The following is a 57671-nucleotide window of genomic DNA, read 5'->3' as shown; positions in this document are numbered from 1 at the left end:
TGTGTTGGTTGCTTCTCCTGATATTTTGATTCTTTTGGGGAGTGTTGTTGCCTTGCGGTTTGTTGTCTTGAGGTTTGTTGTCGCGTGGCTTGTTGTCCCTTTTTTGAGGTTTTTCCTGCGGTTTGGAGTCATCATTTTTGCTCCTGGGCTCTCTTTTTTGAGGCACTTTTTTAGGAGCGTCACCATCAGTGCTTTTTGTCTCCGTAGCTTTAGGGCGTGGATCTCTAGCTTTTCTGGGTTTTGGAGCCGGCTTTTCGTCTGTGGTTGCTGTAACGGTTTCCGCAACAGCCTTAGGGTTGGATGCTTGAAGGTCCAGTATCTGGTATACAAGGTCCAATTTTTTCAATGATTTGAATTTGGGAACATTAAGACCCTTTGCAATTTCTTGCAACTCAGGAAGCTTTTTAGCTTTTAGATCTGAAATCTCGAACATTAAGTAAAGAAATAAGTTAAACTTGTGTGATTCTTATTATGAAGTAAGGTTATTTTTGAATGCTACTGGAGAAAAGAATTCCGAGGTAGGTGCTTGCTAATAACAAGGCAATATTACAAATAATTTTTCAAGAATAAGGCCTTATTTATCAAAAAGACACCTATTTTTGCGTTTTGAAATCGATTTGCACAATGATTCAGCGGATACAAACGTTATTTTTACTGATTGTAGGCCTTATTTCGGGCGTACTACCGTTTTTTTTGAATCTATGGGTAGAAGTAGGCGGTAAAGAGGTATTTGCTCAAGACCAGGTTATTGTGAGCCTTGTTTTTTACGTGGCAACCGTACTGGCCGTAGTATCGATTTTAATGTACAAGAAAAGACAAAATCAATTTGTGGTAAACAGATTGAATATCATATTGAACCTTTTTTTACTAGGATTTTTCGTTTATCGATCGCTAAGCTTATCCGGAGAAACTGTAGTTTCTGAGAAGGGTATTGGGATGCTGATTCCTGTATTTTCTATCGTTTTTCTGGTCCTGGCCAACAGGGCTATCAAAAAGGATGAAGATCTTGTAAAATCTGTTGATCGCTTACGTTGAACCTAACATCTTAGTAGTATTAGTGCGAAAAAATCCCGGCCTTGGCCGGGATTTTTGTGTTTTGGCTTTCGTTTGCCAAATTTTACTACTTCCAATTAGGATATTTCGTCCTTGTCTGTCACAGACCGCAACATCGTGTGTGCTTAATGGATGAAATGCTAACCACATTGTGCCTAGCTTCCTGTACAGAAGGACAAGTACCTTTAAAGTTAGGAGGTAAGAAACATATAAAAGCTTGAGTGGGTTGAACTTCTTACTCCATTAAATTCTCTGCCGAGAAATTGTTGTCGAAGGTAATATCGGTTAACGTCTGTATTAAGTTTGGTTCCTCGGAATATCCGTTTTCACTTGGCATAAAATAAGTACGCTTTGTTGAAATCATCTGACCTTTGATGTTTTCATAAAAATAATTGGCAATGATGACCGGTTCGTTGACTCCTAAAAACGGCAAGGAAAAATAAAACCTGTCTATCAATTTTGTTTCTGGGTTAACATAAATAATATACATGTCATTTTGCTCTTTTCCGGTAATGGCAGGATCATAGGATACTTCGACCTTGTCATATTGGATGCCATTATATTCTTCTTGCCCAAGATATTTGGCAATAGTTGCCTTGTTGTTCAATTTATAGGGCATGGTAAACCAGTAGTAATTGGCCTTTCGCAAAAAATCGCTTACACCAACGAGCTCTGGAACGTCCATTTTTTTTCCGTCCACTTCGACAATGGTTTCATTTCCATTGAAATACTGTACCACAACACCTTTCTGGTCCGGCATTACATTAATTTCGTGTTTGGTATACTTCCCATAAGAAGCTTCGGAATCAAAAATGTAGCGCTCGGTGGAAATGTCTGCTTTTCCATCCGCATAGCGATAATCATAAGTGTATTGTACATCTTTTTTCTTCCAAAGATTATTCCATCCTCCGGAAGCTTTGGCAACGGCCGCCAAAATGGTTTTTGGGTTGTTTATGTCATACGTAAGTTCGGTGGATGCCATTTCCTTTTGTGCATCTACCATTTCTTGTTTTTTTTCCTTCTTTTCGGCACATGAGACCAAAAGAAATAGACTGGTAACAAATAACAGGGTTGAATTAGCTACTCTCATAGTTTAGGTTATAGATAAATATTTTATGAAAGCTTAGACGGAGTCTTCAGAAAATGCTTACCAATCTATTTGGATTAGATATTTGGGTGGAACCGTTCGTCATCGAGTGAATTACACTAAGCGGGAATTGTCTTTTTGCCTATTCGATTGCTTCTTTATGTTTTGGGTCATCGTTTGCCAAGCTCTATCACCTCCAAATCGGATATTTTATCCCCGTTTATCACAAACCGCAACATGGTACGCACTTGATGAAAGCCATGTTTGCCACATGCTCCGGGGTTCATGTGCAAAAGGTTTAGTTTTTTATCGTGCATCACCTTTAAAATATGGGAGTGCCCACATATAAAAAGTTTGGGTGGATTATTGCGAATTTCTTCCCGTACCCGAACATTGTATCTATTGGGGTATCCGCCAATATGGGTAATCCAAACATCCACACCCTCGCACATAAACCTGTTGTTTTCCGGGAATTCTTTTTGAATCACATGGTCATCAATATTGCCATGTACGCCCCGAACAGGTTTTAATGCTTCCAATTGATCGGTGACCGAAAGGCTTCCAATATCGCCTGCATGCCATACCTCATCGGCCTGTGCCGCATATTTTAGAATGGTTTTGTCCATGTGGCCATGGGTGTCGGAAAGCAATAAAATCTTGGTCATAACGCTAAAAATATGCTAAAAACTAAGGGGTGGATTTATGTTGGAAAGGATTGAATTATCTTTATCGACCTAAAAGTAAGGGATTCCATTGAGATATTTTATCCAATTTTCTTATTTCGGAAAAGCGTACCACGGATGGCAGAACCAACCCAATGCCATAACAGTGCAAGAGGTTTTGGAAAAAGCCTTGTCCACGTTATTGCGGGAAAACGTTGAAGTAGTAGGTGCAGGTAGAACCGATGCCGGAGTGCATGCGAGGCAAATGTTCGCTCATTTTGATTTTGAACCCATCTCCGATATGGATGATTTGGTGTATCGGTTAAATGCTTTCTTGCCCGAAGATATTTCCGTACAGGAAATCCAGCAAGTCGCCGATGGTGCCCATACCCGATTTGATGCTGTGGAGCGTACCTACGAATATTGGTTGGTTAAGGAAAAGGACCCATTTCTTTTTGATCATGCCCATTTTGTGAAGCATCCATTGGATTTGGATTTAATGAACGAAACGGCCAAAATACTATTGGAATACACCAATTTTGAATGTTTTTCCAAATCCAACACCGATGTAAAAACATTCAATTGCGATGTTCGAGAGGCCTATTGGAAAATTGAGGAGGAAAAATGGATTTTCACGATAACCGCTGACCGATTTTTACGGAATATGGTACGTGCTGTAGTGGGCACTTTACTGGATGTAGGCATGCGTAAAATGTTGCCCGAGGACATCCATAAGGTTATAGCGAGTAAAGACAGGGGAGAGGCAGGAGTCTCCGTCCCTGCAAAAGGATTATATTTGACCAAGGTTTCATACCCAAAAGAAATTTTTGATGAGCAAAAGTGATGAAATAGGAAAAGCATTTGATTTTCGATTGTTCAAGCGTGTTTTTTCCCGAACTAGACCCTATAGAGGTATCTTTTGGTTAGTGGCCATTGTGGCGGTTTTATCCGCAGCATTTGCCATTGGGATTCCCTTATTGGTAAAAACCATCATAAATGAATCTTTGGAAAACAAGGATTCCGGCCAACTACTTCAAAATGTGTTGTTCATGTTGGTTTTTCTTTTGGGTCAGGTTACAACACAGTTGTTGTTCAATTACTTCGCCAACCTATTGGGAGAATCCGTGATAAAGGATATCCGAGTCAATCTTTTTGAAAAGATGACCAGTTTTAAAATGACGTATTTCGACAATTCCTCGATAGGGGTGTTGGTTACAAGAGCGGTTGCGGATATGCAGCGAATTGGTGAAATTTTCAGTCAAGGATTTTTTATGATTGTGGCCGATGCCCTTAAAATGTTGTCTGCAGCCATTATTATGGTAGTCATCAATTGGAAATTGGCATTGATCGTATTTGCTATTCTTCCTATCATTTTGATTGCTACACGACTATTTCAGCAAGCAATGAAAGTTGCTTTTATAGAGGTGCGTGCCCAAGTATCCAATCTGAATTCCTTTGTCCAGGAGCGAATTGCAGGAATGAAGATCGTTCAGTTGTTCAACCGGGAGGAAATTGAAAAAGAAAAGTTTCGGGCCATCAACGAAAAACATCAGAATGCTTGGTTAAAAACAGTATGGTACAATTCCATATTTTTCCCGATAGCAGAAATCTCCAACTCCATTGGTGTTGGTTTGGTGGTGTATTTTGGTGTGATTCAGAACATAGAGAATGTGGGGATGGACAACAAAGGAGCTATTATTGCTTTCTTTTTCTTGATGGATTTGCTTTTCAGACCCTTACGCCAGATTGCGGATAAGTTCAATACGTTACAAATGGGAATGGTTGCCGCCAATCGTGTCTTCAAGATTTTGGATACTGATAGCCATATCGACGATAATGGAACCGTCGAGAAGAAAGACGTAAAAGGAGATATCGAGTTTAAAGAAGTTCATTTTGGCTATGTGCCAAATGAAGAAGTGCTCCACGGAATCTCATTTAATGTGAATGCAGGGGAAACTGTTGCGATTGTGGGTGCAACGGGTGCTGGAAAGTCCACGATTATCAATCTCCTCAATCGATTCTACGAAATCAATTCGGGTAAAATATTGGTGGATGGCGTGTGTTTGGATGATTATACTTTAAAATCTCTTCGTTCCCATATTGCCATAGTTTTACAGGATGTTTTTCTGTTTGCAGATACCATTGCCCACAATATATCACTTCGTGATGAATCCATTACGGAAGAGCAGATTGAAGCCGCCGCCAAACAAATTGGGGTGCACGAATTTATTTCGAGCCTACCTGGTGGTTATCAATACAATGTAAAGGAGCGGGGAACCATGTTGTCCAGCGGTCAACGTCAATTAATTGCCTTTTTGCGTGCTTATGTGAGCAATCCAAGTATTCTGATTTTGGATGAGGCTACATCTTCCGTGGATACCTATTCCGAGCAGTTGATTCAGCAAGCAACGGACAAGATTACCGAAGGCAGAACTTCCATTATTATTGCGCACCGCTTGGCGACCATTAAAAAAGCCGATAAGATAATTGTGATGGATGCAGGTAAAATTATTGAAATCGGAACCCACAAAGAGCTTCTAGAAAAAGGCGGGTATTACAATGATTTGTATAACGCCCAGTTCTTGGTGGAGGAAGTAGCATAATCAATTTTTGACAGGAGCAAAATCTTGGATCTCTAAATTTCCGGTGATGAACATAATCAATGGAATAATAGATGATGTGACTATGTAAAGTACGCCCAGTAACAAGTAAAATATAAATATTCTTGAAATTAAGCTGATTCCTCTCGATTTAGATATTCGCATAATAACATAGCCTGCATACAAGAACATAAAAACCAATGTCAAAAATGAAAATGGGGCATATACTTGAGGAGACACAATTAGTATCACAACGGCCGGTAAAAATATAGTGAGACTGTACTGTGCCAAAGTATACATAAAGATGACTGTACGTTCAGAAAAATTATATTTTTTTTGATCAAAGCATAGCCAGCCTGCAATGGCCATCATGGGTATATATAAAACGAATACAAGTGCCTGAATATCAAAAATAACATTCATCATTTTTTCTTGGGCCACGCTATTCGCACCAGTATTAAAAATATCAAAGTTGATTTGACCCATTAATTTTGACATCAGGAACACAATGAATCCGGATAATGTCAAGGAAATTGCCAAATAACTTATGGGATTTAAATACTTTCTCCGTAAGCCTTGAATATACCCTTCGATTACGACTTCAGGTTTGGTGATCAGATGAACAAAGGTGTTCACAAAGGTATTGTCCAAATTAAAATATCGCTCCAGAATGTCTACCCAGAGATTTTTGATGGTAATTCTGTTGCGAATAACTTTTGCGCCACAAGCTGGACAGTAAAGGAAATCGGTTCTTAAAGTACTGTCACAATTTTTGCATGTCATTGCTCCAAATCCTTTTTAATACGTTTTACCAACTCGTCCCTTCCTTTAAAAGGAATAAACTCACCATTTTTAATGTAAGAAATGGAACCTGTTTCTTCGCTTACTACCAAGCAAAGCGCATCGGTTTTTTCGGTAATCCCTACAGCGGCACGGTGTCTCAATCCAAAACGAAGGGGAATGTTACGGTCGTTGGAAACGGGTAAAATTACCCTAGTGGCCGTGATAAAGTTATCCTGAACTACGATTGCACCATCATGTAAAGGGCTGTTCTTGAAGAAAATGCTTTCCAATATAGGTTGGGTCACCTTTATGTTCATCGCGTCTCCGGTGGATTTTACAAAATCCATGGAGTTGTTTCGCTCGATTACAATCAGTGCTCCCGTTTTGGTAGTACCCATACGTTCGCAGGCCCCAATTATGGCATCAACATCGGTTGTCGTTGAAATGACCTCCTGTTTAAGGAATTTGAAATGTTTGAAAATGTTACGTTTGGAAGCGAAGTTGGTGGAGCCTATCATCAACAAAAACTTTCGGATTTCTTGTTGGAACACAATAATCAAAGCAATCAGACCAATATTCATAAAGCCACCGACCATACTACTTATCATTTTCATTTGAAGGAGTTCGGTAAGTTTCCATAAGGCCCAAACAATCACAATCCCAATAAAAATATTGATGGCCACAGTACCCTTGACCAGTTTGTAAATATAATAGAGCAATGCGGCCACGAGGACTATATCGATGATATCGGTAATCTTGAATTCGAGAAAGTTTAAAAAATCCAACCGCAGCGTTTTTGTAAAATTAGCAAAAATAGAAGAACCCTTGATTAGAGTGCATTCTCTTTCAAAGCTTCCACAAGTTTAACACATTCTGACGCTTCTTTTACATCGTGGGCCCGAATAATGTTGGCGCCTTTTAAAAGGGCGACTGTATGGAGCACTGTTGTTCCGTTCAATGCTTCTTGCGGTGATGACTCCAAGGTTTTATACACCATTGACTTTCTACTTAAACCAATCAAAATGGGCAAACCCAAGCTTTGAAACATATCCAAATGGTTTAAAAGGGTGTAATTCTGAGCCGTGGTCTTCGCAAAACCGAACCCAGGATCTATGATGAGGTCGTTTATTTTTTTGGAAGTGGCCTCCTGTATTTTTTCTGAAAAATAGAATCTAAGATCATTGATCAAGTTGTCGTAGGTAGCTTCTTTTTGCATGGATTGCGGCGTACCTTTCATATGCATCATAATATAGGGGACTTGATATTTGGCAATGGTGGCAAACATATTTTCATCCAAATTCCCCGCGGCAATATCATTGATGATGGCCGCGCCATGCTCGATGCTTTCAGCGGCAACTTTACTTCGGAACGTGTCGATGGAAATCAAGGTGTCCGGAAAATTTTTCAAGATCAGGTCGATTACAGGAATCATTCTTTGCAATTCTTCATCCTCTGGAACATGGTCTGCACCGGGTCGTGAGCTATAGGCGCCCATATCAATAAAGGTAGCGCCATGGTCGAGCATATATTCCACTTGCGCGAGTATGGAGCTTTCGTCCTTGTATTTTCCGCCATCAAAAAAAGAGTCGGGAGTTAGGTTGAGAATGCCCATTACTTTGGGCGATATTAGGTCTACGAGTTCACCTTTGCAGTTTATGGTCATAAAAAATATCTGCTTTGTTGGGTTTCATTATCTTTGGCAAAGTGCTTTCGGGCACAAACAAGTTGGACGAAATTTACGCAAATTAGCAACAATACATGCAGCATACTTCCCAACAATACGATGCGGTGATACAGACTTGCCGGGAATTGTTTTTAAAAAAAGCAAAGGATTATGGCACCGCTTGGCGAATCCTGCGGTTACCATCCTTAACAGACCAAATTTTTATAAAGGCACAACGCATTCGAAGCCTTCAACAGAACGAGGTGAGGAAAGTGGATGAGGATGAACGTTCCGAGTTTATCGGAATTATCAACTATTCCATAATGGCGCTTATCCAAATCAAAAAAGGGGTGGTAGATCAACCAGACCTAAATGCTGACGAAGCCATTGCCCTTTATGATGAGGAAGTCGCTACTACCAAAAAATTGATGGAGGATAAAAATCACGACTATGGTGAAGCTTGGAGAGATATGCGTGTAAGTTCGCTTACAGATTTGATTTTGCAAAAGTTGTTGCGTGTAAAACAGATTGAAGATAACCAGGGCGCTACCTTGGTAAGCGAAGGTGTGGACGCCAACTATCAGGATATGGTTAATTATGCGGTTTTCGCACTCATACATTTAAGCAAAGAAGAATGAAATACATTGTTTGGATATCCAGAATAATTGTAGGTGTGTTGTTCATTATCAGTGGATTGATAAAATTGAACGACCCCATGGGTTTTTCTTTCAAACTGGAAGAATATTTTAGCCCCAGTGTTCTTGATTTGACCTTTTTAACGCCATTGGCATTGGGAATTTCCATTTTTGTCGTGATTGTTGAGGTAATTTTGGGCGTGTTGCTGCTTGTGGGCTTTAAACCAAAGTTTACCGTTTGGAGCCTTTTGCTCATGATTATCTTCTTTACCTTCCTCACCTTTTATTCGGCCTACTTTAATAAAGTAACGGATTGTGGATGCTTTGGAGACGCTATCAAATTAACTCCTTGGGAGTCCTTTACCAAAGATGTGATTTTGTTGGTGTTTATTTTGATACTGTTCTTAGGTAGAAAATATATCACTCCATTGTTTAACCCCAAAACCAATTGGATTGTTGGGGGAGTGGCACTTTTAGTTTGTGTTTGGTTCGCTAACCACGTATTGAACCATTTACCCTCTGTGGATTTCAGGCCCTATAAAATTGGTGCAAATATTCAGGAAGAAATGTCCGTTCCCGAAGATGCCGCACAACCCATTTATGAATATGCTTGGCGCTTTAAGGTAAACGGGGAGGACAAAATTTATATAACTGAGGGCGATTATCCTTCGGTTGATGGAGAGTTTGTTGATGTGGAGACAACCGAGATTCAAGAAGGATATGAACCTCCCATCCACGATTTTACCATTGAACAGGAAGGCCAAGATTATGCTGCGGAATTATTGGAAGAAGATAAACTGGTCATGGTGATAGCTTATGACATGGCAAAAAGTAACTACGAAGCTTTTAAGGAAGTTGCCAAAGTTACCTCCGAAGCAAAACAGAAAGGGTACAAAGTAATTGGAATGTCCGCTTCGAGTAGCGATATGGCCAATAATTTGATAAATACCTACGGATTGGATTTCGAGTTTTATTTCACCGATGAGACTACATTAAAAACCATAGTTCGTTCCAATCCAGCTATTCTGGTACTCAACAAGGGCACTATTCAACAAAAGGTGCACTATAACGATTTTGACGAACTTACTTTCTAAATATAACACTAAGAAAAATCTAATAACATGAGAACAAAGATTGTAGCGGGAAACTGGAAAATGAACAAGACCCTCAAGGAAACAGAGGAGTTATTGGCCGAGCTTTCAGCCAAATTACCCGATACCGATGCCGATGTAATCGTAGCGCCTACGTTTGTCAATCTTCAAGCAGCTAAAACTGCACTTCAAGATTCAACAATACTAGTTGCTGCGCAAAACATGCACTTTGCAGAAAGTGGAGCATATACTGGAGAAATTTCAGCAGCTATGTTACTTAGCTTGGGCGTGGATGTTGTAATTCTTGGACATTCCGAAAGACGCGCTTATTTTGGTGAGGATGATGCTTTGTTGGCCAAAAAGGTAAAGACGGCTATCGAAAAAGATTTGAAGGTTATTTTTTGTTTTGGTGAAGAGTTGGAAGATAGAAAATCCGACAACCACTTTTCCGTAGTGGAAAGCCAATTAAAAAATGCACTTTTTGATTTGGATAGTAGTGCATGGAGCAAAATAATTCTTGCCTACGAACCCGTTTGGGCCATTGGTACAGGTGAAACTGCCAGTCCAGAACAAGCTCAGGAAATGCACGCATTCATTAGAAGAACCATTGCCGATGGATTCAATTCATCCATTGCCGATGATGTTTCCATACTTTATGGAGGAAGCGTAAAACCTGCCAACGCAGCTGAGATTTTTTCCAAGCCAGATGTTGATGGCGGCTTGATCGGTGGAGCTTCTTTGGTTGCTACCGATTTTACGGATATTATCAAGGCAATTTAAATAATGTCTTTGATTTACCTCGAATACGATTTTAAAATAAGCCCGCTCCAACCTGCAACCGATATTTTGATTGCGGAGTTGGGGGAACTGGGTTTTGAAAGTTTTGTGGAAAACGAAACAGGTCTTTTGGCCTATATCTTAAAGTCCGAATGGCATGATAAGGTCTTGGAGAACTTATTCGTATTTCAAAATCCAAATTTTGAAATTAACTGGACCAGCAAAGAGATTGAACAACAAAACTGGAACGCGGAATGGGAAAAGAATTTCCACCCTATTTTGGTGAGCAAAAAGTGCATGGTACGTGCGCCATTTCATAAAGCTGTTGATGTAGATTACGATATTGTGATAGAGCCAAAAATGAGCTTCGGAACAGGTCATCACGAAACTACGCACATGATGCTACAGCATATTTTGGATAATGATTTTGAAGGAAAATCGGTCTTGGATATGGGGTGTGGAACTGGAGTATTGGCTATTTTGGCGAAAAAAAGAGGTGCTACCGATGTAGAAGCCATTGATATTGATGAATGGTGCTTTTTGAATACCCAAGAAAATGTAGACCGGAATCACTGCCCAGATATAAAAGCCTATCAAGGAGATAGTAGCTTGTTGGAAGGAAAAAAATATGATATTATTTTGGCCAATATCAACCGGAATATTCTGTTAGAAGATATCCCTATTTATGCAAATTGCCTTAAAAAAGAAGGTGCCCTATTTTTAAGTGGCTTCTATTTGGAGGATTTAGATGCAATTTCTTCAAAATGTGCGGCCTATGGTTTGGAATTTGAAAAAAATCTAGAGAAGAACAACTGGATTTCAGTAAAATATGTAAATTAGAAAGACGTAAACTCCAATAGATTATGGGCACTAGAGAAAAAGAGTTGGAAGATGTCCTTCTGGAAGAAGAGACCGTAAAGGACCACGAAATAGTTCTATTTAATGATGATGTAAATACTTTTGACCACGTTATAGAAACCCTTATCAAAGTTTGTGAGCATACTCCGGAGCAGGCTGAACAATGCTCATTGATTGTGCATTATAATGGTAAGTGTACGGTTAAAACAGGTGAGTATTCTATCCTGAAACCAAAATGCAGCAAACTTTTGCAAGCCGGATTGAGTGCGGAGATTATGTAATATTTATGTACGTTTATTGGTCTGTTTAAAAATACTGAACAAACGGGTTTTCTATTAATACTTCAAAATAACACCTCCATGAATTCTTTACCTTGAATAAAAATAACTAACGGCCCCATTCTTTTTATAATTAACCTCAACAAGAAAAAACAACAGTTAACCATCCATTCTGAAAAATGAGCGAATTTTTTAAGGCCGAACTGAAAGATCGTTTTTTGGAATATGCTTTGGAGCGAAGTGATTACTTTGAGACCCAAACCCTTTATGATGAATTTTTGAGACCAAACTACAGTCTGGAATATGTCCAGAAGTTGGTTAAGGAAATTCAGGATCAAGACGCGGATTTATTGGATATCATGAGTGGGAATGGAATGGACATTTTTATGCTCGCTTCTACTCCAAGTACTCAAGATTTTTTGGATGAAGGAGGGTTTATGAATCTCTACGTAAAGGAAGAAGAAAAATGGGATACCTTTTTGGGTCAATTATCCAGTACGCCGAAACTTTCCAAAGAGGAAAAAAAGCTACTAAAGAAAAGTACCCCGACTTTAAAACGTGAAAAACTATTTCTTGTTGGTTTAATTTCCGCAGTAGCGATTAGCTTCCTGTTTACGGTAATCAGTATTTTTAAGGAAACCTTGTTGGAGCCAGACTATGTACCTGCCGATGAGTTTGAACGCAAAATGAACCAATTACGGGAACAATATATTTTGGAAAATGAGAAGCTTCAGTTGGAGCTGAAGGAAGCACAGCGAATATTGGATTCTTTGGAAAAATAAGAGAAAAAAAACGGCAACTTTAAAGCTGCCGTCCTATTTTGATTCATTAATACCATGTCGGTTGTTATGGCTTCATCCCAGGCTGTACTATTTTAAAATTGGATTCCACTTTAGCTTCTTCTACAATCTTCTTTACATCCTCCAATAGTTGCTTGGCATCGTAAATAATACCGTCCTTAATGGTGTACTTTACCCCGCCAACACGTTCAATGGTATTGTCTTCTTGCAATTGGATGGCACCTGTTCCATATAAAGCCTTTAAGTTTTCCAACGGGTTTTCTTCGATGATAACAAAATCTGCTAGCTTTCCAACCTTAATGGTTCCTATTTCATCATCCATGCCAAGAGCTTCTGCTCCATTCAATGTGGCAGCTTTGATTACCTCTAACGGATGAAAACCTGCCTCGCGCATAAGTTCCATTTCTCGCGGGTAGGCAAAACCATAAAGTTGATAAATAAAACCAGCATCAGTACCGATGGTAACTCTACCACCCCTGTTTTTGTATTCGTTTAAGAAAGTCATCCAAAGCTTATAGTTCTCTTTCCAGTCAATTTCTTGTTCGGTTCCCCAATAATGCCAGTAGGAACCATGGGATTGTCTGCTGGGAGCGTAGAATTCCCAAAGGGAAGGGAGTGTATATTCCTCATGCCATTCCGCGCGTCTCGCTCTTTGCAAGTCTCTGTTGGCCTCGTAAATAACCATTGTTGGTGAGAGGGAGAAATCCAGGGAAATAAGTTCATCCATTACTGCGTTCCATTTTTCAGAAAATGGTTTTGCGGCCTGTTTCCATAGTTGTCCAGCTTCTCCGAAACGGTCTTGCTCGTTCTGGTAATTGTAGTCCAGTGAATAGTCTTGAACAGTTCTGTCCTCAAACATGGCTTCGGGCAGTCCGTACCAATGTTCCATCGAAGTCAGTCCCGCTCTTGCACTGTTCAATACGTTCCATCTGCCTACGTACAATTGTGCGTGATGAGTTTTGGAGCGTAGCCCCAATTTTTTGTTTTCGTCCAAAGCAGCTGTCATTACTTCTGGGAGCCCCCCTCCAAATTTAATGCCATCCGCCCCTTTTTTGGCATTGGCTCTTACCCATTCTCTAGCTGCTTCTGGAGTGGTAATGTCAGCACGGCGACGTTCACCGTTCAAGCTGTTGCCAAACCAGTTATAAGCTTGTATTCTTGGTGCCGTAATTTCGTTTTTGGCGCTTTTTTTCTTTTGGTCGAGCACCCAATCGATTCCGTTTCCGGCACCTGGGTCACAAATCGTGGTAATACCGTGTCCCATCCATAATTTGTAAACATATTCAGCAGGAGTTCCTTGCGAAGTACCACCTATATGGGCATGGGTATCGACAAACCCAGGGAGTAGATACATTCCTTCGGCATTTAATTCTTTGCCTCCAGGTTTCAGTTTGGGTCTTCTATCAGGATTAATGTCCATTCCTGGGAAACCAACTACCTGCACGGAAGTAATCCGGTTGTTTTCTACCACAATGTCAATTGGGCCAATAGGAGGGGACAGGGTTCCGTCGATTACAGTAACACCACGTATAATCAATTGCGACCAAGGGCCCTCACCTTCAGCTCTGGGAGGCGCTTTTTCAATTTGAGCATGGGAGTAGAATACGAATAGGAGTGCAATAAGTAAAAAGGCATTGGTTCTAAGGGTTTTCATATAAATGATTTAGTTGGTTGGAATTTAAATAGTAATTGTATAGATAGTTTAGGAAATTATTTTTTTGAAAGGATATTTTTAAAACCCTGTAATTTTCAAAAAAAGTATCAAATTTTTATATGCTAATTTAATGAACCTATTGAATTTTTGTTAAATTGTCGTACGCTAATTCAACAAACCATTGACACTTTTCAGTAGACCTCATTCTTTATTCTTAAAGAAAGCAAGTTTTATCGCCATATTTTTATTGGTGCAATTGACTTTCTCACAAAATACGCCAATTACTATTTCGGGCGAATCAAGAACCTCCTCTGATTTTTTTAAGGAATTAAAGGAAAAATCCGGTTATTCATTTTTCTACCTCGATGATTGGATTGACGATTTAGAGATAGGTAGAGACTTCGAAAACACACCGATTTCAGAAATTTTGGAGACTGTTCTTTCCGGTACCCAGTTGAATTTTTATATTCTTGAAAAAGAAAAAAGAGTGTTTTTATTACAAAACACAGTAGTATACGATGAACTTCCCCCCAGTTTTTATCAAATAAAAGATTCCATAGGAAATACAGCTGTTGCGGAAAACCGTGGTAATTTACCCCCCCCCATATTTTATAGTCAAGAAGTGTCGCAAACGGCACAAAGGCTTCCTTTAATCAGGATAGGAAAGGCTGATCAGCAAAATTTAAGACCTACCTATACATTGTCTGGACGAATAGTGAATGCTGTATCAGGTGAACCAATACCTGATTTGGCCATTAGGGTGAAGGGCAGTGGTCGTGTATCGGTCACAAACGGGCAAGGTGAATATGAGATGGAGTTACCGGCCGGTTACAATGTTATTTCGACCAGTGCCATGGGAATTCGGGATTCTGAGAGAGAAGTAATCATGTATAACGATGGAATCTTGAATCTACAATTACAGGAAAGTCTAGAACAGTTGCAAGAAGTTGTGGTCGAAGCAGACGCGGTAAGTAACGTGGAGGAAGCAGTTTCGGGCAGTGAAGAAATCACTTCCGAAGAATCCAAAGATATACCGTTGGTACTCGGCGAGCGAAATATTTTGGAAGTGGCCAAGGCCTTGCCGGGGATTTCATCCGCAGGCGAAGGAGCTACAGGATTAAATGTACGGGGTGGAAAAACCGACCAAAACTTGGTGTTGCTGGACGATGCAGTCATATATAACCCAACACATTTCTTTGGAATCTTTCAGGCCTTGAACCCATTTACTACCGAAAAGGTGAATATATACAAAGGCGCACCACCAGTTGAATTTGGAGGAAGACTATCTTCGGTACTCGATATTGAGACAAAAAATGGGGATACCCAAAAAATTTCGGGAGAGGGTTCCATAGGTCCAGTTACCGGTAATCTTGCGTTGGAAATTCCAATAAAAAAAGATACTTCGTCATTAATTGTTGGTGCGCGGGGTGCTTATGCCGATTGGATTTTGAAAGCTTTGGACGAAGAGTCCTTGAACAATAGTGAAGCATCATTTTTTGATGGCATCGTAAAATACCACCATAAGTTTAGTGAAAACAGTGAAATTCGTGGAACCGCCTATTATAGTAAGGACAATTTTAGCATTACATCCGATTCGATATATAATTACAGCAATCGTTTGGGTTCGGTAAGATGGGCGCACAAGCTCAGCGAGAAAAGCACTGGAGTGCTAACGGCGAGCAACAGCAATTATAACTTCGGTATTGATTATGAGGATGAGGGCAACAGTAATTTTGAACTGGATTACGCCATAAACGAATCGGAGTTGCGATATAAATTGAATACTCGATTAAATGAGGTGCACACTTTGGATTACGGCCTGTCGGCAAAATATTATGCGGTGGAGCCGGGCAGTGTGGAGCCAAAGGGGGCGAACTCCAACGTAGAGCCTGTTTCCATCGACCGGGAGCAAGCTTTGGAAGGAGCCCTTTTTATTGGTGATGAATTCAAAGTGTCGGATAAGCTACTTTTTAATGTAGGAGCGCGATATGCATTTTATGCAGCCATGGGTGAGGCCACACAAAACACCTATCAAGAGGGTGCTCCAAGAAGCGAGTCCACAGTGCAGGACACCGTAAGTTATAACAGTGGTGAATTCATCAAAACCTACGGTGGACCAGAGGCTAGGGTTTCGGCAAGATATCTGTTTACCCCGGATTTCTCGGTAAAGGCAAGTTTTAACAATTCCTATCAATTTATTCATACACTGTCCAATAATACTACCGTTTCGCCCATAGACACTTGGAAACTTTCAGACTTGAACATTAAACCGCAAAAAGGGTATCAGGCTACCTTGGGATTTTTTAAAAATTTCAAGGAAAACATGTACGAATTAAGTTTGGAAGGTTACTATAAACGAATGGACGATGTGCTCGATTTTAAAACGGGCGCAGACCTCTTGCTCAATGAAAATGTGGAGACCGAAGTGCTCCAAGGTGAAGGCAAGGCCTATGGTGTTGAGTTTCTTCTAAAAAAGAATCGGGGGAATCTAAATGGGTGGCTGAGTTATACCTATTCCCGTTCCAAATATAGGTTTGATGGACCAACGGGCGAGGAACGCATAAACAATGGTGAATTTTTCCCATCCAATTTTGATAAGCCACATGACCTAAGTGTAATTGCCAATTACAAGTTTACTAGGCGTTATAGTATTTCCGCCAATTTTGTGTACCAAACTGGTCGCCCGATTACATATCCTGTGGGAACCTTTAGGTTCAACAATGCGGACTATGTTACTTTTAGTGATAGGAATAAATTTAGGATACCCGATTATTACCGATTGGATTTGGGAATCAACATTGAGGGAAATCATAAAAAGAACAAACTTGCGCATAGTTTTATTACCATCCAAGTGTATAATGTGCTAGGTAGAAACAATCCCTATTCGGTCTTTTTTGTAACGGAAGATGGGGAGGTGAAAGCATTGCAGAGTTCTATTTTTGGTGTCCCTATTCCTTCGATAACGTATAATTTCAAGTTTTAATGAAGCGGTATAAACGTATATATCAAGTTGTTTTTTACTTAATGTCCTTTGCTTTTCTAGTAGGGTGTTTGGATGAACTCGAAATTGAAACGCTCAATGAAGATGAGCAATCGCCGGCTTTGGTAGTGGAAGCTGTGCTGACTGACGAGATGATTACCCAAAAGGTATATTTGAGCAGGAGCAGTAATCGCTTGGATCTTGAGACGGATACCATTTACAATCCCTACATTCCATTGGGTAGCCGACCTATTGAATCTGTAGATATGGAGGGCGGTGCCACCGTTCGTGTATTGGGAGACAATGGTGCAGAATACCAGTTTACCGAGGGTGAGGAAGGGACTTACCTATCTAACCAGCAATTTGCCCTGGAAATGGGGGTGGGATACACTTTGGAAATAGTAACCAATAATGGTTTGGAGTATATATCGGACCCATTAAGTATCCAAGGAAGTTCTCAAATTACGGACATTTATGCTGAAAAGGCCTTTAATGATAGTGGTGAGGAAGGGGTCGCCATTTATGTGGATAGCCAGCCAATGAACGGAGAAAATCAATTTTTCAAATATGTTTATGAAGAGACTTACAAAATAATTCCTCCATTCACTTCGGAATTTGAATTTGTACTTACCGATTATGACCCATGTGCTCTTCCCGAACCTACCTATAATTTGGAAGTAGTTGAAAAAACAGAACCAAACATTTGCTTTAATACCGTAGTGTCGGATAAGATTGTGCAAGGTAGTACGCTGGGCGGTTCAAGTTCCGGTGTTTCCAAACAGATGGTACGATTTATTGGAAAAGATAATTTTATTATTTCCAATAGATATAGCATTTTGGTGCAGCAGCAAGTCCAATCAGCAGACGCTTATTCTTTTTATGAGAATTTGAATGCATTTTCGAAGTCCGATAATATTTTCTCACAGATACAACCAGGTGCCCTTTACGCCAATGTGCAAAGAAAAGATGGCACAAGCGAGAATATTTTGGGTTATGTAGAAGCTGTAGCGGTATCGGAACAGCGTCTCTTTTTTAATTATGAAGATTTTTTCCCCGATGAGGAATTGCCCCCTTTTCCTTTTAATTGTGCCTTGTCAAGCCCACCGGAATCTCACGTATCGTATTGTTACAGCGGCCCTCCAGGACCTACTCCATGTCCCACTTCTATAATTGAGAGTGTGGATCTAGGACTAATAAGTTTTTATGGATATTACGGTGAGTATGCAGTCCCTGACTCCAGTTGTGCCGGACCATATATTGTTGTGCCCAGGATTTGTGGTGATTGTCTTTTAGGAGAGAAAATAGAACCAGATTTTTGGGAGGAATGAGCAATCAATCTTATAAATATGGAATTGTAATGCTTCTTTTGACTAATGCCTGCGTGGAGCCGTTCGATGCTTCTTCAGATATACTTTCCGATACGTCCATGGTGGATGCCTTAATTGTGGAGGCCAATATTACCAGTATGGAGGCAAGACAAAAAGTTTTTTTGAGCCGTATGCAACGCATTGAAAGTGATAGTACCGTTAATTTGGAGGAAGAACGACTTTTTAATACGCAAACGCCAATTATTATAGAACGCGGTCTTAGGCCCAAGTTTGAAAATGGGGCAAATGTGGAAATTAGAGCCGAAGATGGGACTACTTATCGGTTCGAAGAAAGTCAGGAAGGTACATATGAATCCGTTGTTTCCTTCGCCGCCGTTCCCGAAATTTCCTATCAATTATTTATAGTTACGGCCAATGGTGAAGAATTTATTTCTGAACAGATGAAGCTTCCCCAAACTTCGTCTATTGATTCTATTTATGCAGAACTCATGGTTAGCGACAGTGGTGTGGACGGTGTAGGTATTTTTGTTGATTCTTCTTTTCAAACCGATGAAAACAAATTGTTGCGATATACCTACGAGGAAACCTATAAGATAATAGCCCCTCGTTGGACACCCTATGAATTTGAGATTGTTAGGGATGAAACCGAAGTGATTGATTATAGCAATGGAGAAACGGAAATATTATATCCCGACGTAAGATTGGTACCTAGGGCAAGGGAGGAACAGGTTTGTTACAGAACAGACTTTTCCAATGTGGAGGTCTTGTTGAATGCGAACATTCTCAATGGAAATAGGGCCGAGCGAAACATGGTAAGATTTATTGGTGCTACGAATCCCATCATCTCACATAGATATAGTATTTTGGTAAAACAAAGAGTTGTGTCCAAATCTGCATTTGACTTTTATAGTAGGTTGACGGCATTTTCTCAAAATGAGTCACTTTTTAGCCAAGTACAGCCAGGTAGTTTGGAAGGAAATGTTTTTAGTGTTGATAATAATGTTCCGGTCGTTGGTTTTTTTGATGTGAGTTCAGAGGTTAGTCAACGTTTGTACTTTAATTTTGAAGACCTGTTTCCCAACGAACCATTGCCCCCGTATTTTGGAACCGTGAATTGTGAAAATCCAGTCTCCCCAATTCTTGGCAATCCTGAAAGGGATGGACCTTATCCACCGCCCCCGGAGAATTGTCCCCAACCTTTAATAGACCGTATTAAATTAGGTTTAGTAGAATACTATCAAGATAATGTTGACCCACCAGGGCTATGCGAGGGACCTTATTTGGTTGTGCCCACTATATGTGGTGATTGTAATTTGGTGGGGTCTAATATAAAACCAGATTTCTGGGTAGATTAAAAAACATAGCTTATGAAAAAACAATGCTTAACGTTTTTGGTTCTGATAGCTTTGGTTATTCCGATCCAAGCTCAGTACGTAATAAGTAGTTTGGAAGAACTACAAGATCTTAAGAGTCTACCACAGGAAAAGGTCTATGTGCACCATACAGGCCCCATTGTATTTACCGGCGAATACGTTCACTATGCCGTTTATTGCTTCAATGCACAGAACAACAGAACCAGTAATGTAAGTACAGTAGGGTACGTGGCCTTGGTCAATCAGGATGGTGAGTATATTTTGGAACAAAAAATACGTTTGCAACAAGGGAAATCTCAAGGCGATTTTTTTGTCAATACCAATGTTCCTTCAGGAAATTACAAAATACTTGGATATACCCAATGGATGAAGAACAATGGAATGGAGCAAGTCTTCAAGGATGACCTGGTCATTATTAACCCTTATCAAGTAGATCAATCCCAATTGCTATCGGATGACTTTGAAAATGCACCCATTTCTTCCAAAGTAATCAATCGACCAATTGATTCCTCAGTAGTGCAAATAAAACTAGACCAAGATATTTTCGGTACCAGACAGAAGGTCGATTTGACCCTTAAAAATTATAAAGAGCAATTGGGTTATGGAAATTATACCCTAAAAGTTCAGAAAAAAGAAGAAATGGATGTTTACCCATCCATAAATGCTATTTCTTATGCCAACGAGTATTTTAATATTAAAAAGGAGCTTGACAAAAAGGTAGGAGATAGTCTCTTTTTGCCTGAACAGCGGGGCGAGCTTTTATTTGGTAAAGTAACTTATGCGGATGGGGATCCAGCGTCCGACACCAAAATGGTGGTGTCCATTCCCGGTGAGGAGTTTCTGCTAAAATTTGCTATTACGGACGATAATGGTAGTTTCTACACCTATTTAAGACAAGATTATAAGCAAAGCAGGGCCATTTTACAGGTAGCGGAAAATGCCAAAGATGTCGAAGTATCTCTTGGTAGAATTCCAAACCTTGATGCCACAGGGCTGACCTTTGGTCAATTCAATTTAAAGCCACAGTACTCGGATGAAATAAAATTGCGTAGCGTTCATAATCAGTTGGAGAATCAGTTTTTTTCGGTAAAACCTGATTCTGTTTTGTTGGGATTCCCCATTGACCCTTTTGACGGTGGAACACTTGAGACGATTAATTTGGAAGAATACACAAGATTCCCAACTTTTCAGGAGACACTTGTTGAGATATTGGACTTTGCTGGATACAGAAGCAATTCCAAAGGCAGCGATTACATCCGAATTGCTCAAGATTTTGAGACGTACAATGAGCAGGCCAATAATTTTCCGGCCATTCTTCTGATTGATGGGGTTTATATTCCGGATCATGAAAAAATCAAGGACTTTGATGCCAGAAAAATAGAATCCATCAGTTTGGTCAGGGATCAGTTCCGTATGGCTGGAAAGGATTATCAGGGCATGATGTCCGTAAAAACGATTGACGGAGATTATTTTGAAGATTATGCACCAGAACATGGGATAAATGTCCCAATTAAGAAAGCTTCTCCAAAGAAAAATTATTTTAAGCAACACTATGGTTCTGAAATGTCCGTGGATAGTAAAGTTCCCGATTATAGAAGAATCTTGCTCTGGGAACCTCATGTTGAGGTGGGTGGCGCCGATTTACAATTCGAGTTTTATACTTCTGACCTTACAGGGGAATTTGAAGTTATTTTGGATGGATTTACCACCTACGGTAAGCCAATTACAGTTTATAAGACCATCATTGTAAACGAAGAGAGTCAATAATTGTATTTTTATGTAGGCAATTTTGCTAAAATAAAAACTAAAAGACCATGAAAATATTCCGAGCCTTTATTATTCTAAGTATTTTAACTACGTTGACCATGTCCGGCATGTATGGACAACGTAAACTTGATGAGCAAACCGTTGCCGATTTACAAAAGACTGGTCAATATGCTATTGGTGTCAGTGATGAACGTCAATTTAAAGGAGCGTTGAGCATGTACGATTTTCTTGTGGAAAATGGAGTGGAAATAGAGGATTACGAAGTTGTTGTTAAAGGTAAGGTCGTAGCTGACTTGGTCGAAGGTTCTGAATTGGAAACCTTTTTTCAAAAATATAAATCCAAAGTTCGTGTGAGTATCTGCAGTGTGGCCATGGAAAAATTAGGTGTGTCGAAGGACGAGCTGTTCGACGGATTGGAGCCAATACCAACTTGGTCAGTACGAATACTACAGCTTCAGGCCAAGGGATATAACACCTTGACGTATTAAGTTGATCATTGGATTCAAGTACAACAAAACATTTCAAAAACAAAAACCCTGCAATAATTGTTGCGGGGTTTTCTCTTAAATAAAGCAATCTCTATATGAGCTTGAACTAAACTAATCTAGCTTTAGCCCATTAATAAAGATTTTTAATTTCAAGTTCCTGAAGGACCATGTCCTGTAAAGTTTTTAATTCTAAAGTGTAGTTGACATTATTTTCCCCTTCATCGTTTTTTAATTCCGCTAAAACTTCGAAAACAAAATTTTCCGCTCCGTATTGGTTCCAGTCCTTTTGAAAATCTTTGTTTCTATGATTGCCGAACTTTAACTCCATTTGATGTCTATTCCATTTAGACTCCATATCCAGACTATTATCAATTAGAAGTTTGTTGGTGCAGATGTTTTTAACTTGAAAAACTCCCATTGGAAATTTCATTTGCTTGTACTCGTCCTTAAGTTCTTTTTTGGTCTTCATTTTAAATAAATCCTAATTGTTTCATTACTGTGGTCCTGTCGAAAATTTGGGTATGACCATTGATCAAACCATCTTTGAAGTGATAAATGGTCATCCCTCTTGTTTCGATTGCTTTATTTGTCGGTGGAATATCTCCTATGTTTCCAAGGTTTGTTCCTGTTAGAACCCATGTGGCCGCAACATGATGCTCGTCCTCGATAGTAGAGGTTATTTCAAAGTTCATGTCCGGAAATGGGCCAAATGATGCTGATTGCATTCGATGTATAAACTCGGAATGAGACAGAGTTTTTCCCTCCCAAGGATCAGTTGGGTCTAGGTGGATGGTATATTCTTTATGGAGATATTGTTCAACTTTATCTAGATTCTTTTTGTTCCAGATTTCATCCATAAATTCTCTCAGAAAGAGGTCTTTGTTCATTGTTTTTTGGTTTTTTCGCTTTCAAATGCGACGGTTCTTTTTATTTGATCTTTTAGGTTCCATACCAAAGGAACCCTTCTGTTTTTTAGAAACTGGGCCATAGGCTCCAATCCGATTTCAGCACGTCTTTTATCCACGTTTTCCGGGTCAAAAATAGGCCAAACATCAAAAGTATTTGTTTCCGGATAATACTTTATTTGTCCTCCATAAATTTGTAGCTCTCCACGATCTGTTGCGATTCGGTCCTCTGTTCGGGCCAATAACCATGGACTCAGTTGTTTGTTTTTAGTGGCTTGGCGCATTAACGGAAGGTACTTTAAGCGTGTTTCGGGACTACTGTGCTGCAAAACATTACAAATGGTTAGGTTACCTTGCTCTCCGATTTCTTCTATTCTTGGCCAGCCATTTTTTAGGATTTCTGCTATTTTTTGTTCGTTGGCGCTATGGTTCTTTTTGTATAGGGTTTGGTATTTTTTGTACTCATCGGATTCGTCACCGAAAGCATGAAATGCCGAATCTCTTTTTCTGATTGGCACTTGCTCGGTTTCCCAAATAGTATCCAAAACAGCAGCCAAATCAATTGTTGCGGAATTTTCCGATTGGGCCTGTTTTTTTGGTTCATTTTTTCTGCCACAGGCTGTTAGAACTGCAACCAGGAAAATGACGATTATAAGGCTCTCCTTTATAGATTTATTAGGTGTTTTATTGACCATTATAAATTGCTACAGCTTTTTTGGTGACCTTCATTTGGGTTTGGATGGAGTTTCTTCTTCGGTAAACACTATTTGTTTTAAAGGCCAAAACAACGTCTATATTTGGATATACGGTAATATTCTGTCCTAAGGCTCCTTGGGCAGAATAGGCATTCTTCAGTTTTGGATCGTTGGTGTTTTCTATGAGCCACCACATATAGCCATACCCTAAATCCAGTCCATCTTCCTTAAGTAGCGGCACACTTTTTTGGGCTTCCGAATATGAAGTCCGTTGTTTTATTACTTCGTGTACCCAATCTTCGGGAATTACTTGTACATCTTTCCATTTTCCATTTCGGAGCATTAATAATCCGATACGGGCCATATCCCTAGTAGAAAACCACATATGGTATGCAGGAAACTTGGAGATACTATTGTCACCACTTTTCTGTTGTAGCGTTATATCCCAATCTTGCATTTGTAAGGGTTCGGCCAATTGGGCTCCGATTTCGTCATAGATATTACTTTGGGTCTCTTGCTCAAAGATGTATCCAGCTACATTAAAATCCCAATTGTTGTAAAGCCAATGACTTCCCGGGGCAATAGAACCTCTTTCAGGAGCAAACCTTCGAAAATCACCGCCATTTGACCCTCTTAAGTATACCCCGGAACGAGCAGAGATCAAATCTTTAACGGTGGCCTTTTTTTCTTCGGGAAAGAGTTCGGTTACATCGTTAATATTTAGCTCTTCCAATGTTTTGTCTAAATCAATGGTACCATTTTCTACATATTTGCCGAACAAGATGGCAAGAATACTTTTTCTGCAGGATGCTATGTAACTGTTTTCATTAATGTTTCCATATTCAAATACAATTTGCCCCTTATGAACGAGGACCAAGCCGGTAATGTTTGTACTGTCAATAATATATCTTTCGAAATTCGACCGCTCTGCATCGGGCCAACCCATTGCTTCGGGATTTTCAGCTCTTGTCCAAGTTTCACCGGGAAAAGTTTGTGCTTTACTCTCGCAACCAGATAATAGGTAAGCCAATGAGCAGATAATCCATAGCGTTTTTCGCATTTTAACCTTTGTTTAAGTTGGATGCTATTTTATTGAGTGTATGCTTCAGTTGTGTAAGTTCTTCTTCGGATATTCCAGCAAATGCTTTTTTTCGATTTTCGACGATTATCGGAGCCAGTTTTTCCAGGACTTCCTTTCCTTTTGGTGTTAGTTCAATTTTGAATCTCCTGCGATCATCTGGATTAATGGACCGTAGAAGGAATCCTTTACGGACCATAAGGTCAATCATTCGTGTTAAGGATGCGTTGTCCTTAAAAACCAATTCAGCAATTTCATTCTGACTTAACTCAGGATGGTCGTTCAAGTACTGCAGAATCAATTTTTGATCTATAGTTATGTCATCCACTACTTTTAAAAAATTCTGCCTCGAGAACTTCCTGTATACTTTGATAGTACGTTCAATATGGTAGAAAACCGTTTTTGCAGGGATTTTCATGTCAATTATTTGATACAAATATAATTGATATGTCAAGTAAAATAATATTTCAATACAAAATTGATTTTAAACTTTCTTGGAGATTATAAAATTGCACTATTGCCAATCAAAAACAGAAGGTTTCTAAAATACAAAAACCCTTGCATGATTCATACAAGGGCTTTTATTATTTTGGCATTGCTGCCCAGTGACCGCGGCAGGATTCAAACCTGCAACCTTCTGAGCCGTAATCAGATGCGCTATTCAGTTGCGCCACGCGGCCTTATTTAAGGGCTGCAAATATATTTCTTTTTAACTTTACCACAAAACCCTAGCATATAAAAAAATGGATTTTGCACCCTACATTCGTGATATTGAGGACTTCCCCAAGCCAGGCGTTGTTTTTAAAGACATCACCCCTTTGCTAAAAGACCCAAGAGCCTTCCAAAAAGCAGGCGAGGCATTGTTGGGTTTAACCGCTAATATGAAGATTGATAAAGTTATTGGGGTGGATAGTCGGGGATTTATTTTTGCCCCCATGTTGGCCGAAAAATTGGGTGCCGGTTTTATTACCGTTCGTAAATCTGGAAAACTGCCCTTCCATACAGTTTCTGAATCCTATAATCTGGAGTATGGCAAGGGAACTCTTGAAATCCATTCGGATGCCATCGAAAAAGGGGACAAGGTTCTAATACACGATGATGTTTTGGCCACTGGAGGCACGGCGCAAGCAGTTTGTAAATTGGTAGAAAAACTGGGAGGCGAAGTGGTTCAATGCAACTTTTTGATTGAACTCACCTTTTTAAATGGTGCCGATAAAATTAATGGTTACCCCAAAGGAGTGCTTCTTCAATATTGATCCAATGCCTTTGTAGTAACAAAGTAACGCCATCCGATAATTGCTAGTTGTAATTTGGATGCCCGGGAGAGGTCCAACCCTTTTTTTGTGTATGAGGGTAGTAGGGTTTTGTTGATTTTCGCCAAAATTTTATAAAACATATAAATGTATTGGTTGTGGCAAATATAATTAAAGCAGTTTACACACTATATTGGTTTGTGTTCCTGCCATAATCCCATCTACTTTTTAAATAAAAATCAGGGTTAGGAGTTGAACAAGGAGTGCGATGAAAAATTTTACGATTGCTATCATTATTTGACTGGTTTAAAGCTTAAAAAAGCAATTATACTACTGTTATATCTTCGAATATATAATGATAAAAGTCATGGTTCCAAGTAATTAGGTGAAAACATATGTAATTGCATACGAGATTGTATTCTTATAAATAGATAGCTACTACAACTGTAAGGGGTTGCCTTGTAAAAAACATCAATATGTAATGTTATTTTATACTGAACTTAAAAAATGTTAGAATTGTAGGGGCTTTTTAGAGTCTTTTTTGAAAACCTAGGGAGGTTTCGTTTAAAAAAGGATCAATTTTGGAGTTTTCGTTTGGCGGCATAAAAAAAGAACCGCCTAAAAAGACGGTTCCATGAACTATACAAAAAATGATTTTCAGAATTTATTTATTGTTTTTGGTGGTTATCTCAACAACCCCATTTTTAGCTTTTTTTCCATATTTCTCCAAGGCTTTATCACCTTTATAAACATTGACATTTTTAATATCATTAGGAGAGATTTTTTTAATGTCTTTGGATTTGACTTTTTTACCGTCCACGATGTATAACGGTTCACCCTTACCATCGTTATCTATAAAAAAGAAACTTGCATCGTCGTCTCCAATTACTTCAATGTCTTCATCATCATCGGAATCTTTGATAATCATCACATTCGTGCTTTTCTTTACTTCCACATCCTTATCGCCATCGGAGTCTATAATTGTCATAACATGTACACCATCTTTTTTGCTCCCCCGTTTTTCAATCTTTACATGTTTATTGTTACCCTCACGTTTTACAATAAAAACACTTTCTTCTCCATCCTCGCTATCAAGTTGTATGTCCATGGTGTGAAGCTCATCTTCATCTACTTCCTCACCATTTATGGTTATTATCTTGGTTCCATCAACTTCTTTAACAATGATTTCTTTTTCATCCGAAGTGCTCCAGGTAACATCACCTTCACTCACTTTATGTAAACGAAATTTTTTGTGCTTGGCATTGCCAAAGGAAACTAAATTGGCTTCGTCATCATATAAAACCGTAATGGGACCAATAGGACCGTCGGAATTGGAATTGTAATTGCCGCTAAAGGTTTCTCCTTTGGAGTTTTTGCCGCTTAGATCAAGGGAGATTGAAATAATCTCTTTGTCATCATTTCTTACGGTGGTATAACTGAAATCGATATCATCTTTCGCCAGATCTTTTTTGATGTTCTCCAAATCAGAATCTGATGTGTTCTTATCAATGATGAGTTCAACTGTTTTATCGTCCATAACAGTTTCAATACTGTCGGAATCTTGGTACAAGTAGGATTCTTCAATATTAAAACTTACAAGGAACAATCCCAATAATGGAGCTACCATTAAGGTTTTTAGCACATTGATTTTTTTTGATTGATTTTGATTTAACATAACTATTCGTTTTTTGATTAATGAATTATAAAATGAATTGGCTAAACTATATTCTTGCTTGTCTACCGCTTGTTTGAGCATAAGATACTGGTAGGATTTTTTATTTTCCGCTCCTGCTATGGCATAACGGTCTGCCAGATATTCCAAGTTTTGTTTTATGGCATTTTTGTACAGCCACAATACCGGATTGAACCAGAAAAGAATTTTTAAAATTTCCAGTAGTAAGATATCCAACGTGTGGTATTGTCGTGCATGTACCTTTTCGTGTTCCAAAACCGTATGCAGTTCGTTGGGCTCGAAAAGTCTTGGATTATAAAATATGTAGTTGAAAAAAGAAAAGGGAGATATCCTTTTTTCGGTGACCATATGCAAAAAGGGAGTTTCTCTTCGTATATGGGCAGTCTGGGATAACTTTTTCAATGAAATCAGTCTGATGATAAATTTGACCAACAAAAACGCACATACCCCTATATATAACGTAAAAAGTATATTCTCCAGACTATAAATACTATTGTTGATGGTATTTGTGGTTGTTTGAATGGTATTTTCTCCTGTTTGAATAAGAACAGGTTTGGACACTAAAATGGTTCTTTGGATTTTAATCAATGGAAATGTAAAAGCAAGTATCAATCCGGACAAAAGGAATAATCTGTTCTCGGTAAAAAGGGTGTCTTTTTTTAAAAAGATGTGGTACACCGCTAAAAACCCTCCAGCGATAAGGGCAGATTGTAAAAAGTACATCAATATCGGTTCCATCATTTTTTCTTTTCGATTAAATCTATGATTTCCTTTAGGTCTTTAACGGATATTTTCTCTTCCTCGGCAAAATGTGATACCAAGCTTTTGAACGAATCATTATAGTAATCGGCAATAGCGGAGTTCACGTATTTCTTCCTGTATTCTTCTTTGCTCACTAAAGGGAAATAACGGTGGGTGTTTCCAAAGGCTTCATAATCCACAAACCCTTTTTCCTGTAAGTTTCTCACGATGGTGGATAAGGTGTTGTAATGTGGCTTTTCACCCCGTATTTCCTCAAGTATTTCTTTTACAAAAGCTTTTTTCAGCTCCCAGAGGATTTTCATGATTTCCTCTTCCTTATTGGTCAATTTTTGCATGATGTTCTCATTATCTGCCCAAACATAATACTAATCTTATAGTTAAACAACTATTTTTATAGTTTGTTAACTATTTTTATAGTTTTTCTTTTTAGAAGAACCTTCTTTAGTGAGTGGATCTTCCATTATCTTTGCACGAAAATTTACTTTTTTGGGAAATCTACTTTTTATTGTTTTAGGATTGATTCTTCTTATCGCAGGAGGGAATTGGTTGTTGAAGTCAGCAGTGGCTTTATCCTTACGATTATTCATCCCAAAAATTGTTATTGGTATGACCGTGGTGTCTTTTGCCACCTCGGCTCCAGAGCTTATTGTAAGTATAAAAGCGGCATTGGATGGTTTCCCAGATCTTTCTTTGGGCAATGTGGTAGGTTCCAATATTGCCAACTTGGGACTGGTTTTGGCCATTACCGTAATTATGGGCAGTATTGATGTTAGAAAGAGTTTTTATACGACCGACTGGCCAGTGATGATTGTTGCTTCCCTAATGTTCTGTGGCTTCATTTATTTTGATGGAGAACTTCAGCAATACGAAGGAATTATTCTCGTGTCGTTCCTGTTTGTCTTTCTAGTGTATTTGCTAAGGTTTCAAAAAACAGCGGTTGTGGACGAAATGCCGGAAGACGATGTTCCGTTACCATTATATAAGATTGTACTCTTCCTGGGAATCGGGGGAACTGCACTTTGGGGTGGTTCAGAATTGCTTATTGATGGTGCGGTGGGCATGGCCTCCACATTTGGGGTTAGTGACCGTGTAATCGGGATTACAATTGTATCCGTAGGAACAAGTATACCCGAGTTGGCAGCTTCCGTTATAGCTGTGCTTAAAAAGGAGAAAGCGATTTCGTTAGGAAACTTGATAGGTTCCAATATTTTCAATTTGTTGGCCGTGTTGGGGATAACCTCTATAATAACCCCTATAACCGTTATGGATGAGGGATTGTTGTCCAAAGATATCTTTTGGATGCTCGGTATATCTTTTCTTATATTTCCTTTGGTGTTCTTTCCAAAGGGATTGCGCTTAGGATGGAGAGATGGATTGGTACTTTTGGCATTTTATGCCACTTTTATTTATATGACCATAAAATAAAAACCGCCCCAAATAGCGGGACGGTTTTCATCTATAATCAACAACTAATTTATATACGTGTTTATACGTTTGCGGATTTAACCGTTTTAATAATTCTGGCCGCAACTTTGTATGGGTCTGCATTGGAAGCTGGTCTTCTATCTTCCAGCCAACCTTTCCAGCCTTTTTCAACAGTCATAATTGGAATTCTAATGGAAGCACCTCTATCCGATACTCCATAAGAAAAATCGGAAACGTGTGCTGTTTCGTGAAGTCCTGTTAAACGTTCATCATTGAATTCTCCATAAACATCAATGTGCTCATCGGTTACTGGACGGAACGCCTCACAAACTTTTTCGTAAATCTCTTTAGATCCACAAGTTCTCAATAAAGTATTGGAGAAGTTAGCGTGCATTCCAGAACCGTTCCAATCACCTTTTACAGGTTTTGGATGGAACTCGATATAATATCCGTAGCTCTCGGTCAATCTTTGCAGTAAGTAACGTGCTACCCAGATTTCATCACCTGCTTTTTTGGCGCCTTTGGCAAACAATTGGAATTCCCATTGTCCGGCGGCAACCTCTTGGTTAATACCTTCAAAGGTAAGTCCGGCGTCCAAACAAAGGTCGGCATGCTCCTCAACAAGGTCTCTTCCCCAAGTGTTTCTTCCTCCAACAGAACAATAGTAAAGACCTTGAGGTCCGGGATAACCACCAACAGGGAATCCTAATGGTAGTTGGGTTGCAGTGTCCATAATAAAGTACTCCTGCTCAAATCCAAACCAGAAGTCATCATCTGCATCATCGATGGTGGCTCTGGAATTGCTCACGTGCGGGGTTCCATCAGCATTCATTACCTCGGTCATAACCAAATAACCATTTCTTCTTGCGGGATCAGGGTAAATGGCAACAGGTTTCAATAGGCAGTCAGAGGAACCACCTTCGGCTTGTTTTGTAGATGAACCATCGAAAGACCACATTGGGCAATCTTCCAATTTACCACTAAAACCCTCTTCTATCCTAGTTTTACTCCTAACGTTGGCTGTTGGCTCATATCCATCCAACCATAGATACTCTAATTTAGATTTGCTCATAATTCTGGTAGTTAATCGTTCTCAATTTTATGATTAACAAAAATAGTTTTTTCATTTAATTATCAACGTTTTATGGGGGTAAAATCACAAACTTGTGTTTATTATTTATATTACCCCTGTTTTAAGAAGGGTTGACTGAAAAAAAAGTAATTTTTGCAGTATATTTTATTAAATTCTTAATTGTAGATTTGAAAATTAAAGATTATTAAAAATGCCGAAAACAAGATTCCAAGCCTTGGCCGAAAGCCGTAATAGGGAGCATGTCAATATCAACGAAACAGGTAAACGGTCCGACCTTTTTGGTAAGAACGTTTTTAATGAAGACAAAATGCTTCAGTTTCTTACAGAGGAAGCTCTTGATAAAGTAAAATCTGCCATTTTTCAAGGCACTAAAATAGACCGGAAAATTGCCGACCAAGTGGCCGAGGGTATGAAAGCCTGGGCGCTTTCCATGGGGGCAACCCATTATACACACTGGTTTCAGCCATTAACTGGAGCTACAGCCGAAAAACACGATGCCTTCTTTGATATTCTCCCTAACGGAAGAGCAATGGAGAAATTTGGAGGAGCACAATTAGTGCAGCAAGAGCCCGATGCTTCCAGCTTTCCTAGTGGTGGAATCAGAAACACTTTTGAAGCAAGGGGATACACGGCCTGGGATCCTACTTCTCCGGCATTTGTTTATAAAACAACACTTTGTATACCTACCATATTTGTCGCTTACACGGGAGAAGCCTTGGATAATAAAGCCCCCCTTTTAAGAGCTTTGCATGCCGTGGACCAAGCAGCAACTTCTGTAGCGCAATATTTTGATAAAAACGTAAGAAAGGTACATGCCACGCTTGGGTGGGAACAGGAATATTTTTTGATTGATAAATCATTGGCCAACTCCCGTTTGGACCTTTCCGTAACGGGACGGACATTAGTGGGGAGTTTTTCTGCCAAGGGCCAGCAATTGGATGACCATTATTTTGGTGTTATTCCACCTCGCGTTCTAGGTTTTATGAGTGAACTTGAAAGGGAATGTACCAAACTCGGTATTCCTGTGAAGACACGCCACAACGAAGTAGCGCCGAACCAATTCGAACTTGCCCCGGTTTTTGAGGAGGCCAATCTTTCCGTTGATCATAATTTGTTGTTGATGGATGTAATGGAAGAGATTGCGGATAAATATAATTTTTCGGTGCTGTTCCATGAAAAACCGTTCTCGGGAATCAACGGGTCGGGAAAACATAATAACTGGTCATTGGGTACCGATACCGGGGTGAACCTCTTGAGCCCGGGCAGTACGCCAATGAAGAATCTACAGTTTTTGACCTTCTTTGTGAACACCATCAAAGCTGTGGATACTTATGAGGAATTGTTGAGAGCTTCCATTGCTTCTGCCAGCAACGATCATCGATTGGGTGCCAATGAGGCGCCGCCCCCCATCATTTCTATTTTTATAGGACAACAATTGAGTGAGGTACTCGATGAATTGGAAGGGGTTTCCAAAGGAAAATTGTCCCCTCAGGAAAAAACAGAGCTCAAACTGAACGTGGTAGGAAAGATTCCAGAAATATTATTGGACAATACGGATAGGAACCGAACATCACCTTTTGCGTTCACAGGAAATAAATTTGAGATGAGAGGGGTTGGGGCCAAGATGAACTGTTCCAAGCCCATGACCATGCTCAATACCATTGTGGCCAAACAACTTACCGATTTTAAAAAGGAAGTCGATGCCTTGATCGACAAGAAAAGTCTAAAAAAGGACGAGGCTGTTTTCAATGTACTTCGAGAATACATCAAAACCTCGAAACGTATCCGTTTTGAAGGTGATGGTTATGGCATTGAATGGCAGGAAGAAGCAAGGAGACGAAAACTGAGCTACAATAAAAATACACCAGAAGCACTTCAAGTGATTACGTCAAAGCAAAGTTTGGAACTTTTTAAGCAGATGGACGTAATGAACGAAGTGGAACTCAAAGCCCATAAAGAGGTGGAACTGGGTGCTTATATTTTCCATATTCAGATTGAAGGACGAGTATTGGGAGAAATGGTCTACAATCATATCATTCCTGCTGCCGTAAAATATCAAAATCTATTATTGGAAAACATTCATGGATTAAAAGAGGTCTATGGAGCCGCACATAAAAAAGTGGCGGATGGACAGTTGAACATTCTGGAACAAATAGGTGAACATATCATTGAAATAAAAAAGCTTACGGATGAGATGGCGGATGCAAGAAGACGAGCCAATGGTATGTCCGTAGTGGATAAAAAGGCCCAGGCCTATTGCAATAATGTAAAGCCTTATTTTGATAAGATCAGGGAGCATTCCGATAAATTGGAAAAACTAATTGCAGACGAATTCTGGCCATTTACCAAATACAGGGAAATGTTGTTTTTTAAATAGAAAAATACCCTAAAGGAAAAGACGGAAAGCATATCAATAATTTGATGGCTTTCCGTTATTTTTGCCCAAACCATTCATATGTCGTCGGATACAAGTAAAAGATATGCCCAACGAGGTGTTTCCGCCTCCAAAGAAGATGTGCACAATGCCATTAAGAATATTGATAAAGGCCTTTTTCCCAAGGCGTTCTGCAAAATTGTTCCCGATTATTTAACAGGTAGTGAGGAACATTGTTTGGTAATGCATGCCGATGGTGCCGGAACCAAATCCTCTTTGGCATACATGTACTGGAAGGAAACCGGCGATATTTCGGTTTGGAAAGGTATAGCCCAAGATGCACTTATTATGAATGTAGATGACTTGATCTGCGTGGGCGCTACGGATAACATTATGCTATCATCAACCATTGGGCGAAACAAAAACTTGATTCCCGGTGAAGTGATCTCAGCTATAATCAATGGTACGGAGGAACTAATTTCCGATTTGGATAAACACGGTATTACAATTCGTTCTACGGGAGGTGAAACTGCCGATGTGGGTGATTTAGTGAGAACCATAATCGTGGATTCCACGGTTACTGCTCGAATGGAGCGAAAACGCGTCATCGATAATGCCAATATCAGAGCTGGAGATGTGATTGTTGGTTTGGCTTCCTTTGGGAAAGCCAGTTATGAAACTGAATACAATGGAGGTATGGGCAGTAACGGATTGACATCTGCCAGACATGATGTGTTCTCCAAATACCTCGCTGGAAAATACCCTGAAAGTTTTGATGCATCTGTTCCTGAAGAATTGGTGTATTCCGGAAACACCAAATTAACGGATGAGGTACCTGATTCGCCACTTGATGCGGGGAAATTGGTGCTGTCACCAACAAGAACTTATGCCCCTGTCATTAATAAAGTACTGGAAAAATATACCTCCAAAGAAATACACGGTATGGTACATTGTAGTGGCGGTGCGCAGACCAAAATTCTTCACTTCGTCGAAAACCTGCACATTATCAAAGACAATATGTTTCCGATTCCGCCCTTGTTCAAATTGATTCAAGAGCAATCGGGGACCGATTGGAAAGAAATGTACCAAGTCTTCAATTGTGGCCACCGCATGGAACTGTATGTTAATGAGCAAGTGGCGGATGAAATTATTGCTATTTCCAAAACTTTTGATGTGGATGCCCAGATTATTGGCGGTGTGGAACCCTCGGAAAACAAAAAACTCACCATCCAAAGTGAGTACGGTAAGTTTACCTATTAGTATACGACTTATGCCGAAATAGCGTTGTTATAATAAACCTCACGCTATGGAAAGAAAAGAGTTTTTAAGAAGTTTAGGTGCAGGAGCTGCTTTTGCCTTAACATTTCCCTGTTTACAAGGGTGCTCCAAAGATGATGTCAATGGTGATATTGTTGAAGAACCTTCTGGTGTCGACTTTATTGTTGATTTAACCACTTCCGAAGCAGCAAACCTCTCAGAAAATGGAGGGTTTATATTAAAAAACTTGGTGGTTATTGCAAGAAACTTGCAGGGCGAATATGTAGCGGCAAGCCAGGTGTGCAGTCATCAATCCTATGATCAAGTGCGTTTTGTGGATCAAAGTGGAGGAATATTTTACTGTGATGTGCATGGATCCCGATTTGACCAAGATGGAACCCCGCTCAATCAAGTGGATGGCGCAGCTGCAAAAGCACTCAAGGTTTATAATACAGAACTTAACGGTTCCATTTTACGAGTATATGAATAGTTAAATTATAGAAGATGAAGAATATTTTGACCTTTATTGTTTTATTAGTGGCAACCACAATACAGGCCCAAGAGTGGCAAGATAGTTTTGAAGGTGCCGTGACCAAAGCAAAGGAGGAAGATAAGCCCATTGTATTGGTATTTTCTGGCTCGGATTGGTGCGCTCCTTGCATCCGACTCAAAAAACATATTTTGGATAGCGAAGAATTTATGGCCTATGCTTCCGAAAATTATGTGTTGTTCAATGCAGATTTCCCCAGAAAAAAGCAAAATCAATTGCCCGAATCAAAAGCGTTGGTCAATAAAACCCTGATTGAGAAATACAACCCAAAGGGTTACTTTCCATTGGTACTGGTATTGGATAAGAACGAACATGTATTGGGTGAAACTGGTTTTGTAGCCAGGACAACTCCGGATAATTACCTTAAAAAACTGAATAGTTTCATCAAATGAAATACTTGACTGCCCTTTTTTGTAGCCTATGTTGTTTGCTGGCTCATGGGCAGACAGCTTCTGCGGACATTACCGTTCACAAGGTGCTCAAATTAATGGGCACCCGTTTCGAAATTACCGTTGTGGCTCCCAATGAAGAAATAGGGTATATCAATATAGATGAAGCTGTATCGGAAATTCAGCGTATTGAAAAAATCATCTCCTCTTGGGATGAGGAATCCGAAACGGCGCTCATCAATAGAAATGCGGGTATAAAGCCCGTAAAGGTCAGTCCGGAGCTCTTTAATTTGATAGAGCGTAGCATCAGGATTTCCGAAATTACCGATGGAGCCTTCGACATTAGCTTTGCTTCAATAGATCATATCTGGAAGTTTGACGGGAGCATGAAGATGGCACCCGACGATTCTGATATTAAAAAATCCATTGCGAAGATCGGTTACAAAAAAATTGAGTTGGATCCAGAAAACAGTACGGTTTTTTTACCGGAACGAGGCATGAAGATTGGATTTGGCGCCATAGGAAAAGGGTATGCCGCGGATAGGGCAAAGGAATTGTTGGTGTCCAAGGAAGTAAAAGGAGGTATAATCAATGCATCTGGGGATCTGACGACTTGGGGAACCAAGGTGACAGGTGAAAAATGGTTGGTGGGCATTACCAACCCACTGAACAAGAAAAAGGCTTTTGGGTGGTTGCCCATTGTGGAATCGTCGGTGGCCACCTCTGGAAACTATGAAAAATATATCGAACTGGACGGTAAAAGATATTCGCACATCATTGATCCTAGAACAGGATACCCCACAACGGGCATCAATAGTGTGACCATTTTTGCCAAACAGGCCGAGTTGTGCGATGCTTTGGCTACCTCGGTCTTTATTTTGGGGAAGGATGTGGGTCTTCACCTGATCAACCAAATTGATGGGGTAGAAGCCATTATTGTGGATTCGGAAAATAAAATCCAGAAGAGCACTGGAATAATGTTCAATACTAAAAAATAAATTTGCAAAATGAAAAAATCACTTTTTTTACTACTGTTTTTAATTTTATCAAGTTCCTGTGTCGCTGTTCGAGAATATGACAAGGTATATCTCAATGATTCTGAAATGCAACTTGGTGCAAGATCCAACGAACGGTTTGAAACGAATTTCCACATTTATAGGGAAGCATCATCTGGAGCCAATGGCGGCAAAACAGGTGGAGGTTGTGGATGTAATTAAAAAGCAACTTCTCCGACATACCTACAATCTTAACAATTTAAAAAATTAGAGTTCTGAAAAAGAATATTTTTATCATTGCCCTATTCGCATGTACGATGGCAATGGCCCAGCAAGTAGGCACCTCCTATAAAAAACGAGTATTGGAAACCAGTGAGGTTGATTTGCTTTTTAGTTATTATACGCAAGATGGAGACCATGCAGCTGTTACCGGAGGGGAAGGCACCGAAGAACTGACCGATGCAACCTCTACCATTGTATTGCGCATGCCAATGAATGAAGATGACGTACTGACCGTTGATGTTGGACTTTCGGCCTATACATCTGCTTCTACAAGTAATGTTAATCCATTTGATGAAGGTAATGCCACTCCTTTTGATGCCTCTTCAGGTGAATCGCAAAAGGATAATTTGGCATACATTAATCCCAGTTATTCCCATAGCTCGGACGATCGAAACAAAATATGGAGCGCCAATGCCTATATATCTTCGGAATACGATTATTTTTCCGTTGGATTTGGGTGGAGTTACACTCGTTTGTTCAATGAAAAGAACACGGAGATCACTCTAAGTGGCAAAGTGTTTCTGGATAAATGGAAACCTGAGTATCCCATAGAGTTGCGTGATGGTTTTTTTGATAATAGAATCACTGGGAATGGGACGTATGCCCCTATTTTTTCTGAATTTGAAAAGGAAACCAGAAACTCCTATTCCCTTTCCCTGAGTTTCTCCCAGATATTGTCCAAAAAACTTCAAGGTGCCCTTTTTCTTGATGTGGTGTCCCAGAATGGATTGTTGAGTACGCCCTTTCAACGGGTCTATTTTTCGGACTTTGAGGATTTCTATATCGATGATTTTCAACTGGCGGACAATGTGGAACAATTACCGGACAATAGGTTCAAGGTGCCATTTGGTGGTCGGTTGAACTACTATGTCAATGATTTAGTGGTGCTAAGGGGTTACTATCGCTTTTATTGGGATGATTGGGGAATTACCTCCCATACCGCAAGTATTGAAGCGCCTTTCAAGTTGAACCAAAAGTTTACGCTCTATCCAACGTATCGCTATTACACCCAAACGGCAGCAGATTATTTTTATCCAAAGGAACAGGCCCTTTCCACCAATGAGTTTTATTCATCGGATTATGATTTGTCCGATTACAATGCCCATCAATATGGTATGGGAATACAGTACAAGGATATTTTTACCTCGGCCAAAGTGTTCAATTTTGGTCTTAAAACCATTGATTTGCGCGTTAGCCAGTATGATCGAAGTGATGGACTCAATGCCTTCATTATTACCCTTGGAACCACTTTTGTTGGGAATTGACCCACTGTTTATTGGAAAAAATCCAACTAAAAAATCGTAAATTCGCATTCCTATAGGAGGAATGATTTATGCTAGACAAGCTCAATATTGTAAAACAGCGTTTTGATGAGGTTTCGGACCTTATCATTCAGCCCGATATTATTTCGGACCAAAAGCGTTACGTAAAACTGAACAAGGAGTACAAAGATTTAAAATTGCTCAGCGACAAACGTGACGAATACATTACCCTTACCAACAATATTCAAGAAGCCGAAGAAATCATCGCCGATGGAAGTGATGCGGAAATGTTGGAAATGGCCAAAATGCAATTGGATGAAGCCAAAAGTGCCTTGCCCAAGTTGGAAGAGGAAATTAAATATCTGTTAATTCCCAAAGACCCCGAAGATGAGAAAAACGTGGTCATGGAAATCAGGGCGGGAACCGGTGGTGATGAAGCCAGTATTTTTGCAGGAGATCTTTTCCGTATGTACACCAAGTATTGTGAATCCAAAGGGTGGAAGACCAATGTTATCGATTTGAGCGAGGGAACCAGCGGCGGATATAAAGAGATCCACTTTGAGGTAAACGGAGAAGATGTTTACGGAACCCTGAAGTTCGAAGCTGGGGTGCACCGTGTACAGCGCGTACCACAGACCGAAACCCAAGGTAGGGTACACACAAGTGCCGCTACCGTGATGGTAATTCCCGAAGCAGAAGAATTTGATGTTCAAATAGACCCCAAAGATGTGCGAATAGATTATTTCTGTTCCTCAGGGCCTGGTGGACAATCTGTGAACACCACGTACTCCGCGGTGCGTTTAACCCACGAACCCACAGGGATTGTGGCGCAATGTCAAGATGAAAAATCCCAGCACAAAAACAAGGACAAAGCCTTTAAAGTGCTTCGTTCCCGTTTGTACGATATGGAATTGGCCAAAAAACAGGCCGAAGATGCAGCAAAACGTAATTCGCAGGTAAGTAGTGGTGACCGTTCGGCAAAAATCCGAACATACAATTATCCACAGGGTAGGGTAACGGACCACAGAATAGGCCTAACCCTTTACGATTTGCAGAATATTATCAATGGAGATGTCCAAAAAATAATAGATGAGTTAATGTTGGTGGAAAACACAGAGAAACTCAAAGAAGCTTCGGAGATATTTTAATCGGTTAATTCTCAGTTCAGTCACGGTCGAGAACCATTCAAAATGAAAATAGAAGATTTAATTTCCCAAATACATAAAAAAAAATCATTTCTCTGTGTTGGTCTCGACACAGATTTGGATAAAATTCCAAAACATCTTTTAAAAGACGAGGATCCCATTTTTTCTTTCAACAAGGCCATTATTGATGCTACACATCCCTTTTGTGTGGCCTATAAACCCAATATTGCTTTTTATGAAGCCTATGGTCTGCAGGGATGGAAATCTTTGGAACGCACCATGGAATATTTAAATGCCAATCATCCAGAAATGTTCACGATTGCGGATGCCAAGCGTGGAGATATCGGGAATACATCCACGAGATATGCCAAGGCATTTTTCGAGACTTTGGATTTTGATTCCATTACTATCGCTCCCTATATGGGCAAAGATTCTGTTGAGCCGTTTTTGGAGTTCAAGGATAGGCATACCATTTTATTGGCGCTTACGTCCAATCAAGGTGCTTTTGATTTTCAAACTAAAAGTGTGGATGGACAAGAACTTTACAAAGAAGTATTGTCTGTTTCTAAAACGTACGAAGGTGCTGAAAGATTAATGTATGTGGTCGGAGCCACAAAGGCGACTTATCTTGAAGATATCAGAAAAATTATTCCAGAAAGCTTTTTGTTGGTACCTGGCGTTGGTGCACAAGGTGGAAGTTTACAAGAGGTCTGTAAGTACGGAATTACCAAAGATGTAGGTTTGTTGATTAATTCCTCTCGAGGTATTTTATATGCCTCAACAGGTGAGGATTTTGCGGAAACCGCAGCAAAAAAGGCACTGGAAATCCAACAGGAAATGGCTGTTGAATTGGCGAAACTTACTTAAAGCTTAGGCCAAGCTTTCCAAAACTTTTTTAATGCTCTGAGCTTTTCTTTTAAAGAATTCACCCAATTGAGTGTCTTTGCCAGAAACACTGGCAGCTTTCTCCATAAAATTGTTGTGCATAACCTCCAAAACTGATGCTGCTTGGCTTACACTGGTGATAGGTGTGACAGACCCAACTTTACAATACTGATTATTCATAGCTCTCAAGATTTGTTAATAACAAAGATACGTTCAAATCGGTCTAATGGATTACGACTTTGGAGGGTATACGTCTAAAAATCAGGTAATTTATCTAAAATTTAACGTATAGTGTCTCATATTGTGAATTTGCTTACATTCGGTTAGAATAAAATTAATGTACCTTTAATAAGGGTTGACCAACAGGTTAATGTTGTTTGTATGCGAAAGTTATTATTCATTTTCACATTGTTATTTCAAGTCGTATTGTACGCACAGAGTGCGGATAATTGCAATTGCTGCTCCGAAAACCACAGAGCTTTTGATTTTTGGATAGGAGAGTGGGATGTGGTCAATTCCCAAGGTGGTTCTCCTGCAGGTTCTAGTGTAATCCGAAGGGAAGAGAATGGTTGCGCGATTCGGGAAAATTGGACTAGTGCCAAAGCCGGATATACGGGAACCAGTCTTAATTTCTTTAATGCTCAAACCAATCAATGGGAACAATTGTGGTTAGACAATGCCGGGGCTTCTTTGAAATTGAAAGGAAACCGGATTGGCAATCAAATGATTTTAACCTCCGATGAGTTTGCAAAAGCTGATGGTAAAAAATATAGGAACCGTATTACTTGGACCAATAATGAAGATGGTACAGTAAGGCAATTATGGGAGGTTCTTGGAGAAGAGGATAATGTTACCATTGCTTTTGATGGACTCTACCAAAGAGTTGAGAAAACAAAAAACCGGTGAAGAACACCGGTTTTTAAACTAACTAACTCAAAAAAATGCTAACTCAGATAACTTTTACAAAATTCAAGTTTAACCTTCAGGTCAAGGTTAATTTAACTTTAGGATTTTGTTATAATTATTCTTAATTATTAAAGTTATAACGCTTTAGCTTTAAAGTTATTACATTTTTCTGAAAAAATTGTGATTAATCTTGCATAGCAAACACTTTTTTTAACAAATCTGTTGTCCGGGACGAAACTTTTGTCCTAATTTCCTTCTCTTCAACAGCAATCATCGTATATACTCCTTCCAAGGCTTCGTTAGTGGTGTAATCGGTTAAATCGGGGTTTACATCGTTGGTTAGGGGCAAATTATTGTACTTGGTAATAATATTGCTCCAAATTTGGTCTGCTCCTACTTTTTGGAAGGAATTCTTGATAATTGGATTAAACTTATTGTACAATTGGCTCTTGGTGGCCTGTTGTAAATACTGGGTCGCGGCATTATCCTTTCCCAAAAGAATTTGTTTGGCATCGTTGAATGTGATTCCCTTAACCGCATCTACAAAAATTGGAGTAGCCTCTCCTACAGCATCTTCGGCAGCACGGTTAATTATCCTCAAACCTTCATCGGCCAAGCTGGATAAACCTATATCCCTCAAAGTTTTGTCCACTTTTTGTAATTCTTCGGGAAGCAGGATTTTGACCAGTTGGTTTTTGTAAAACCCATTTTCGCTGGTCAATTTGTTCACCTGTTTCTCAATGCCCATATTTAAGGCTTCGCGCAATCCTTGGGCTATTTGGTCATTTCCAATTCCATTGGTTCCCTGGGGCAATTGGTTTACGACTTGTTGGAGTTCTGCACATCCAGCCAGTTGGAGTACTAAAATGCATAGCAGTAATCTTTTCATGGTAAAATTTTTAAGATGGTATGAAAATACTTCGATTGCCCTATAAATTGATGTTTTTTAAACTTTTTTAGGTGAAATACCGTCAATATGTAGGTTAATAAGATTTGCCAGGTAACTATTTTAATTCAAACACCAATCCTGTTTTTGGTCCAATGTCCAGCGTTTGATTCAAAGAGTATTCTTTCCCTGAAATTATTTCTAGACCTTTTTCATGCCCATTTATGCCTTCGGCAAATCGCCCAAGATCTACGGTTTGATTTTTGGTTGAATTGTTTAGAACTACCATAACGGTTTCATCAGGACTTTTAGGCAGGTATCTAAAATAGACATACACATTGTCGATTGGAGAAAAATGGAGGGTTTTTCCAATATGTACTGTCTTTTTGCCTTTACGCCAATTCAATAGTTTCTTGGTGAAATCAAAATAATCATTTTGTGTGTCTGTTCTCCCTGAGGAAACAAAAGCATTTTGGGCATCGCCCTGCCATCCGCCGGGAAAATCACGCCTAATATCACCGTCACCTTTTCCTTTATCCCCCAACATTCCTATTTCGTCTCCATAATAGATTTGCGGAATTCCTCTAAGAGTCATTATTAAGGTTAGTGCCAATTTATATTTTTCTAAATCTCCGTCAAACTCTTCGTTGATGCGGTTTACATCGTGGTTCCCCATTTTTATCAAAAGATTATTGATGTTGGGGTATAGAAAATCCTTGGTCAAATGGTCGTAAACACGATATACTCCATCTCCCCAATTTTGCTCATCTTCTTTGAATACTTGGGGTAAAATGTCATGCAGTGGAAAATCCATTACCGTAGGTAAATTGGAATTAAACCCTTGTATGGCCCCAATTTTACTATCTTTTTGCCAATAGGCAATATGGGCAGTATCATGCATGAATACTTCTCCCACAACATTAAAGTCTGGGTACTCCTTCATCACTCTGGTCACCCATTCTGTGATGCCCATTTTGTCGTTATAGGGATAGGTGTCCACCCGCATACCATCCAAATCACCACTTTCTATCCACCAAATGGCATTTTGAACCAGATAATCGATTACCATGGGATTGTTTTCGTTCATATCGGGCATGGTGTAATCGAACCAACCGTCCATACATCCTTTGGTATCTATTTCTGAGGCATATGGGTCAAATTGACTGGTTTGGATATAATTACTTCTTTTAAAACCATTCTCACCACCTTCCCAATAATGCACCCAGTTCTGGTTTGGAGGGTCTTGAATCAACCAATGACTCAATCCCCAATGGTTGGGAACAAAATCCATAATATGTTTCATGTTCCGCTTGTGAAGTTCTGCGGAGAGGCGTGAAAAGTCCTCGTTGGAACCGTAGCGAGGGTCTATCTGATAAAGGTCACTGCTGGCATATCCGTGGTACGAATACACCTTCTCGTTATCCAAAGTTAGGGGAGTGCTCCACAGTGTAGTGGCGCCCAATTCGTGGATATAGTCCAAATGGTCAATTACTCCTTGAATATCACCACCGTGCCTGCCACCTTGATGGTCTCTATTGGCTTTTTCAATGGTTTCGGGTGTACTATCGTTTGATGGATCTCCGTTGGCAAACCGGTCAGGCATCAATAGGTAAATCACATCGGAAGAATTAAAACCTTCTCGTTGTGTTGAGTTTTCTCTTCTTGTTTTGAACTCATAATCAAAAGAATCTACCGTTCTGCGTCCTTTTTTAAATGATAATTTTTTGGTTCCAGGTGTTATGTCTTTTGTATCAACTGTAATGAATAAATAGTTGGGGTTTTCCACCTTCACCACTTTTTTGATGGTAATGTCATCGGAAAACTCGGGATGCAGTTGATTGATGTTATTACCGTAAACCAAAAGTTCCAACTCGGTATTCTGCATACCTGCCCACCAATTGGGCGGTTCTATCCTTTCCACTTGGCCAAACGAAATCGCTGTGATGACAAGGAAGAGTATGGTTAAATATTTTTTCATTTGTGTTTGTTTATAGTTCTGTTATGCTGATGGCAAATCCTCCACCGGGAGCCGAAGTCAATTTTAATTTTGATTTGGATGTCACGGTTTTGGATTGGATTTTATAGGACTGTGGATTGGTTTTGAAATGAGCATCGGGACCATCACTATATATGGTGGCCCTATATTTTTTTCCTTTTTCTAAAAAATCGAGTTTTAAGGAAGTTGTGCGTTCACTTGTGCCGTTCACATTACCTACGAACCAGTCATTACTTTGTTTGTCTTGTCTGGCCACTGTGATAAATTTACCTGGCTCGGCTTCGAGGTAATGACTTTCCTGCCAATCTACGGGCACATCTTTGATGAATTGAAAAGCATCTGGAAACCTTTTGTAATTTTCAATGACATCAGCTGCCATTTGTAATGGACTATATAGCGTTACATAAAGAGCCAATTGGTTCGCCAAGGTAGAATTGACGTGGGATTTATTATTTGGATTTAATTTACTTACATCCATTTCGAAAATCCCGGGGGTGTAATCCATAGGTCCACCAATGAGCCGTGTGAAAGGTAAAACAGTAACATGGTTTGGTTTGGAACCTCCAAAGGCTTGATATTCTGTTCCACGAGCAGATTCATTGCCAATTAGATTGGGCCACGTGCGGGCAAGTCCTGTGGGGCGAACCGCTTCGTGTGCGTTTACCATAATTTTGTACTCTGCCGCTTTTTCCAATGCATATTGGTAATGATTCACGGCCCATTGGTTATAATGGTTCTGCCCTTTGGGCAAAATATCACCTACATATCCACTTTTTACGGCATCGTAGCCGTTTTCCGCCATAAAACCATAGGCTTTGTCCATATGTCTTTCATAATTGCGAACGGCCCCGGAAGTTTCATGGTGCATCACCAATTTTATATTTTTTTCTTTTGCATAATCGCGCAGGACCTCTACATCAAAGTCGGGATAAGGAGTTAAAAAATCGAATACATCATCTTTGTGATGACCGAACCAATCTTCCCATCCTACATTCCATCCTTCCACCAGAACAGCATCAAAGTCATTTTCAGAAGCAAAATCGATATAATCCTTCACGTGTTTGGTATTCGCGGAATGATTACCGTTAGGGGTGGCACTGGTGTAATCGGTTTTGCCCAATTGAACCGAAGGAAAATCGTTCGTGTAAGCCCAACTGCCACTTCCGGTAATCATTTCCCACCAAATCCCGATATATTTTACGGGATGTATCCAAGAAGAGTCTTCAATTTTATTGGGTTCATTCAGGTTATAGGACATTTTGGAGGCTAAAATATCCCTTGCATCATCACTGGCAATTATAGTACGCCAAGGAGTATGCCGTGGAGCTTGCATTTGGCCTTTGTCCCCAACCGCGTCTGGAGTCAGCCACGAAGTAAATACGAGATTTTCATCATCCAAATTAAGGTGCATGCAGGCGTAATTGACCAAAGCAGCTTCATGTAGGTTGATATAAACTCCATTCTCGGTTTTCATCATCAAAGACGTTTGCACACCGGTTTTAGAAAATTGTTGCTGTGATGCATTTGGTGTTACGGCCGAATCGAACAAACCGCGAATTTCTGTTAATCGCGATTCTGTGTAGTCGTATTCTTGGGTATCATAATCCCCGGGAATCCAAAAGGCAGTATGGTCTCCGGTCATGGCAAACTCCGTACGTTCTTCCTTGATAACGAAATACACCAGATTCTTTTGCTGTGGAAATTCGTAGCGGAAACCAAGACCGTCATCAAACAAACGAAAACGTATGGTCATAATGCGTTCGGTTTCCTTTTGTTCGAGTGTTACGGCAAGTTCGTTGTAATGATTTCTTATTTCTGCTACTTCGCCCCAGACGGGAACCCAAGTCTCATTGAATGTGGCGGTTTTGGAATCTACCACTGTAAAGCCATCCAAAAGGGATTTGGTATTATCTTTTAAAGCAAAACCCAGTTTACTGGTTTTTATAAGCTCTTTACCCTTGTACTCCAATTGATAGGTGGGAGTTCCATCCTTGAGGAGCTCGAAAGCCATTTCAAAATTTCCATTGGGAGACTTTAATCCTTGTGCCGAAGCCCAAGAAGTTAGAATCAATAAAAAGTAAAGGATGTAATTTGATTTTAACAATGATTTCATGACTGCATCAATTTCTAATTCTTGTTTGTTTAATGCACTATAAGGTCACTTTGCTGTCATTGACCAAAATTTCCAAAGTGTCTCCTTTATCAATATCGAATTGGGTTCCCTCTTGGGTAACGGTTACTTTTAAAACTCTATCCCTAAAATTAAGTTTGAAGGAATACATTTCCCATTGCTCCGGAATTTGCGGGGAAAAGCAAAGTTTGCCATCTCTTATGCGCATACCACCAAAACCTTCCACAATACTCATCCATGTACCTGCCATGGAGGTAATGTGGAGCCCTTCTTCCACTTCTTTGTTATAATCATCCAAATCCAATCGTGAGGTTCTGAGGTAGAAAGTGTACGCTTGGTCCATACGGCTCAATTTGGCTGCTTGTATCGCATGTACACAAGGGGAGAGTGAAGATTCGTGAACCGTGAAAGATTCGTAAAAATCGAAATGTTTTTCCAATTCTTCGTTGGTGAAATGATCTTCGAAGAAATAAAAACCTTGCAGGGTGTCCGCCTGTTTAATGTATGGTGAACGCAAAATTCGGTCCCAGCTCCAATGTTGGTTGATAGGGCGCTCTTTTTTATCGAGGTCGGCCACACGAATCAAATCCTTGTCCAAGAATCCATCTTGTTGCAGATAAATTCCATGTTCTTCCGAATAGGGGAAGTACATATGGGCAGCTACTTTTTTCCATAGCCCGGTTTCATCATTGCTTAATTGGGTTTTTTCCAAAACCCTTTTATAGTCGTTTGGATGTTCTTGCTGAACGTATTCCAATTGTTCCAAAGTATATTCCAAACACCATTTGGCCAGGTAGTTCGTATACCAATTGTTGTTTACGTTGTTCTCGTACTCGTTGGGGCCGGTTACTCCCAGCATTACATACTTGTTATGATGAGCGGACCAATTTACCCGCTGCTGCCAAAAACGGGCTATTCCTATTAGGACTTCCAACCCCATTTCGGGAATGTAACTGTAGTCTTGTGTGTATCTTGTATAGTTAAAAATGGCATAAGCGATGGCTCCGTTTCTGTGAATTTCTTCAAATGTGATTTCCCATTCGTTGTGGCATTCCTCCCCGTTCATCGTAACCATCGGGTAGAGCGCAGCCCCGTTTGTGAAACCTAGCTTTTCTGCGTTTTCAATGGCTTTTTCTAGATGGTTGTAGCGGTACTTGAGCAATTTTCGGGCTACTTCCTGATTTTTTGTGGCCATATAAAAGGGAATGCAGTAGGCTTCAGTATCCCAATACGTACTGCCGCCATATTTTTCTCCAGTGAATCCTTTTGGTCCGATATTCAGTCGGGAATCGGTTCCTAAATAGGTTTGGTTCAATTGGAAGATGTTGAAACGAATACCTTGTTGTGCCTTTACATCACCTTCAATTGCTATATCGCTCATTTCCCAAATCCGTGCCCAAGCTTTTTTCTGTTCTTCCAAAAGTCCGTCAAAGCCAAGGGCAGAAACTTGATCCAGTGCTGCATGGGCCGATTCGGTCAATTTATCGGCTTCATGGTTTCGGTCCACAGTATATCCACCGTATTTAACAAGATTTACTTTCTCTCCTTTTTTTGCTTTTTGAGTGAATTCAAAACCAATAGAAAGTTCTTCTTGGTTAAGTGAGTCGGGAGTTTCTTTCAAAGTATCTCCATAAACCAGATGGGCTTGCATAAAAGTGCAGACATTAAAATTGGTCTTCATGGTATGCGACTCTATGAAGGCCCTGTTTTTATCCGATTCAATCTTGGTGGTATTCCAGAATTTATCATCCCAGTTACTATCTTCATTGGTTATTCCTGCATCAATAAATGGATTGAAAACAATTTCCGCGTCAGAATTAAGCGGGGTGATTTCAAAACAGATAGCACCGACTTCATCATAAGACAGGCTTAAAAACCGTGTAGCTACAACTTCTATTTCGATATTGTTGGACGTAGTGGCCACAAAGTTTCTTCGGTACCACCCTTCTTTCATGTTGAGCTCCCGTTTAAAACCTTTAATATTGGTACAGGTTCCCAAATCCAAAGGCTCACCATTGATGCTCACATGTATTCCGATCCAATTGGGAGCGTTCAATACTTTGGCAAAGTACTCCGGGTATCCATTTTTCCACCATCCCACGCGGGTTTTATCGGGATAGTAGACTCCTCCTATATAACTCCCTTGGAAGGTAGGTCCCGAATAGGACTCTTCAAAATTGGCTCTTTGGCCCATGGCCCCGTTTCCAATACTAAATAGGCTTTCGGAAGATTTCACGCGTTCCTTGTCGAAACCTTCTTCTATAATGCTCCAAGGATTTGGTTGTATGTAATCTTGATTCATTCTTAATGTGATTGATGTGTTTTTAGTATGAGATTAAATCTATTGAAGATTCTTGGTCAAAATAAGTATAAGAATTTGTTTTTTAATGAATTGGTTGGTTAATTTAAATGGATTGTCCGTGATCGTCGATATCGTCAACCCTTGAAACTAATAGGGCTGCAATTAAAAACGCCACACCACTGGTCATTAAAGCGTAAATAGGTTGTCCGTTATATACATATTTCACCATTGGGCCTCCTATTAAGGCGTTAACTATTTGTGGGATAACAATAAAAAAGTTGAAAATACCCATGTAAACTCCCATTTTTTGTGGAGGAATTGCGCCAGCTAAAATGGCATAGGGCATTGCCAAAATACTTGCCCATGCGACACCAATACCTATCATAGAGAGTATCAACCAATTTTCATCTGGCATAATATAAATAGATAAAAATCCGAGGGCACCAATGATCAAGGATATGGTGTGGGTCTTTTTTCGCCCTACTTTTTTTGCTATGGCCGGTAGGAAAAAAGCGAAAATTGCAGAAACTCCGTTGTATACTCCAAAGAGAATGCCTACCCAGTCTCCGGCATTTTGGTAAGCTGCACTTTGACTATTGTTGGGGTCTAATCCATAAATATGTCCAGCGATTGCGGGTGTAGCAAAAACCCATAGTCCAAACAGTCCAAACCAAGAAAAAAATTGAACCCAACTCAATTGCCGCATGGTTCGCGGCATCATAGCAAAGTCTGTAAATATATCTAATAGACCACCTGTAATATTTTCGGCTTCCTTGACTTCTTCCTTTTGATTGAGAAGAGCCATTTCCTGGGGAGTATATTCTTTAGTGGTAAATACGGTAACTGCAACACTGCCCACAAGTACAACGGCACCAATTATAAATGAAAATAAAAGGTTGAGCGGAACCTCGCCGGCGACTGAGGTATTGCTAATACCAACCCAATTGGTAAGTGTGTAGGGCAACCAAGAACCAATTACTGCACCTACACCAATAAGTACGGTCTGAACACTGTATCCCAAAGTACGCTGGTCTGATGGCAACATGTCCGCAATTAAGGCTCTGAAAGGTTCCATCGCTATGTTAAAAGAGGCATCCATTACCATAAGCATACCGGCACCGACCCATAGAGAAGGCAACAAGGCGGTAAACATATCCGCATTGGGCATAAAAATAAGACCTAAAGAAGCCAAGAGGGCGCCAGTAAGGAAATAAGGCCGCCTCCGTCCTAACCGAGTCCAAGTCTTATCACTGTAATGGCCAACAATGGGTTGTACAATAAGTCCGGTAAGTGGAGCCACAATCCAGAACCACGAGAGTTCGTGAACATCAGCACCAAAACTTTGGAGAATTCTACTGGCATTGGCATTTTGGAGGGCAAAACCCATTTGAATTCCAAGAAATCCAAAACTGAGGTTCCAGATTTCCCAGAAGCTTAATCGACGCTTTTGAAACATTGTGATTGAGTATTAATTTCACAATATGAACGGTTCGCCCCGTTCATTATAATTACTGGGAAGGTAAAATATAAGCGCTGATGGGGCAAAGATATGGCTTTTTGACTTTTCAATTGTTTTGAGCGACTGTTTTTTATATGGGAATGCCTTTTTTGGTCGAATCACGAAGGATAAGTTCTGTTTTTACTACTTGGGTAGTATATGGTATTTCTTCGTCGTTGTCCATCATTTCCAACCTTTTGATAAGCGTTTCAGCTGCAATCTCACCCATTTGAAAACCATGTTGGCTTACCGTAGTCAAGTGCGGGCGGGCATATTTGGATAGTATACCGTCGGAAAAACCGATAACGGATAGTTGTTCAGGGACATCCAAGCCTCTGAGCCTAGCTGTATTTAATGCAGTTACCGCATAGATTTCGTTGACACCGAATATGCCGTCAATATCTGGATGTAACTCAAAGACTTTATTTATTCTTTCTTCCAGATTCCTTTGATCTTCATCGGAATCTCCAAGTTCTCCAATGCGTACGATCAAATCCTCATTATAAGCAATATTGTTGGCTACAAGGGCATCACGGTATCCTTCGGTACGGAGACGGCCAATATTGAGGTAATCCTTGGTAGTAAGTAAAAGGATTTTTTTTCGGCCTTCATCAATAAGTTTTTGAATGGCCATGCGACCTGCTTCGCGATCATCAATGATTATTTTATCGCATGGAATTTCATCGACAGCCCTATCGAACATCACAATGGGGATGTTTCCGTTTATTGTTTCTTGCAGATGTTGGTACTCTTTTTTTTGTAAAGTTTCCTTGGAAAGCGAAATGATAAAACCGTCGATGCTGCCATCAATCAGCATTTCCATGTTGATAATTTCCTTTTTGAAGGATTCGTTGGTCACTCCGATGATAACGTTATACTCCTTGGAATTTGCAACCTTTTCGATACCAGAAATGACTTTGGCAAAATAGTGGTGAACAATTTCAGGGATTATAACCCCTATGGTCTTGGTCTTTTTATTTTTTAGGCTGAGGGCAACACTATTGGGTCGGTAATTGTAGAATTTAGCAAATGCCTGTACTTTTTCGCGGTTCTCCTGGCTAATGTCTTTATTGTTCTTGAGTGCTTTTGATACCGTTGAAATAGAAAGCCCCAATTCCAAAGCTATTTTTTTGAGCGTCATTTTAGGTTTCATCCGACATAATCGTTTCAATTGGATTGGGGGAAAACCAATTATTACCCAAATATACTCTGATTAAGAGTGATGAAGGAATTTTTTGTCAACCAGAAAACGTTGTAAGTGCCTAAATATGACAAATGTCAAAAAAATGGGGTCTCAAATTGTATATTTTCGTTAATGGGAAGTTAAAATATAGCAAAAACGTAAAAATAACTTTAACAAACGTCAATATGAGAATTAAACGAATGTACCTAATATGGTGCATGTTTCTAGTTCCTCTAGTTCAGTATGCACAAATTACTGTTCAAGGGGTTGTCACTGACACGGCCACACAGGATCCATTACCCGGGGTTAGTGTCATAATAAAGGGAACAAATCAAGGTACAGCAACGGACTTTGATGGGAACTACCTGATGGAAGCCAATATGGGCGACACTTTAGTGTTCTCTTATATTGGTTTTCAACCTAAAGAAGTGGTGGTTTCGGGGAGTACACTAAATGTAACCCTCGACGAAGACACCACTTTACTTGATGAGGTTGTGGTAATCGGTTATGGTACTACTACCGTGAAAGATGCTACCGGTTCTGTATCTTCGGTTACTACGAAGGACTTTAACAAAGGTGCCATTGTGTCCACCGACCAATTACTTACCGGTAAAACCGCGGGGGTTCGAATTACAAACAATGGCGGTCAGCCCGATTCTGCACCGAATATTCGTATTCGTGGTGGGTCGTCACTTACAGCCAACAATAACCCTTTGATTGTAATCGACGGAATTCCAGTGGACAATACAAACCCTGCCGGGGTAAGTAACCCGTTAACACTTATCAATCCAAACGATGTGGAGAGTTTTTCCATCTTGAAGGATGCTTCCGCTACGGCCATTTACGGTTCAAGGGCATCCAATGGGGTGATAATTATTACCACCAAGAAAGGGTTGACAGGAGAGTTTAAATTCAATTTTTCCTCAAATACCACGGTTAGCAAGGTTGGCAAGGAGATAGATATAATGAATTCAAATACTTTTACAAGGTTCATACAGGAATATCATCCGGAATATACCAATTACTTGGGGATTGATGATCCAAATACCGATGTTGAGGATAATCTTGCCACCACCGATGTTATTGAAGGTAGAATTTTGTCCGATACCGATTGGCAAGATGCTATTTATAGAACTGCAATTTCTTTTGACCACAATTTTAGTGCAAGAGGGAGCATTTTTCAGTCTGTACCTATTCGTATGTCATTGGGATATACGGAAACTCAAGGTTTGGTAAAAACAAGTGACTATGAGCGTATCACTAGTTCAATAAAGCTTACACCGCGTTTTTTTGATGATCATTTAAAAGTGGATATCAATGCTAAGGGAATTATATCCAAAAAGAACGCCATAGATGAAGGGGGTGCACTTGGGGGTGCTGTGAACATGGATCCGACCAAACCCATTTATGATGATTCTCCCGACAATCGATTTGGCGGGTATTATCAAAACACAGTTTTGGATGGTCAATTTTTAAGCTTGGATGGCCAATGGAACCCGGTGGCTATTTTAAAGCAGCGTTACAGACCAGAAAGAGTTCAAAAATTATTGGCCAATGTGGAACTGGACTACAAAATGCATTTTATGCCAGAGCTTAGGGCAGTTGCCAATATAGGTGTTGAAACGTCTAAAGCTAAAGTAAAAGAAGTATATACGGATAATTCACTGGCTACCTACAGACAGGACGATACGGCCATAGACCCAGACCCTAACTACCGATTTAACCCAGGAGTTAATTACAGGGAAAATCAAGATATAACTAACCAAACCCTTGAAGGTTATTTGGCCTATGAAAAAGAATTGGATGGAGCCATTACTAATTTCGATGTTCAGGCCGGTTACTCATACCAGAACTTTAGGAATGATGGTAACAAAGAAGAATACAATTACGATACCGCTACTGGAGAACGTTTTTTGGTGGAAGACCCACAAAATCCAACCAATAGATATTTTAATGAGTTGAACCTTCAATCGTATTTCGGTAGAGGTAACATCAACTTGTACAATAAATATTTACTGACACTTTCTTTTAGGGCCGATGCTTCTTCTCTTTTTTCGAAAGATAACCGATGGGGCTATTTTCCAGCAGCGGCTTTGGCATGGAAAATCTACGAAGAAGACTTTATGAAAAGTGTTGATTTTGTAAACAATTTAAAATTAAGACTTGGATGGGGTAGGACTGGACAGCAAGACATTACGGGCGCTGTAGGCTACTATCCTTCACTTCCACTTTTTGAGGCTGGTTCTGTAACTAGTCAATATTTAGCTGGTTATGCCTTATATTCAGCTAAACCGTATAATTCCGATTTGACTTGGGAAAAAGCAGAGACCTTTAATGCTGGTCTTGATTTTGGATTCTTCCCTAACAATGTGCTAAGTGGTTCGTTCGATATATTCTACCGTACTACCAAGGATTTGTTGGCCACTGTGCCAGTTGCACCGGGACAAGCCCTTACATCTTCTTTCGTGAAGAATGTAGGTGAAACCGAGAGTAAAGGTTTTGAAATCAATTTTAATGTGAGGGCCTTACAGAATGAGAAAATGTCTTTGGAGTTTTATGGAAACACATCTTATAATCGTGCCGAAGTTACCGACCTTGAGGATGTTTCTCGAATTACTGCAAGTGAATCTGGGATACCAACCGGAACTGGAGTTAACATAGCTTATCACACTGTGGGATATCAGCCCTATTCGGCGTGGGTGTTTAGGCAATTATATGATACTAACGGTAATCCGGTTCATGGTGCATTCGCCGATTTTAATGGAGATGGAACCGTGGATAACGACGACAGGTACTATAAATCCTTGCGTCCTAACTGGACCTTCGGTTTCGGTTTCAACTTCAATTATGACAAGTTTGATTTAAGCTCCAGTTTTAGGGGACAATTTGGAGGACAGGTATATAACTCCAGAAGACTTACCTCGGGTTGGGTTGAGAGCGCCATCCCGAATAACTCCAATAGCTTGTCCAATGTTTTGGACTTTTATAATGGAGCGGCAGATATCAACTTTGTTGATGTCCGCGGAAATGTTCCATTTTCTGATTATTATTTGGAAGATGCAACTTTCCTTAGATGTGAGAACATTGTGTTGGGCTACCGTTTAGATGACGCCTTGCCAAATGTGAACATGCGTTTTTATGGAGCTTTGAACAACCCATTTATTATTACCAAATATAATGGGCAAGACCCTGAGAACTTCAACGCAATAGACAATAACTTCTATCCAAGACCTCGCTCTTTTACAGTTGGGGTAAATGTGGACTTTTAAGATATAGCTGACATGAAAAAAATAACAACAATACTTTTTTTAATCATTCCATTGGCCCTGATGATTCAGGGATGCACCAAAGATTTGGATACCGAACCAGAGGTGGAACTTACATTGGAAGAGCTCTTGAACCAAGATTCAGATGCCGTAACCGGAATTCTATCCCGTTTGTATGCCTCTTTTGCACTTTCTGGACCTGATGGGCCAGGAAGTTCTGATATAGATGATGATCCGGGTGAATCCCCTTTCCTTAGAGGGATTGTAAACCTTCAAGATTTTACGGCAGATGCGATGAAAAACCGTTGGGGCGATGATGGTTTGGATCAGTTGACCACAACCTCCGATTGGGACGAGAACAATAAATTCTTCCGTTATCTGTACAACCGTATCTACTACACAATTCCACAAGCGAACAATTTATTATTGGTGCTGAGTGCTGTGGATTTGGAAAACCAAAATCAAATCGAAGGTGAAGTTCGATTTATACGAGCATTGGCCTATTATTACTTGATTGATTGTTTTGGAAAAGGGGTTTTGGCTACTGAGGAGAACTATGGAACATCCGATCCATTGCCGGAAGTTGACCGCCTAGAGCTTTTCACTTATTTGGAGAATGAATTATTGGCAGTAGTGGAGTTGTTACCGGACACCAATGATTATGGAAGGGCGAACAAAAGTGTGGGGCGTATGCTTTTAGCCAAACTGTACATGAATGCGGGTGTATACACAGGAACTGATCGTTTCGATGAGGCAGTTCCTTATATAACCCAAGTTATTAATGAAGGAGGCTATTCATTGGATGAGAACTTTGAAAGCATCTTTTCGGGGGATAATTATTTATCCAATGAAATCATTTTTCCATTGATTGCTGATGCAGATAATAGCCAAAGCTATGGTAACACTACCTATATTGTAAATGGTAGCATAGGTACGGAAACTATGACCCCTAGTGATTTTGGTGCCGAAGAAGGTTGGAGTGGTCACAGGGCCACCAAAGCATGGTACGGACTTTTCAACGATGGAGACCTTGAAAATAGTTCCGACGATAGGGCAGCGTTATTTTGGACGGAAGGACACAACTACGAAATGACCGATTATAGGGCTTGGACAGATGGATATCCTGCGGTCAAGTTTAGAAACACATTCTATTTTAGCGAATCCAATCCAACCAGTTTTTCCAGTACGGATTTCCCATTGTTTCGATTGGCAGATGCCTATTTAATGTATGCAGAATTGGCTGTACGAGGTGCTTCAGGTGCTGATATGGCTACAGCTGTAAGCTATGTGAATGCTGTTAGAAACCGTTCCAATGCAAGTTCCATTTCGCAATCCGCTTTGACTTTGGACTTCATTTTGGATGAAAGAGCCAGAGAGCTCAATTTTGAAGGACACCGAAGGAGTGACCTTATTCGCTTTGGTAAATTCACTGGAAACAGTTACGTGTGGCCATGGAAAGGAAATACGTTGAACGGTACTTCCATCCCCGAAACCTATAAACTGTTCCCTATTCCATTGACCGCTTTGGAGGCCAATGAAAATCTAACTCAAAATCCAGGATTCTAATTAATACGACACTCATGAAAAATATCAAATCATTTATAGCACAAGTTTTAGGGGTGGTGACGGCCCTAGTACTTTTCACTGCATGTGAAAACGACGATCATGTACCAGAATTTACGTTACAGGCTGCATCGGAAGATGTTGCTTTCCAAAACGATTTTTTAGCGGAATACCTGCTTTCTGACGAAACATCGGATAATATTGCGGAACGTTTCGTTTGGAATGAAGTGGATTTCGGAGTTCAAACAGAAGTATCATATCAATTGGAAGGATCAATATCTGCAGACTTTGATGCAGATGGCGCTTACGAGTTTGATTCAGGAACACTGACAACAACAAATGCGAGTGTGACCGTAAGTCAATTTTTGATAATGGCAGAAGGTTTGGGATTGGACGATGATCCAGCTACCACAGATGAAGAAGGGAACCCAAACAATACGGGTACCGTTTACTTTAAGGTTTCTGCCTTTGCTGGAAGTGGGGAAGGTACAGATGCTGTTACTTCCCGATCGGACGTTGTCGCATTGAATATAACCGTTGTGGAAAAATCTGCTGATAGTGGAGCTGGAATTCAAATTTCTAGCTGGGGCGTTGTTGGTTCAGGTTATAATGATTGGGGAGCTTTCGATGATGCTCCTTTCTATACTACAGGTACCGATGGGGTCTATGTGGCCTATGTTAACTTGATCGACGGTGAAATTAAATTCCGTGAAAATAACCTATGGGACAATAACTATGGTGATACCGATGCAGATGGGACCTTGGATGCAGGAGGAGACAATATTGTCGTAACCGCTGGGGATTATAAGATTACCATGAACTTGAACGATAATACATATACTATCGAGGAGTTCTCATGGGGTGTAGTTGGTTCCGGTTTCAACGATTGGGGAGCTGCTGGACCCGATGCCAAATTCTTCTATGATTATACCACCGATACCTTTAAAGTAGGTGTTGAATTGATCGATGGTGAAATCAAGTTCAGAATGAACAATGAATGGGTAACCGATTTTGGCGATACAGGAGCCGATGGAACTTTGGATGCAGGAGGTGATAACATTGCTGTGACCGCAGGTTACTATATGATTACTTTGGATTTCAACGCAGGAACCTATACCATAGAAGCCGCGGACATTTTAGGTGTGGTAGGAAGTGGTTTCAACGATTGGGGCAATGCTGGTGATGATTATAGTCTTACCGAAGTAAACCCTGGAATATGGGTGGCCGATAATGTTGAATTGATCGATGGTGAAATCAAATTTAGGGTAAATGAAGCTTGGGACATCAATTATGGTGATACCGGAGCGGACGAAACTTTGGATGCTGGTGGTGATAATATTGCTGTAACAGCAGGAACATATTTGATTAGATTGGATTTGTCCGAAGGAGGTTCTTCAATGTATTCACTTATTGCAAGGTAGTTGATAAACAACCCTTTTATATAATTTAAGATAAAGGGGAATGGCTTGGCCGTTTCCCTTTATTTATAAATAAACAATATGAAGAAACTTTTACTATTTTCTTTTCTAATCTTTTCCATTGCCTCTTGGTCCCAAGTAACCATCGAGCCCTTTCCATTTGCGGTGGACGAAGAAATCGCCGTTACCGTGGATGCCAATAGTAATGCAACCGATTGCAATGGCTTTTCCAGTCCGGGCAAGGTATACCTGCATTCGGGGATCGGCACCGATTTGGACCCTTGGGCAACCGTTGTCGGTAATTGGGGGCAAGACGATGGTGTTGGGGAAATGGCGGATAACCAAGATGGAACATGGAGTATATCCTTTATTCCACAGGATTATTACGGGTTAACAACAGAGCAGGCCAATGCGGCCACCAAAATGGGCATGGTGTTCCGAAATGCAACAGGCGATCAAGAGTTCAAGGACAACGGCTGCAACGATTTCTTTTTTGATGTCGGCAGCTTTCAACTGCAATTGAATAACCCTACAGAAAGTTTAACCCTCCTGAATCCTGGGGATGATCTATCCATATCTGCCACCAGTTCAATAACAGCAGA

At 40.0% G+C, this 57671-nt stretch carries 53 protein-coding genes and 1 tRNA gene (2 of these 54 running past the window's edge); 30 read left to right on the top strand and 24 right to left on the bottom strand.

Annotated features, from left to right (window positions below; all coding sequences use genetic code 11):
• Positions 1–433, bottom strand: partial view of a transcription termination factor Rho gene (gene rho, locus ACQQ5U_RS09635; protein ID WP_437397082.1) — the 5' end (the start) only. The gene continues 1193 nt to the left of window position 1, outside the view; 433 of the gene's 1626 nt are visible here — the first part of the coding sequence; its start codon is at positions 431–433; its stop codon lies off the left edge, out of view.
• Between the two features lie 191 nt (positions 434–624).
• Between rho and ACQQ5U_RS09630 the strand changes: the two genes are divergently transcribed.
• On the top strand, positions 625–1035 hold the full coding sequence (locus ACQQ5U_RS09630; RefSeq protein WP_437397081.1) for a DUF4293 domain-containing protein: 411 nt from the start codon (positions 625–627) through the stop codon (positions 1033–1035).
• Between the two features lie 253 nt (positions 1036–1288).
• Here ACQQ5U_RS09630 and ACQQ5U_RS09625 read toward each other — a convergent pair whose 3' ends face one another.
• Together ACQQ5U_RS09625 and ACQQ5U_RS09620 are read right to left on the bottom strand one after the other, a co-directional pair.
• Positions 1289–2143 (bottom strand): DUF6503 family protein, encoded by an 855-nt coding sequence (locus tag ACQQ5U_RS09625; RefSeq protein ID WP_437397079.1) that lies wholly within the window; start codon positions 2141–2143, stop codon positions 1289–1291.
• 167 nt (positions 2144–2310) lie between these two features.
• Positions 2311–2805, bottom strand: coding sequence for a metallophosphoesterase family protein (locus tag ACQQ5U_RS09620; RefSeq protein WP_437397078.1), 495 nt, complete (start codon positions 2803–2805; stop codon positions 2311–2313).
• A gap of 88 nt (positions 2806–2893) precedes the next feature.
• On the opposite strand from ACQQ5U_RS09620, the gene truA reads away from it, so the two are divergent.
• The gene (gene truA, locus ACQQ5U_RS09615) at positions 2894–3646 is read left to right on the top strand and encodes a tRNA pseudouridine(38-40) synthase TruA (RefSeq protein WP_437397076.1); all 753 of its coding nucleotides are present in this window, start codon (positions 2894–2896) and stop codon (positions 3644–3646) included.
• Positions 3633–5405 (top strand): ABC transporter ATP-binding protein, encoded by a 1773-nt coding sequence (locus ACQQ5U_RS09610; RefSeq protein ID WP_437397074.1) that lies wholly within the window; start codon positions 3633–3635, stop codon positions 5403–5405. Before truA ends, ACQQ5U_RS09610 begins: the two co-directional genes overlap by 14 nt.
• On the opposite strand, the gene ACQQ5U_RS09605 is transcribed toward ACQQ5U_RS09610, so the two are convergent.
• From ACQQ5U_RS09605 to folP, 3 genes are read right to left on the bottom strand one after another with little or no spacing between them, the layout of a single operon-like run.
• Positions 5406–6185 carry a DUF3667 domain-containing protein gene (locus tag ACQQ5U_RS09605; RefSeq protein WP_437397072.1) on the bottom strand — a complete coding sequence of 260 codons (780 nt, stop codon included), beginning with the start codon at positions 6183–6185 and terminating at the stop codon, positions 5406–5408.
• On the bottom strand, positions 6182–6970 hold the full coding sequence (cdaA, locus tag ACQQ5U_RS09600) for a diadenylate cyclase CdaA (protein ID WP_421801526.1): 789 nt from the start codon (positions 6968–6970) through the stop codon (positions 6182–6184). The genes ACQQ5U_RS09605 and cdaA overlap by 4 nt, the downstream gene beginning before the upstream one ends.
• 44 nt (positions 6971–7014) lie before the next feature.
• Positions 7015–7848: a dihydropteroate synthase gene (folP, locus tag ACQQ5U_RS09595; protein WP_437397070.1), complete on the bottom strand. Its 834-nt coding sequence runs from the start codon at positions 7846–7848 to the stop codon at positions 7015–7017.
• 95 nt (positions 7849–7943) lie between these two features.
• On the opposite strand from folP, the gene ACQQ5U_RS09590 reads away from it, so the two are divergent.
• The 6 genes from ACQQ5U_RS09590 to ACQQ5U_RS09565 all read left to right on the top strand — a co-directional run bounded on the left by ACQQ5U_RS09590 (position 7944) and on the right by ACQQ5U_RS09565 (position 12269).
• A complete protein-coding gene (locus ACQQ5U_RS09590; RefSeq protein WP_437397068.1) occupies positions 7944–8486 on the top strand; it encodes a DUF1599 domain-containing protein in 543 nt (180 codons plus the stop codon).
• A complete protein-coding gene (locus ACQQ5U_RS09585; protein ID WP_437397066.1) occupies positions 8483–9577 on the top strand; it encodes a BT_3928 family protein in 1095 nt (364 codons plus the stop codon). Before ACQQ5U_RS09590 ends, ACQQ5U_RS09585 begins: the two co-directional genes overlap by 4 nt.
• A 27-nt stretch (positions 9578–9604) precedes the next feature.
• Positions 9605–10354 (top strand): triose-phosphate isomerase, encoded by a 750-nt coding sequence (gene tpiA, locus ACQQ5U_RS09580; RefSeq protein ID WP_437397064.1) that lies wholly within the window; start codon positions 9605–9607, stop codon positions 10352–10354.
• Between the two features lie 3 nt (positions 10355–10357).
• Entirely contained in the window at positions 10358–11191 is an 834-nt protein-coding gene (prmA, locus tag ACQQ5U_RS09575) for a 50S ribosomal protein L11 methyltransferase (protein ID WP_437397063.1), read from the top strand.
• Between the two features lie 23 nt (positions 11192–11214).
• Entirely contained in the window at positions 11215–11490 is a 276-nt protein-coding gene (locus ACQQ5U_RS09570; protein WP_437397061.1) for an ATP-dependent Clp protease adaptor ClpS, read from the top strand.
• A gap of 176 nt (positions 11491–11666) precedes the next feature.
• The gene (locus tag ACQQ5U_RS09565; protein ID WP_437397059.1) at positions 11667–12269 is read left to right on the top strand and encodes a hypothetical protein; all 603 of its coding nucleotides are present in this window, start codon (positions 11667–11669) and stop codon (positions 12267–12269) included.
• A 64-nt stretch (positions 12270–12333) separates the two neighbouring features.
• Here ACQQ5U_RS09565 and ACQQ5U_RS09560 read toward each other — a convergent pair whose 3' ends face one another.
• A complete protein-coding gene (locus ACQQ5U_RS09560; protein WP_437397057.1) occupies positions 12334–13941 on the bottom strand; it encodes an amidohydrolase family protein in 1608 nt (535 codons plus the stop codon).
• A gap of 181 nt (positions 13942–14122) precedes the next feature.
• On the opposite strand from ACQQ5U_RS09560, the gene ACQQ5U_RS09555 reads away from it, so the two are divergent.
• Genes ACQQ5U_RS09555 through ACQQ5U_RS09535 form a run of 5 tightly spaced genes read left to right on the top strand, consistent with a single transcriptional unit; the run spans position 14123 to position 21877 of the window.
• Positions 14123–16924, top strand: coding sequence for a TonB-dependent receptor (locus tag ACQQ5U_RS09555; RefSeq protein WP_437397056.1), 2802 nt, complete (start codon positions 14123–14125; stop codon positions 16922–16924).
• Positions 16924–18249 (top strand): DUF4249 domain-containing protein, encoded by a 1326-nt coding sequence (locus ACQQ5U_RS09550; RefSeq protein WP_437397054.1) that lies wholly within the window; start codon positions 16924–16926, stop codon positions 18247–18249. Before ACQQ5U_RS09555 ends, ACQQ5U_RS09550 begins: the two co-directional genes overlap by 1 nt.
• A complete protein-coding gene (locus tag ACQQ5U_RS09545) occupies positions 18246–19604 on the top strand; it encodes a DUF4249 domain-containing protein (RefSeq protein ID WP_437397052.1) in 1359 nt (452 codons plus the stop codon). Before ACQQ5U_RS09550 ends, ACQQ5U_RS09545 begins: the two co-directional genes overlap by 4 nt.
• A 12-nt stretch (positions 19605–19616) precedes the next feature.
• Positions 19617–21389, top strand: a complete 1773-nt coding sequence (locus tag ACQQ5U_RS09540) for a hypothetical protein (RefSeq protein ID WP_437397050.1) — start codon at positions 19617–19619, stop codon at positions 21387–21389.
• 47 nt (positions 21390–21436) lie between these two features.
• Positions 21437–21877, top strand: a complete 441-nt coding sequence (locus ACQQ5U_RS09535) for a hypothetical protein (protein WP_437397049.1) — start codon at positions 21437–21439, stop codon at positions 21875–21877.
• Between the two features lie 130 nt (positions 21878–22007).
• Here the strand turns inward: ACQQ5U_RS09535 and ACQQ5U_RS09530 are convergent, their stop codons facing one another.
• The 6 genes from ACQQ5U_RS09530 to ACQQ5U_RS09505 form a co-directional block, all read right to left on the bottom strand.
• On the bottom strand, positions 22008–22346 hold the full coding sequence (locus ACQQ5U_RS09530; protein ID WP_437397047.1) for a GIY-YIG nuclease family protein: 339 nt from the start codon (positions 22344–22346) through the stop codon (positions 22008–22010).
• A 1-nt stretch (position 22347) separates the two neighbouring features.
• The gene (locus ACQQ5U_RS09525; protein ID WP_437397045.1) at positions 22348–22764 is read right to left on the bottom strand and encodes an ester cyclase; all 417 of its coding nucleotides are present in this window, start codon (positions 22762–22764) and stop codon (positions 22348–22350) included.
• Positions 22761–23477, bottom strand: coding sequence for a DUF6624 domain-containing protein (locus tag ACQQ5U_RS09520; RefSeq protein WP_437397044.1), 717 nt, complete (start codon positions 23475–23477; stop codon positions 22761–22763). Before ACQQ5U_RS09520 ends, ACQQ5U_RS09525 begins: the two co-directional genes overlap by 4 nt.
• Entirely contained in the window at positions 23467–24537 is a 1071-nt protein-coding gene (locus ACQQ5U_RS09515; RefSeq protein WP_437397042.1) for a serine hydrolase domain-containing protein, read from the bottom strand. The genes ACQQ5U_RS09520 and ACQQ5U_RS09515 overlap by 11 nt, the downstream gene beginning before the upstream one ends.
• A gap of 1 nt (position 24538) precedes the next feature.
• The gene (locus tag ACQQ5U_RS09510; protein WP_437397041.1) at positions 24539–24973 is read right to left on the bottom strand and encodes a MarR family winged helix-turn-helix transcriptional regulator; all 435 of its coding nucleotides are present in this window, start codon (positions 24971–24973) and stop codon (positions 24539–24541) included.
• A gap of 188 nt (positions 24974–25161) precedes the next feature.
• Positions 25162–25235 (bottom strand) — tRNA-Arg (locus tag ACQQ5U_RS09505).
• Between the two features lie 63 nt (positions 25236–25298).
• Here ACQQ5U_RS09505 and ACQQ5U_RS09500 point away from each other — a divergent pair.
• Positions 25299–25811, top strand: a complete 513-nt coding sequence (locus ACQQ5U_RS09500) for an adenine phosphoribosyltransferase (RefSeq protein WP_437397039.1) — start codon at positions 25299–25301, stop codon at positions 25809–25811.
• On the opposite strand, the gene ACQQ5U_RS09495 is transcribed toward ACQQ5U_RS09500, so the two are convergent.
• The 3 genes from ACQQ5U_RS09495 to ACQQ5U_RS09485 form a co-directional block, all read right to left on the bottom strand.
• Positions 25802–25951 (bottom strand): SsrA-binding protein, encoded by a 150-nt coding sequence (locus ACQQ5U_RS09495; protein WP_437397037.1) that lies wholly within the window; start codon positions 25949–25951, stop codon positions 25802–25804. The genes ACQQ5U_RS09500 and ACQQ5U_RS09495 overlap by 10 nt on opposite strands.
• 521 nt (positions 25952–26472) lie before the next feature.
• The gene (locus tag ACQQ5U_RS09490; RefSeq protein WP_437397036.1) at positions 26473–28242 is read right to left on the bottom strand and encodes a M56 family metallopeptidase; all 1770 of its coding nucleotides are present in this window, start codon (positions 28240–28242) and stop codon (positions 26473–26475) included.
• Positions 28239–28598, bottom strand: coding sequence for a BlaI/MecI/CopY family transcriptional regulator (locus tag ACQQ5U_RS09485; RefSeq protein WP_437397034.1), 360 nt, complete (start codon positions 28596–28598; stop codon positions 28239–28241). Before ACQQ5U_RS09485 ends, ACQQ5U_RS09490 begins: the two co-directional genes overlap by 4 nt.
• Positions 28599–28749: 151 nt before the next feature.
• Between ACQQ5U_RS09485 and ACQQ5U_RS09480 the strand changes: the two genes are divergently transcribed.
• Positions 28750–29688: a calcium/sodium antiporter gene (locus tag ACQQ5U_RS09480; protein WP_437397032.1), complete on the top strand. Its 939-nt coding sequence runs from the start codon at positions 28750–28752 to the stop codon at positions 29686–29688.
• A 61-nt stretch (positions 29689–29749) separates the two neighbouring features.
• Here the strand turns inward: ACQQ5U_RS09480 and ACQQ5U_RS09475 are convergent, their stop codons facing one another.
• The gene (locus tag ACQQ5U_RS09475) at positions 29750–30760 is read right to left on the bottom strand and encodes a glutamine synthetase beta-grasp domain-containing protein (RefSeq protein ID WP_437397030.1); all 1011 of its coding nucleotides are present in this window, start codon (positions 30758–30760) and stop codon (positions 29750–29752) included.
• 211 nt (positions 30761–30971) lie between these two features.
• On the opposite strand from ACQQ5U_RS09475, the gene ACQQ5U_RS09470 reads away from it, so the two are divergent.
• The 9 genes from ACQQ5U_RS09470 (at position 30972) to pyrF (ending at position 39902) form a co-directional block, all read left to right on the top strand.
• Positions 30972–33158 (top strand): glutamine synthetase III family protein, encoded by a 2187-nt coding sequence (locus ACQQ5U_RS09470; protein ID WP_437397029.1) that lies wholly within the window; start codon positions 30972–30974, stop codon positions 33156–33158.
• A 78-nt stretch (positions 33159–33236) separates the two neighbouring features.
• Positions 33237–34415: an AIR synthase related protein gene (locus ACQQ5U_RS09465; protein ID WP_437397027.1), complete on the top strand. Its 1179-nt coding sequence runs from the start codon at positions 33237–33239 to the stop codon at positions 34413–34415.
• A 46-nt stretch (positions 34416–34461) separates the two neighbouring features.
• Positions 34462–34902: a ubiquinol-cytochrome c reductase iron-sulfur subunit gene (locus tag ACQQ5U_RS09460; RefSeq protein ID WP_437397025.1), complete on the top strand. Its 441-nt coding sequence runs from the start codon at positions 34462–34464 to the stop codon at positions 34900–34902.
• Positions 34903–34916: 14 nt separating this feature from the next.
• Complete coding sequence (locus tag ACQQ5U_RS09455; protein WP_437397024.1) at positions 34917–35354, top strand: thioredoxin family protein; 438 nt, start codon at positions 34917–34919, stop codon at positions 35352–35354.
• Positions 35351–36349 carry an FAD:protein FMN transferase gene (locus ACQQ5U_RS09450; protein ID WP_437397022.1) on the top strand — a complete coding sequence of 333 codons (999 nt, stop codon included), beginning with the start codon at positions 35351–35353 and terminating at the stop codon, positions 36347–36349. The genes ACQQ5U_RS09455 and ACQQ5U_RS09450 overlap by 4 nt, the downstream gene beginning before the upstream one ends.
• Before the next feature lie 9 nt (positions 36350–36358).
• A complete protein-coding gene (locus tag ACQQ5U_RS09445) occupies positions 36359–36568 on the top strand; it encodes a DUF4266 domain-containing protein (RefSeq protein WP_437397020.1) in 210 nt (69 codons plus the stop codon).
• Positions 36569–36669: 101 nt separating this feature from the next.
• Positions 36670–37893 (top strand): DUF3570 domain-containing protein, encoded by a 1224-nt coding sequence (locus ACQQ5U_RS09440; RefSeq protein ID WP_437397019.1) that lies wholly within the window; start codon positions 36670–36672, stop codon positions 37891–37893.
• Positions 37894–37961: 68 nt separating this feature from the next.
• Positions 37962–39038: a peptide chain release factor 1 gene (prfA, locus tag ACQQ5U_RS09435; protein WP_437397017.1), complete on the top strand. Its 1077-nt coding sequence runs from the start codon at positions 37962–37964 to the stop codon at positions 39036–39038.
• A gap of 42 nt (positions 39039–39080) precedes the next feature.
• Entirely contained in the window at positions 39081–39902 is an 822-nt protein-coding gene (pyrF, locus tag ACQQ5U_RS09430; RefSeq protein ID WP_437397016.1) for an orotidine-5'-phosphate decarboxylase, read from the top strand.
• A gap of 3 nt (positions 39903–39905) precedes the next feature.
• Here pyrF and ACQQ5U_RS09425 read toward each other — a convergent pair whose 3' ends face one another.
• A complete protein-coding gene (locus ACQQ5U_RS09425; protein ID WP_437397015.1) occupies positions 39906–40100 on the bottom strand; it encodes a hypothetical protein in 195 nt (64 codons plus the stop codon).
• 201 nt (positions 40101–40301) lie between these two features.
• On the opposite strand from ACQQ5U_RS09425, the gene ACQQ5U_RS09420 reads away from it, so the two are divergent.
• Positions 40302–40826, top strand: coding sequence for a hypothetical protein (locus ACQQ5U_RS09420; RefSeq protein WP_437397013.1), 525 nt, complete (start codon positions 40302–40304; stop codon positions 40824–40826).
• Positions 40827–41010: 184 nt separating this feature from the next.
• Here the strand turns inward: ACQQ5U_RS09420 and ACQQ5U_RS09415 are convergent, their stop codons facing one another.
• From ACQQ5U_RS09415 to ACQQ5U_RS09390, 6 genes are all read right to left on the bottom strand, one after another.
• Complete coding sequence (locus tag ACQQ5U_RS09415) at positions 41011–41715, bottom strand: DUF4197 domain-containing protein (protein WP_437397012.1); 705 nt, start codon at positions 41713–41715, stop codon at positions 41011–41013.
• Positions 41716–41830: 115 nt separating this feature from the next.
• Complete coding sequence (locus tag ACQQ5U_RS09410) at positions 41831–43690, bottom strand: glycoside hydrolase family 13 protein (protein ID WP_437397011.1); 1860 nt, start codon at positions 43688–43690, stop codon at positions 41831–41833.
• Between the two features lie 10 nt (positions 43691–43700).
• Positions 43701–45821: a glycoside hydrolase family 97 protein gene (locus ACQQ5U_RS09405; protein ID WP_437397009.1), complete on the bottom strand. Its 2121-nt coding sequence runs from the start codon at positions 45819–45821 to the stop codon at positions 43701–43703.
• Positions 45822–45858: 37 nt separating this feature from the next.
• On the bottom strand, positions 45859–48141 hold the full coding sequence (locus ACQQ5U_RS09400) for a glycoside hydrolase family 65 protein (RefSeq protein WP_437397007.1): 2283 nt from the start codon (positions 48139–48141) through the stop codon (positions 45859–45861).
• Positions 48142–48244: 103 nt separating this feature from the next.
• Positions 48245–49597, bottom strand: a complete 1353-nt coding sequence (locus ACQQ5U_RS09395) for an MFS transporter (RefSeq protein WP_437397005.1) — start codon at positions 49595–49597, stop codon at positions 48245–48247.
• 133 nt (positions 49598–49730) lie between these two features.
• The gene (locus ACQQ5U_RS09390) at positions 49731–50792 is read right to left on the bottom strand and encodes a LacI family DNA-binding transcriptional regulator (protein WP_437397004.1); all 1062 of its coding nucleotides are present in this window, start codon (positions 50790–50792) and stop codon (positions 49731–49733) included.
• A 248-nt stretch (positions 50793–51040) separates the two neighbouring features.
• On the opposite strand from ACQQ5U_RS09390, the gene ACQQ5U_RS09385 reads away from it, so the two are divergent.
• From ACQQ5U_RS09385 to ACQQ5U_RS09370, 4 genes are all read left to right on the top strand, one after another.
• Positions 51041–54091, top strand: a complete 3051-nt coding sequence (locus tag ACQQ5U_RS09385; RefSeq protein ID WP_437397003.1) for a SusC/RagA family TonB-linked outer membrane protein — start codon at positions 51041–51043, stop codon at positions 54089–54091.
• Between the two features lie 12 nt (positions 54092–54103).
• On the top strand, positions 54104–55654 hold the full coding sequence (locus ACQQ5U_RS09380; protein ID WP_437397001.1) for a RagB/SusD family nutrient uptake outer membrane protein: 1551 nt from the start codon (positions 54104–54106) through the stop codon (positions 55652–55654).
• A 14-nt stretch (positions 55655–55668) separates the two neighbouring features.
• Positions 55669–57072: a SusE domain-containing protein gene (locus tag ACQQ5U_RS09375; protein ID WP_437397000.1), complete on the top strand. Its 1404-nt coding sequence runs from the start codon at positions 55669–55671 to the stop codon at positions 57070–57072.
• Positions 57073–57150: 78 nt separating this feature from the next.
• Positions 57151–57671, top strand: partial view of an alpha-amylase family glycosyl hydrolase gene (locus ACQQ5U_RS09370; protein ID WP_437396999.1) — the start only. Its footprint extends 2842 nt past the window's final position; only the first 521 of its 3363 coding nucleotides appear in the window; its start codon is at positions 57151–57153; the stop codon falls past the right edge of the window.

Source organism: Flagellimonas lutimaris, assembly GCF_051494225.1.
Classification (GTDB): domain Bacteria; phylum Bacteroidota; class Bacteroidia; order Flavobacteriales; family Flavobacteriaceae; genus Flagellimonas; species Flagellimonas lutimaris_A.
Note: the sequence above shows the minus strand (reverse complement) of the source record. Positions and strands in the feature narration are given on the sequence as shown.

Bases quoted from the DNA above. Each gene is read 5' to 3' on its own strand.
- ACQQ5U_RS09630 (WP_437397081.1), top strand. From the start codon at position 625: ATGATTCAGCGGATACAAACGTTATTTTTACTGATTGTAGGCCTTATT.
- ACQQ5U_RS09625 (WP_437397079.1), bottom strand. From the start codon at position 2,143: ATGAGAGTAGCTAATTCAACCCTGTTATTTGTTACCAGTCTATTTCTT.
- ACQQ5U_RS09620 (WP_437397078.1), bottom strand. From the start codon at position 2,805: ATGACCAAGATTTTATTGCTTTCCGACACCCATGGCCACATGGACAAA.
- ACQQ5U_RS09610 (WP_437397074.1), top strand. From the start codon at position 3,633: ATGAGCAAAAGTGATGAAATAGGAAAAGCATTTGATTTTCGATTGTTC.
- ACQQ5U_RS09605 (WP_437397072.1), bottom strand. From the start codon at position 6,185: ATGACATGCAAAAATTGTGACAGTACTTTAAGAACCGATTTCCTTTAC.
- folP (WP_437397070.1), bottom strand. From the start codon at position 7,848: ATGACCATAAACTGCAAAGGTGAACTCGTAGACCTAATATCGCCCAAA.
- ACQQ5U_RS09590 (WP_437397068.1), top strand. From the start codon at position 7,944: ATGCAGCATACTTCCCAACAATACGATGCGGTGATACAGACTTGCCGG.
- ACQQ5U_RS09585 (WP_437397066.1), top strand. From the start codon at position 8,483: ATGAAATACATTGTTTGGATATCCAGAATAATTGTAGGTGTGTTGTTC.
- tpiA (WP_437397064.1), top strand. From the start codon at position 9,605: ATGAGAACAAAGATTGTAGCGGGAAACTGGAAAATGAACAAGACCCTC.
- prmA (WP_437397063.1), top strand. From the start codon at position 10,358: ATGTCTTTGATTTACCTCGAATACGATTTTAAAATAAGCCCGCTCCAA.
- ACQQ5U_RS09570 (WP_437397061.1), top strand. From the start codon at position 11,215: ATGGGCACTAGAGAAAAAGAGTTGGAAGATGTCCTTCTGGAAGAAGAG.
- ACQQ5U_RS09565 (WP_437397059.1), top strand. From the start codon at position 11,667: ATGAGCGAATTTTTTAAGGCCGAACTGAAAGATCGTTTTTTGGAATAT.
- ACQQ5U_RS09560 (WP_437397057.1), bottom strand. From the start codon at position 13,941: ATGAAAACCCTTAGAACCAATGCCTTTTTACTTATTGCACTCCTATTC.
- ACQQ5U_RS09550 (WP_437397054.1), top strand. From the start codon at position 16,924: ATGAAGCGGTATAAACGTATATATCAAGTTGTTTTTTACTTAATGTCC.
- ACQQ5U_RS09545 (WP_437397052.1), top strand. From the start codon at position 18,246: ATGAGCAATCAATCTTATAAATATGGAATTGTAATGCTTCTTTTGACT.
- ACQQ5U_RS09540 (WP_437397050.1), top strand. From the start codon at position 19,617: ATGAAAAAACAATGCTTAACGTTTTTGGTTCTGATAGCTTTGGTTATT.
- ACQQ5U_RS09535 (WP_437397049.1), top strand. From the start codon at position 21,437: ATGAAAATATTCCGAGCCTTTATTATTCTAAGTATTTTAACTACGTTG.
- ACQQ5U_RS09530 (WP_437397047.1), bottom strand. From the start codon at position 22,346: ATGAAGACCAAAAAAGAACTTAAGGACGAGTACAAGCAAATGAAATTT.
- ACQQ5U_RS09525 (WP_437397045.1), bottom strand. From the start codon at position 22,764: ATGAACAAAGACCTCTTTCTGAGAGAATTTATGGATGAAATCTGGAAC.
- ACQQ5U_RS09520 (WP_437397044.1), bottom strand. From the start codon at position 23,477: ATGGTCAATAAAACACCTAATAAATCTATAAAGGAGAGCCTTATAATC.
- ACQQ5U_RS09515 (WP_437397042.1), bottom strand. From the start codon at position 24,537: ATGCGAAAAACGCTATGGATTATCTGCTCATTGGCTTACCTATTATCT.
- ACQQ5U_RS09510 (WP_437397041.1), bottom strand. From the start codon at position 24,973: ATGAAAATCCCTGCAAAAACGGTTTTCTACCATATTGAACGTACTATC.
- ACQQ5U_RS09500 (WP_437397039.1), top strand. From the start codon at position 25,299: ATGGATTTTGCACCCTACATTCGTGATATTGAGGACTTCCCCAAGCCA.
- ACQQ5U_RS09495 (WP_437397037.1), bottom strand. From the start codon at position 25,951: ATGTTTTATAAAATTTTGGCGAAAATCAACAAAACCCTACTACCCTCA.
- ACQQ5U_RS09490 (WP_437397036.1), bottom strand. From the start codon at position 28,242: ATGATGGAACCGATATTGATGTACTTTTTACAATCTGCCCTTATCGCT.
- ACQQ5U_RS09485 (WP_437397034.1), bottom strand. From the start codon at position 28,598: ATGCAAAAATTGACCAATAAGGAAGAGGAAATCATGAAAATCCTCTGG.
- ACQQ5U_RS09475 (WP_437397030.1), bottom strand. From the start codon at position 30,760: ATGAGCAAATCTAAATTAGAGTATCTATGGTTGGATGGATATGAGCCA.
- ACQQ5U_RS09470 (WP_437397029.1), top strand. From the start codon at position 30,972: ATGCCGAAAACAAGATTCCAAGCCTTGGCCGAAAGCCGTAATAGGGAG.
- ACQQ5U_RS09465 (WP_437397027.1), top strand. From the start codon at position 33,237: ATGTCGTCGGATACAAGTAAAAGATATGCCCAACGAGGTGTTTCCGCC.
- ACQQ5U_RS09460 (WP_437397025.1), top strand. From the start codon at position 34,462: ATGGAAAGAAAAGAGTTTTTAAGAAGTTTAGGTGCAGGAGCTGCTTTT.
- ACQQ5U_RS09455 (WP_437397024.1), top strand. From the start codon at position 34,917: ATGAAGAATATTTTGACCTTTATTGTTTTATTAGTGGCAACCACAATA.
- ACQQ5U_RS09450 (WP_437397022.1), top strand. From the start codon at position 35,351: ATGAAATACTTGACTGCCCTTTTTTGTAGCCTATGTTGTTTGCTGGCT.
- ACQQ5U_RS09445 (WP_437397020.1), top strand. From the start codon at position 36,359: ATGAAAAAATCACTTTTTTTACTACTGTTTTTAATTTTATCAAGTTCC.
- ACQQ5U_RS09440 (WP_437397019.1), top strand. From the start codon at position 36,670: ATGGCCCAGCAAGTAGGCACCTCCTATAAAAAACGAGTATTGGAAACC.
- prfA (WP_437397017.1), top strand. From the start codon at position 37,962: ATGCTAGACAAGCTCAATATTGTAAAACAGCGTTTTGATGAGGTTTCG.
- pyrF (WP_437397016.1), top strand. From the start codon at position 39,081: ATGAAAATAGAAGATTTAATTTCCCAAATACATAAAAAAAAATCATTT.
- ACQQ5U_RS09425 (WP_437397015.1), bottom strand. From the start codon at position 40,100: ATGAATAATCAGTATTGTAAAGTTGGGTCTGTCACACCTATCACCAGT.
- ACQQ5U_RS09420 (WP_437397013.1), top strand. From the start codon at position 40,302: ATGCGAAAGTTATTATTCATTTTCACATTGTTATTTCAAGTCGTATTG.
- ACQQ5U_RS09415 (WP_437397012.1), bottom strand. From the start codon at position 41,715: ATGAAAAGATTACTGCTATGCATTTTAGTACTCCAACTGGCTGGATGT.
- ACQQ5U_RS09410 (WP_437397011.1), bottom strand. From the start codon at position 43,690: ATGAAAAAATATTTAACCATACTCTTCCTTGTCATCACAGCGATTTCG.
- ACQQ5U_RS09405 (WP_437397009.1), bottom strand. From the start codon at position 45,821: ATGAAATCATTGTTAAAATCAAATTACATCCTTTACTTTTTATTGATT.
- ACQQ5U_RS09400 (WP_437397007.1), bottom strand. From the start codon at position 48,141: ATGAATCAAGATTACATACAACCAAATCCTTGGAGCATTATAGAAGAA.
- ACQQ5U_RS09395 (WP_437397005.1), bottom strand. From the start codon at position 49,597: ATGTTTCAAAAGCGTCGATTAAGCTTCTGGGAAATCTGGAACCTCAGT.
- ACQQ5U_RS09390 (WP_437397004.1), bottom strand. From the start codon at position 50,792: ATGAAACCTAAAATGACGCTCAAAAAAATAGCTTTGGAATTGGGGCTT.
- ACQQ5U_RS09385 (WP_437397003.1), top strand. From the start codon at position 51,041: ATGTTTCTAGTTCCTCTAGTTCAGTATGCACAAATTACTGTTCAAGGG.
- ACQQ5U_RS09380 (WP_437397001.1), top strand. From the start codon at position 54,104: ATGAAAAAAATAACAACAATACTTTTTTTAATCATTCCATTGGCCCTG.
- ACQQ5U_RS09375 (WP_437397000.1), top strand. From the start codon at position 55,669: ATGAAAAATATCAAATCATTTATAGCACAAGTTTTAGGGGTGGTGACG.